This is a genomic window from Polyangium sp. 6x1 (assembly GCF_029946515.1).
Taxonomy (GTDB): Bacteria; Myxococcota_A; Polyangia; order Polyangiales; family Polyangiaceae; genus Polyangium.
Genome location: NZ_JARZHH010000039.1, coordinates 1 through 57,671, shown reverse-complemented (window position 1 = coordinate 57,671; position 57,671 = coordinate 1). Strand labels below are relative to the sequence as shown.

The 57,671-nt window shown below is 68.5% G+C and carries 48 protein-coding genes (1 of these 48 running past the window's edge); 15 read left to right on the top strand and 33 right to left on the bottom strand.

The features are described from left to right. The 4 genes from QHF85_RS30665 to QHF85_RS30650 all read left to right on the top strand — a co-directional run. Positions 1–725 carry the 3' portion of a hypothetical protein gene (locus QHF85_RS30665; protein ID WP_281330912.1) on the top strand. The gene continues 88 nt to the left of window position 1, outside the view, so the window shows 725 of its 813 coding nt (coding positions 89–813); the start codon falls outside the window, past its left edge; it ends in the stop codon at positions 723–725. Between the two features lie 82 nt (positions 726–807). Continuing rightward, complete coding sequence (locus tag QHF85_RS30660; RefSeq protein ID WP_281330911.1) at positions 808–1,332, top strand: hypothetical protein; 525 nt, start codon at positions 808–810, stop codon at positions 1,330–1,332. Between the two features lie 58 nt (positions 1,333–1,390). Beyond that, positions 1,391–2,137 (top strand): hypothetical protein, encoded by a 747-nt coding sequence (locus QHF85_RS30655; protein ID WP_281330910.1) that lies wholly within the window; start codon positions 1,391–1,393, stop codon positions 2,135–2,137. 35 nt (positions 2,138–2,172) lie between these two features. Beyond that, a complete protein-coding gene (locus QHF85_RS30650) occupies positions 2,173–5,001 on the top strand; it encodes a TonB-dependent receptor (protein WP_281330909.1) in 2,829 nt (942 codons plus the stop codon). Here the strand turns inward: QHF85_RS30650 and QHF85_RS30645 are convergent. From QHF85_RS30645 to QHF85_RS30635, 3 genes are read right to left on the bottom strand one after another with little or no spacing between them, the layout of a single operon-like run. Further along, entirely contained in the window at positions 4,995–5,528 is a 534-nt protein-coding gene (locus QHF85_RS30645; RefSeq protein WP_281330908.1) for a hypothetical protein, read from the bottom strand. The genes QHF85_RS30650 and QHF85_RS30645 overlap by 7 nt on opposite strands. A gap of 32 nt (positions 5,529–5,560) precedes the next feature. Then, positions 5,561–6,481 (bottom strand): RluA family pseudouridine synthase, encoded by a 921-nt coding sequence (locus tag QHF85_RS30640; protein ID WP_281330907.1) that lies wholly within the window; start codon positions 6,479–6,481, stop codon positions 5,561–5,563. 15 nt (positions 6,482–6,496) lie between these two features. Then, positions 6,497–6,940: a VOC family protein gene (locus QHF85_RS30635; RefSeq protein WP_281330906.1), complete on the bottom strand. Its 444-nt coding sequence runs from the start codon at positions 6,938–6,940 to the stop codon at positions 6,497–6,499. 107 nt (positions 6,941–7,047) lie between these two features. Here QHF85_RS30635 and QHF85_RS30630 point away from each other — a divergent pair, with 107 nt between their 5' ends. The 3 genes from QHF85_RS30630 to QHF85_RS30620 all read left to right on the top strand — a co-directional run bounded on the left by QHF85_RS30630 (position 7,048) and on the right by QHF85_RS30620 (position 9,007). Next, positions 7,048–7,431, top strand: a complete 384-nt coding sequence (locus tag QHF85_RS30630; RefSeq protein ID WP_281330905.1) for a hypothetical protein — start codon at positions 7,048–7,050, stop codon at positions 7,429–7,431. Positions 7,432–7,497: 66 nt separating this feature from the next. Then, the gene (locus QHF85_RS30625) at positions 7,498–7,890 is read left to right on the top strand and encodes a hypothetical protein (protein ID WP_281330904.1); all 393 of its coding nucleotides are present in this window, start codon (positions 7,498–7,500) and stop codon (positions 7,888–7,890) included. 271 nt (positions 7,891–8,161) lie between these two features. After that, positions 8,162–9,007, top strand: a complete 846-nt coding sequence (locus QHF85_RS30620; RefSeq protein WP_281330903.1) for a hypothetical protein — start codon at positions 8,162–8,164, stop codon at positions 9,005–9,007. Here QHF85_RS30620 and QHF85_RS30615 read toward each other — a convergent pair. The 10 genes from QHF85_RS30615 to QHF85_RS30570 form a co-directional block, all read right to left on the bottom strand. Beyond that, positions 8,986–9,189: a hypothetical protein gene (locus QHF85_RS30615; protein ID WP_281330902.1), complete on the bottom strand. Its 204-nt coding sequence runs from the start codon at positions 9,187–9,189 to the stop codon at positions 8,986–8,988. The genes QHF85_RS30620 and QHF85_RS30615 overlap by 22 nt on opposite strands. Positions 9,190–9,260: 71 nt before the next feature. Beyond that, positions 9,261–10,184 (bottom strand): hypothetical protein, encoded by a 924-nt coding sequence (locus QHF85_RS30610; RefSeq protein ID WP_281330901.1) that lies wholly within the window; start codon positions 10,182–10,184, stop codon positions 9,261–9,263. A 61-nt stretch (positions 10,185–10,245) separates the two neighbouring features. Next, positions 10,246–10,752 carry a GNAT family N-acetyltransferase gene (locus QHF85_RS30605; RefSeq protein WP_281330900.1) on the bottom strand — a complete coding sequence of 169 codons (507 nt, stop codon included), beginning with the start codon at positions 10,750–10,752 and terminating at the stop codon, positions 10,246–10,248. Positions 10,753–10,781: 29 nt separating this feature from the next. Beyond that, on the bottom strand, positions 10,782–11,678 hold the full coding sequence (locus QHF85_RS30600) for an FAD binding domain-containing protein (protein WP_281330899.1): 897 nt from the start codon (positions 11,676–11,678) through the stop codon (positions 10,782–10,784). Continuing rightward, the gene (locus tag QHF85_RS30595) at positions 11,675–12,154 is read right to left on the bottom strand and encodes a (2Fe-2S)-binding protein (RefSeq protein ID WP_281330898.1); all 480 of its coding nucleotides are present in this window, start codon (positions 12,152–12,154) and stop codon (positions 11,675–11,677) included. Before QHF85_RS30595 ends, QHF85_RS30600 begins: the two co-directional genes overlap by 4 nt. 3 nt (positions 12,155–12,157) lie before the next feature. Further along, complete coding sequence (gene gloA / locus QHF85_RS30590) at positions 12,158–12,550, bottom strand: lactoylglutathione lyase (RefSeq protein WP_281330897.1); 393 nt, start codon at positions 12,548–12,550, stop codon at positions 12,158–12,160. A gap of 37 nt (positions 12,551–12,587) precedes the next feature. After that, the gene (locus QHF85_RS30585) at positions 12,588–14,807 is read right to left on the bottom strand and encodes a xanthine dehydrogenase family protein molybdopterin-binding subunit (protein ID WP_281330896.1); all 2,220 of its coding nucleotides are present in this window, start codon (positions 14,805–14,807) and stop codon (positions 12,588–12,590) included. 101 nt (positions 14,808–14,908) lie between these two features. After that, positions 14,909–15,958: an ADP-ribosylglycohydrolase family protein gene (locus QHF85_RS30580; protein WP_281330895.1), complete on the bottom strand. Its 1,050-nt coding sequence runs from the start codon at positions 15,956–15,958 to the stop codon at positions 14,909–14,911. Between the two features lie 17 nt (positions 15,959–15,975). Next, positions 15,976–16,602: a nucleotidyltransferase family protein gene (locus tag QHF85_RS30575; protein WP_281330894.1), complete on the bottom strand. Its 627-nt coding sequence runs from the start codon at positions 16,600–16,602 to the stop codon at positions 15,976–15,978. Beyond that, positions 16,599–17,510, bottom strand: coding sequence for an XdhC/CoxI family protein (locus QHF85_RS30570; protein ID WP_281330893.1), 912 nt, complete (start codon positions 17,508–17,510; stop codon positions 16,599–16,601). Before QHF85_RS30570 ends, QHF85_RS30575 begins: the two co-directional genes overlap by 4 nt. A 154-nt stretch (positions 17,511–17,664) precedes the next feature. Here QHF85_RS30570 and QHF85_RS30565 point away from each other — a divergent pair, with 154 nt between their 5' ends. After that, complete coding sequence (locus QHF85_RS30565; RefSeq protein WP_281330892.1) at positions 17,665–19,374, top strand: HEAT repeat domain-containing protein; 1,710 nt, start codon at positions 17,665–17,667, stop codon at positions 19,372–19,374. On the opposite strand, the gene QHF85_RS30560 is transcribed toward QHF85_RS30565, so the two are convergent. After that, positions 19,375–21,141 (bottom strand): hypothetical protein, encoded by a 1,767-nt coding sequence (locus QHF85_RS30560; protein ID WP_281330891.1) that lies wholly within the window; start codon positions 21,139–21,141, stop codon positions 19,375–19,377. It lies immediately after the preceding gene. Between the two features lie 175 nt (positions 21,142–21,316). On the opposite strand from QHF85_RS30560, the gene QHF85_RS30555 reads away from it, so the two are divergent. From QHF85_RS30555 to QHF85_RS30545, 3 genes are read left to right on the top strand one after another with little or no spacing between them, the layout of a single operon-like run. Then, complete coding sequence (locus QHF85_RS30555; protein ID WP_281330890.1) at positions 21,317–21,475, top strand: hypothetical protein; 159 nt, start codon at positions 21,317–21,319, stop codon at positions 21,473–21,475. Beyond that, positions 21,472–22,269 carry a hypothetical protein gene (locus QHF85_RS30550; RefSeq protein ID WP_281330889.1) on the top strand — a complete coding sequence of 266 codons (798 nt, stop codon included), beginning with the start codon at positions 21,472–21,474 and terminating at the stop codon, positions 22,267–22,269. The genes QHF85_RS30555 and QHF85_RS30550 overlap by 4 nt, the downstream gene beginning before the upstream one ends. A gap of 59 nt (positions 22,270–22,328) precedes the next feature. Further along, positions 22,329–23,288, top strand: a complete 960-nt coding sequence (locus QHF85_RS30545; RefSeq protein WP_281330888.1) for an oxygenase MpaB family protein — start codon at positions 22,329–22,331, stop codon at positions 23,286–23,288. Positions 23,289–23,295: 7 nt separating this feature from the next. On the opposite strand, the gene QHF85_RS30540 is transcribed toward QHF85_RS30545, so the two are convergent. From QHF85_RS30540 to QHF85_RS30520, 5 genes are all read right to left on the bottom strand, one after another. Then, positions 23,296–25,200 carry a hypothetical protein gene (locus tag QHF85_RS30540; protein WP_281330887.1) on the bottom strand — a complete coding sequence of 635 codons (1,905 nt, stop codon included), beginning with the start codon at positions 25,198–25,200 and terminating at the stop codon, positions 23,296–23,298. 40 nt (positions 25,201–25,240) lie between these two features. Beyond that, positions 25,241–26,998: a hypothetical protein gene (locus tag QHF85_RS30535; RefSeq protein ID WP_281330886.1), complete on the bottom strand. Its 1,758-nt coding sequence runs from the start codon at positions 26,996–26,998 to the stop codon at positions 25,241–25,243. 98 nt (positions 26,999–27,096) lie between these two features. Next, positions 27,097–27,855: an outer membrane lipoprotein-sorting protein gene (locus QHF85_RS30530; RefSeq protein WP_281330885.1), complete on the bottom strand. Its 759-nt coding sequence runs from the start codon at positions 27,853–27,855 to the stop codon at positions 27,097–27,099. Between the two features lie 17 nt (positions 27,856–27,872). Further along, positions 27,873–30,737 carry an MMPL family transporter gene (locus QHF85_RS30525; protein ID WP_281330884.1) on the bottom strand — a complete coding sequence of 955 codons (2,865 nt, stop codon included), beginning with the start codon at positions 30,735–30,737 and terminating at the stop codon, positions 27,873–27,875. A gap of 151 nt (positions 30,738–30,888) precedes the next feature. Beyond that, a complete protein-coding gene (locus tag QHF85_RS30520) occupies positions 30,889–32,325 on the bottom strand; it encodes a serine/threonine-protein kinase (RefSeq protein ID WP_281330883.1) in 1,437 nt (478 codons plus the stop codon). 90 nt (positions 32,326–32,415) lie between these two features. Here QHF85_RS30520 and QHF85_RS30515 point away from each other — a divergent pair, with 90 nt between their 5' ends. Next, entirely contained in the window at positions 32,416–33,141 is a 726-nt protein-coding gene (locus QHF85_RS30515; RefSeq protein WP_281330882.1) for a hypothetical protein, read from the top strand. Between the two features lie 6 nt (positions 33,142–33,147). Here QHF85_RS30515 and QHF85_RS30510 read toward each other — a convergent pair whose 3' ends face one another. Next, positions 33,148–34,935 carry a hypothetical protein gene (locus QHF85_RS30510; RefSeq protein WP_281330881.1) on the bottom strand — a complete coding sequence of 596 codons (1,788 nt, stop codon included), beginning with the start codon at positions 34,933–34,935 and terminating at the stop codon, positions 33,148–33,150. Positions 34,936–35,208: 273 nt separating this feature from the next. Here QHF85_RS30510 and QHF85_RS30505 point away from each other — a divergent pair, with 273 nt between their 5' ends. After that, positions 35,209–35,907 carry a hypothetical protein gene (locus QHF85_RS30505; RefSeq protein ID WP_281330880.1) on the top strand — a complete coding sequence of 233 codons (699 nt, stop codon included), beginning with the start codon at positions 35,209–35,211 and terminating at the stop codon, positions 35,905–35,907. Positions 35,908–35,961: 54 nt separating this feature from the next. On the opposite strand, the gene QHF85_RS30500 is transcribed toward QHF85_RS30505, so the two are convergent. The 3 genes from QHF85_RS30500 to QHF85_RS30490 form a co-directional block, all read right to left on the bottom strand. Further along, complete coding sequence (locus QHF85_RS30500; protein ID WP_281330879.1) at positions 35,962–36,339, bottom strand: hypothetical protein; 378 nt, start codon at positions 36,337–36,339, stop codon at positions 35,962–35,964. A 350-nt stretch (positions 36,340–36,689) separates the two neighbouring features. Then, on the bottom strand, positions 36,690–38,132 hold the full coding sequence (locus tag QHF85_RS30495; protein ID WP_281330878.1) for a hypothetical protein: 1,443 nt from the start codon (positions 38,130–38,132) through the stop codon (positions 36,690–36,692). 12 nt (positions 38,133–38,144) lie between these two features. Further along, the gene (locus QHF85_RS30490) at positions 38,145–38,585 is read right to left on the bottom strand and encodes a hypothetical protein (RefSeq protein WP_281330877.1); all 441 of its coding nucleotides are present in this window, start codon (positions 38,583–38,585) and stop codon (positions 38,145–38,147) included. A 108-nt stretch (positions 38,586–38,693) separates the two neighbouring features. Here QHF85_RS30490 and QHF85_RS49830 point away from each other — a divergent pair, with 108 nt between their 5' ends. Next, a complete protein-coding gene (locus QHF85_RS49830) occupies positions 38,694–39,089 on the top strand; it encodes a PAAR domain-containing protein (protein ID WP_348652775.1) in 396 nt (131 codons plus the stop codon). Here QHF85_RS49830 and QHF85_RS30480 read toward each other — a convergent pair. From QHF85_RS30480 to QHF85_RS30450, 7 genes are all read right to left on the bottom strand, one after another. Next, positions 39,076–40,455 (bottom strand): hypothetical protein, encoded by a 1,380-nt coding sequence (locus QHF85_RS30480; protein WP_281330875.1) that lies wholly within the window; start codon positions 40,453–40,455, stop codon positions 39,076–39,078. The genes QHF85_RS49830 and QHF85_RS30480 overlap by 14 nt on opposite strands. Then, positions 40,439–41,083, bottom strand: a complete 645-nt coding sequence (locus tag QHF85_RS30475; RefSeq protein ID WP_281330956.1) for a peptidoglycan-binding domain-containing protein — start codon at positions 41,081–41,083, stop codon at positions 40,439–40,441. The genes QHF85_RS30480 and QHF85_RS30475 overlap by 17 nt, the downstream gene beginning before the upstream one ends. After that, positions 41,083–43,827, bottom strand: a complete 2,745-nt coding sequence (gene tssI, locus QHF85_RS30470) for a type VI secretion system tip protein TssI/VgrG (RefSeq protein WP_281330874.1) — start codon at positions 43,825–43,827, stop codon at positions 41,083–41,085. The genes QHF85_RS30475 and tssI overlap by 1 nt, the downstream gene beginning before the upstream one ends. Positions 43,828–43,968: 141 nt before the next feature. After that, positions 43,969–45,420 carry a TolC family protein gene (locus QHF85_RS30465; protein ID WP_281330873.1) on the bottom strand — a complete coding sequence of 484 codons (1,452 nt, stop codon included), beginning with the start codon at positions 45,418–45,420 and terminating at the stop codon, positions 43,969–43,971. Positions 45,421–45,428: 8 nt separating this feature from the next. After that, complete coding sequence (locus tag QHF85_RS30460) at positions 45,429–48,599, bottom strand: efflux RND transporter permease subunit (protein ID WP_281330872.1); 3,171 nt, start codon at positions 48,597–48,599, stop codon at positions 45,429–45,431. A 2-nt stretch (positions 48,600–48,601) separates the two neighbouring features. Beyond that, positions 48,602–49,684, bottom strand: coding sequence for an efflux RND transporter periplasmic adaptor subunit (locus QHF85_RS30455; protein WP_281330871.1), 1,083 nt, complete (start codon positions 49,682–49,684; stop codon positions 48,602–48,604). A gap of 235 nt (positions 49,685–49,919) precedes the next feature. Continuing rightward, positions 49,920–53,105: a PAS domain S-box protein gene (locus tag QHF85_RS30450; RefSeq protein WP_281330870.1), complete on the bottom strand. Its 3,186-nt coding sequence runs from the start codon at positions 53,103–53,105 to the stop codon at positions 49,920–49,922. A 386-nt stretch (positions 53,106–53,491) separates the two neighbouring features. Here QHF85_RS30450 and QHF85_RS30445 point away from each other — a divergent pair, with 386 nt between their 5' ends. Then, positions 53,492–54,472, top strand: a complete 981-nt coding sequence (locus QHF85_RS30445; RefSeq protein ID WP_281330869.1) for a hypothetical protein — start codon at positions 53,492–53,494, stop codon at positions 54,470–54,472. A 24-nt stretch (positions 54,473–54,496) separates the two neighbouring features. Here QHF85_RS30445 and thpR read toward each other — a convergent pair whose 3' ends face one another. The 3 genes from thpR to QHF85_RS30430 form a co-directional block, all read right to left on the bottom strand. Then, on the bottom strand, positions 54,497–55,081 hold the full coding sequence (thpR, locus tag QHF85_RS30440; RefSeq protein ID WP_281330868.1) for an RNA 2',3'-cyclic phosphodiesterase: 585 nt from the start codon (positions 55,079–55,081) through the stop codon (positions 54,497–54,499). Positions 55,082–55,088: 7 nt separating this feature from the next. Continuing rightward, a complete protein-coding gene (locus QHF85_RS30435) occupies positions 55,089–55,502 on the bottom strand; it encodes a secondary thiamine-phosphate synthase enzyme YjbQ (protein WP_271925842.1) in 414 nt (137 codons plus the stop codon). Between the two features lie 107 nt (positions 55,503–55,609). Continuing rightward, the coding region (locus tag QHF85_RS30430; RefSeq protein ID WP_348652774.1) for a glycoside hydrolase family 9 protein at positions 55,610–57,671 on the bottom strand (2,062 nt) is incomplete at its 5' end.

The following is a 57,671-nucleotide window of genomic DNA, read 5'->3' as shown; positions in this document are numbered from 1 at the left end:
CCGCGCTCGAGAGGCCTCCCGAGGACGCCGAGCTCGCCCGCAAGATGGGGCTCTTGCTCGATCGTTTTCTGACGAATGCGCTCGCGGCCGGGCCGCCCCCGGGAATCAAGGCGATCTCGGCGGACGTGATGCGAGGCGCGATGCAAGGGCTCACGGCGACCGTGCCTGAGCAGCGGTGGATCGTGCGGCACCTTGTCTCGGAGTCCCTGCGGACGGCGGTCGATACCGTGATGGATGAGCGCGGGCCCATCAGCCAGGCGGCCGCGAGGGCCGGCGAGCAGGCGGCGATGGGGCTCGTGCGAGGCATGAACAGCCGGGAAAACGAGGCGACGACGATGATCGGCGAGGTCTCGGGCGAGATGGGCCGGTCGCTGACGCAGGCGATGGGCAGCGAGATCGCTGGCTGGTTCGGGCCGGACGCCGAGGGGCCGCTCGCGGACGCGATGGCGGCGGCGGCCGAGCGCGCGGCCGGGGCGGCGGTGCGCGGGGCCCTCGCCGCGGCGAAGGACGAGGTCGCGCAGTGCACGGACAAGAGGGGCGAGCCTTGCGTGAACGACATCGTGGCCACGCTCAGCCGCTCGGCCGCGCGCGGGGCGAGCGAGGGCCTTCGGCGGGAGCTCGAGCCTTTGCCGATCGGAATCGCGTTCGTCGTGGGGCTCGCGGCGGCGCTGCTCGGGATCCGTGTCCTGCGCGAGTGGCGCTCGCGGAAGCGCCCGACGGGCTGAAAGCCGAAGCCGCGCGCCCGCTTCGATCTTGCCACGTGGGGCGGGATGAGGAACAAGGGCCTCGTTGGAGGAGCGGGAGACATTGCTGCAGAACGAGGCGGGCACGATCGTGGCCGAGGGGCCGCTCGTGCTCGTCTGCGACTGCCCCGGGGGCTTCGCCGATACGCTGGTGAAGCTCTACGCGCCGTTCGCGCTCGTCGCGTCGATCCTCGTCTCCATCATCGTCGGGCTCCGGGCGGCGCCGCTCCCCATCCTGCTCATCGCGATCGTCTGGACGACGGCCTCCGCGATCGGCAATCGCATCGCGCGGCGGAGCGCGCGCAAGCACGGGCGCTTCCGGATCGACCTCGAGCGAGGCGAGATCGTGCAAGAGGGCCGGGGTTTTTCCCGGACGCTCGACGCGCGTGGCCTCGTCCACGCGGCGACGCCCGTGGTGGCGGGGGTCGAAGGCGAATCGACGGAGCCCGGGTTCGAGCCGCGCTGGCTCGCGCTTACAATGAAAAACGGCGAGGAGCTACGGCTCGGCAAAGGTCCGGCGCACGCGCTCCGCCCCGTCGTCGTTTTCCTGCGGGAAGCCGGGGTGCCCGTGAAGAGCAATCGAGGTTGATCGCAAACATCCCGATTGTCGGGGCATCGCACGTCCTGTAGCATGGGTGCTGCCCCACATGCTTACCCTCTTGCGTCGGATCGCCCCTTTGCTCTTGCTCGCGGCGACCGCGGGTTGTGAAGACCCGCCTGCGCCGTGCCACGTCGCCACCGCGCCTTACTACGCGCGGTACCGGGTCCTCTCGCAGAGCGGCGGCCTGTGCGACATCCGCATCGGCGAGGAGGTGGGGATCGAGGTGTATCCCGGCAGAGGCCCGGACGGGCCGGATTCGAGCCGGCCGAGCATCGCCGTGCAATCGTCGTTCATGGGCCAGATGGCGTTCATGGTCGACCGCGACGAGCAGCGGCCGTATTCGTTCGGCTCCTTCCCGGAGCTCGCGGACGCGGATGGGTTGTGCCGCCCCGGCGACCTCGCGCCGGCCGATGTCCAGTTTCCTTCGCAGGTGGTTTTCGACGATCTCGGCAACCCCTTCGAGGTGCCGGGCGCGCACGTGCGGGAGACCTGGAAGGACCTCCGGATGCTCGTCACCCACAGCCTGCCGGGCGTGCGGTTCGCCGCGGAGCTCACGGTGGAAGACCTCACGAACGGGTGCTCGGTGAGGTACGAGGTCTCGGCGCTCTCGCCGTCGGTCGACTGCAGCTCGTTTTTCCCGGAGGCCACCCCGGGGGACGAGCTTTGCTCACCGGAGCCCGATCCGAGCACGGGCAACCCGTCCGGCTCCGGGATCGACCCGCGCATCCAGACGCGTTGTGATTCGAACACGCTCCACTGCGTGCTCGTGGGCTCCCCGCTGGATCCGCTTTGACCCGTTCGGCGCGACGAACGTTTGGAGTACGAAACGTGGTTTTTCCTTTCCGGATCCCCGGTGTCGCCTTCCTCGTGGGCGTTTTTCTCGCCACACCCGTCGTCCTCGCGGAAGAGCCCTTGCCGAGCGGCCTCGGCGCCGGCAGCGGGGCGCGCTTCGGAGAATCGATCGATCCGGCCGGCGTGCGCCTCCTGCCGCTCATGGCGCCGGAGCTGCGCGGCGGGCCCGCGCGATCGTTCGAGAACCTCGCGCTCCTCTTGCCGGGGACGCAGGAAGACCTGTACGGCGTGTCCTTCGTCGGGGCGAGCTCGCCGGAGAATACGTTTTTCGTGGACGGGATTCGTGTGGGCAATCCGGTCCTCGGCGTCCTCCAGATGCCGCTCTCGATGGAGTTCGTCGAGCGGGCCGACGTGACGGTCGCGGGGGCCGACGTTGCATTCGGGCGGGGCATGGGCGGGGTGTACGACGTCACGACGAAGAGCGGCGGGGATCGATTCCACGCGTCGACGTGGGGCAGCCTCGCGCCGGGCGCGCTCGAAGGGGAAAGGCCGCTGCGGGTCTTCGAGAACACGGTCATTCATACGGATCCGCGGCTCGACGGCGTGCGGGATCTCGGCGGATCCGTGGGGGGGCCGATTGTAAAGGATCGGCTCTTCTTTTTCGCGGGCGGCAGCCTCGCCCGGCGGCGTTATCGCCTGGATCGCAGCCTGAACGCGATGACGTGGACCCCGTCGGACGATTTCGGCGACGTCTTCGGAGCCAAGCCGACCCTCGACCCGGAGACGGGCGCGCAGGTGAAGACGCGGCTCGCCGGGACGGAGCGCACGGAGTTTGCCCAGGGGGACGTCGGGCAATGGATCGGCAAGCTCACGTACCGGCATTCGAAGGCGCAGGAGGTCACGCTGTCCGTGTTCGGGACCTACGCGGGGTCCGGGGGCGGCGCGACGTATGCATTCGATCCGCGGAGTGACGCGATCGGGGTCGACAACTTGAATGGAGAGCTCACGGCCATGGGCCGGCGCGAGACGGCGCTCACGAATGCGGTCGTGCTGCGCGGGACGAGCTTGCTCGGGCGCGATGCGCGGCTCGACACGGCGCTCGGCTGGGTGCGCAGCCAGACCGAGACGCGCGCGGCGGATGGATCGGGCGTCGACGACATCGGCACGCCGGGGACCCTCGCGCACGTGCCGCGGGTGCTCTGGAACCGGCCGCTGGATTCGGTCCCGCCCCACCCGATCGACGATTTCGAGGATCTTCCGACCAGCGCATATCCCGTGTGCTCCCCGCCCGGCGCCCCGATCTTGTTCGCGCTGAACTGCGCCGCGGGCCCGTATTCCATGGGGGGCCCCGGGCTGCTCTCCCGGTTCACCGCGGATCGGATCGAGGGGCGCGCCGTCGTGTCGCTGCGCGCGCGTGGGCTCGGCGAGCACAAGATCCGCGCCGGGATCGATTTCGAGGTCGCGACGGTGTCGCGGGTGCAAGGGTACTCCGGCGCCGCCCTCGTGCGGGAGAGCCTCGGCGGGTCTTTCGTGCGGAATGAGCGGTTCGGGTATCTCGCCGGCCCCGATGCGCCGGTGACGTACGACAGCACGACCACGCGGGCCTCGTCGTACGGGGCGGGCGCGTTCCTCGCGGATACGTGGCGCATCGTGGACGGGTTCGTGATCGAGGCGAGCGTGCGTTACGACGCGCAGGTGTTTGGCGCGGGGACGCTCGCGCTGCCGTTCATGATCGCGCCGCGCGCCGCGGTCACGTGGGATCCGACGAAGAAGGGACGGGCGCGGATCTTCGCGACGTACGGGATGCGGTACCAGTCCGTGCCGCTCGACGTCTCGGTGCGAGCGCTCGCGAAGGAAACGCGGCTTTCGAGCTTTCATCAGACGAGCGGCTGCCGCGTCAACGCGCCGGAGGATCTGTATGGCGGATGCGGGCGGGAGTCGGCTTCCGTGATCGTGAATCCGGCGCAGCCGAGCACGCTGTACTCCTTGCAAGGCGGCCGGAACGCGGTGGACCCCGACACGTCCGCGCCCGCGTCGCATCAGATCGTGGCGGGGGCCGAGGTCCTTGTGCCTCTCGGCGTGCGGCTCGGGGCCGTGTTCGTGCACGACGAGCTCATTCGCGCGCTCGAGGATACGAGTTTGTCGACGGGCGGATTCTTGATCGGCAATCCGGGCGCGGGGGCCGCGGTCTTCGCGACCGAGGCGGAGCGGGTCTACAATGGGCTCTCCATCACGGTGATGCGGCCGTTCGCGGGCGGGTTCGTCGGGATCGCGAGTTATACGTTCTCCTCGCTGTACGGCAATTACAGCGGCTTCTTCCGGCAGGACACGGGGCAGCTCGATCCGAACAACACGACCGATTTCGACGAGCCCGAGCTCGACACGAACCGGACCGGGCTCTTGCCCGGGGATCACACGCATTCGGTCAAGCTGTACGCCGGGAAAGAGTTCGTCCTGCCGGCCGGGGTGATCCTGGAGGCCGGCGCGGGATACACGGGGCGATCGGGGACGCCGTACAGCATGCTCGGCTCGCACGCGTTGTTCGGGGACGGCGAGGTGTTCATTCTGCCGCGCGGGTCCGCCGGGCGGACGCCGTGGGTGAACCGCATCGACGCGCGTCTCGGCGTGTCGGCCCAGCTCCGCAAGGATCTGCGGCTCGGCGCGAGCGTCGAGATCTACAACCTCGCGGGCAGCCAGACGGAGACGGCGGTCGATCAGAATTACACGTACAACGACGTGCAAGCCATTCCGGACGGCACGCCGGACGACGTCCCCGAGGACCTCGTCGAGAACCCGCGGTACGGAAAACCCGTGGCGTGGCAGGCGCCGCGGCAGGTGCGGTTCGGGCTGCGCGTCGATTACTGAGGCCGCGACGCGCGCACGATTTCGCCGGGCGCGGGCAAGCTTTCGTTCGAAGGGGCGGCGACGAGCTCGGCGTAGTCGCATTCGGAGATCATTTCGTTCGCCCGCGTCGCGTCGACCCAGCCGACCGAGAGCGTCAGGATCGCCGTGACGTCGTGGTGCAGGAAATAATGCCCCCCGGGCTCGGCGGTCAGGGACGCGTCGACCAGCGTGTCGGAGCCGAGCTCGGCGTCCACGTCGTCGCCGTACCGGGTGACGATCCTGTGAACGCCGGCCTCGGCGAGATAGCAAAAATACGACGGGCCCTTGGTCATGCCGACGAGCCGAACATTGTCGTGCACGACGGCGGGGACGAGCGCCGCGACCCCGTGCGGGCGGAGGACGCAGATCCGCGCGGTGTTCGGGGGCAGGGCGGCGAAGGCGCTCGCCGGGGCGTTCTCGCGCATGTTGAGCTCGTATTTCGTGCAGGACAGCGCGAGGAGTCCGGTGAGGGACGCGAGGGCGAGGGGGAGGGCGCGTCGGGCGAGCATGCCCGGCGTGATAGAATGGCGCGCGCGAGGCGTCAATGAGCTGACGTGGCCGTCCGCAATCCTTCGAGCCAGGGCGCGAGGTCGTCGGGCCACGGGCTCTCCCAGGCGAGGGATTCGCCCGTCCGGGGGTGCACGAAGCCGAGGCGGGTCGCGTGGAGCGCGAGGCGCGGCGGATCCAGCGGGCTCGTCTTTCCGTACTTGCGATCGCCGAGGACGGGGTGGCCCTCGTGGAGGGCGTGCAGGCGAATCTGGTGGGTGCGGCCGGTCGTGAGGCGGAATCGCATCAGCGTCGCGCCGGGGGTGCCCGGCGGGGAGAGGCGCTCGAGCACGGTGGCGTGGGAGACGGCGCGTTTCCCGGCGACGGGCTCCTCGATGGTGCGTTCGTCCCAGGCGACGAGGCCGAGGAGCGCCGCGAGGTAGACGCGATCGAAATCATGGGCGCGAATTCGATCGGAGAGGGCGCGGTTCGCGCTCTCCGTCCGCGCGAAGACGACGAGCCCGCTCGTGTCGAGATCGAGGCGGTGGACGACGTAGATCGTGCCGCCGAGGGCGCGGCCGAGCAGATCCGCGAGGTTTCCCCGGTCGCTCTCGGGCGTCGGGGCCGTGACGAGGCCCGAGGGTTTGTCCACGACCACGAGGTCGTCGTCTTTGTAGGCGATGCGGAAGGGCGGCAGGCTCGCCTCGTCTTTGGCGCGCGCGGCGGCGCCGACCTCCTTGGTCGCCCGGTCGAGCGCGCCGCCGAGGTGGGCGAGGATGGTTTGTCCGGGCCGAATGGCGCGACCGGCGACCTTGACGCGTGCGCCGTCGACGAAGACGCCGCCGAGGTCGATGGCGACGCGGGCCTTGCGGCGCGAGAGACCCGGGACGTTCGCGGCGAGGACCTGATCGAGCCTCTGGCCGGCGTCCTCCGGGCGGGCGACGAAGCGGTAGCGCTGGTGGGAGAGGCCTGTCATTGGGGTGGTTTTGCCTCAAGGAGCCGGATCGGGGAAGTGGCTGAGGCCGATCAAGTTTCCGTCGGGGTCACGCGTGTAGAGGGTATACGGGCTCTCGCGTTCGACGGGAAAACCTGCCTCGGCGAGGGTCGTGCGCCAGCGCTCGCGCGCGTCCGGGCGGATGCCGAGCGCGAGGCAATGCAGGCCGGGGGCCGTGTCCTCGCGGCGCGGGGCATGGGGCGAGCGGGGGTTCGGGGGCGCAGCTCCGCTCGCCGGAGCGGAGCCCCCGGGCGTGGACGCGCGCTCGACCGCCAGAAACGCGCCGCCCGCGAGCGCGAGCCATACCGAGCGCGGCTGCCCTGCGGCGTCGTCCCAGCGGCGAAGGACGGGGAGGCCGAGCACGCCCGAATAAAAACGCTCGGCTCGATCGAGGTCGGCGACGACGACGGCGACGTGGTGGACGGCGAGGGGGGGCTCCATCGGGGCGGGAAGGTATCGCATCGTCGGGCCCGGGAGGAGCGTTATGCGCCCGCGGGATCGACGAGGGGGCTTGACGCCCTCCGCGCGTGACGGCAAAAGCTTCCGTCATGCGCGAAGAGAACATGGGGATCGTCAAGTCGCTCGTCAGCGTTGCCTGGGCCGACGGCCACTTCGACGTGAAGGAACGCGAGATGGTCGAGGCGCTGATCTCCACGTTCGAGGCGACGGAGGAGCAGGCCGCCGAGATCCGCGCGTACGCGGCCGAGAAGAAGACCCTCGACGACATCCCCGTCTGGGACATGCCGTTCGACGATCGCCGCGTGCTCCTGCGGCACGCCGTGTTTCTCACGTACGTCGACGGCGAGCAGCACGAGACCGAGAAGAAATTCGTGGAGGATCTCTGCGCGAAGCTCGAGCTCGACGCGGACGAGGCGAAGAAAATCGTCGAGGCCGCCGAGCACAGCGCCAAGAAGCACCTCGACCTGCTCTGATCGATCGGCCTCGGGTGGCCCTTCCGGCGCCTCGACGTCGCCGCTACGCTGCGTGTCGGAGGCGACATGCAGGATCATCGCAGGGAAGGGCCCGAGGGGCCGGGCGAGCGGCGCGACGAGAGGCACGAGGGCCACGGCGAGGGGCGGCGGGCCGAGGGGCCCGAGGGCACGGATTTCCTCGATCTCGAGGTCTCGAAGGTGCTCTACAGCGAGGCCGCGGCGCTGACACGCGCGGCGGCGCGCGAGATTCTCAAGGATGCCATCAAGGAGCGGCTGCGGGCGCGGCTCGGGCCGCGGCTCGAAGCGATCGCGCGGCTCGCGGCCGACGAGCTCGCGGACGACATCGAGGCGAACCTCGCCGTCGAGTCGATCGTGGAGGGCCGAAAGCACGCGCGCGCCGCGCGCGAGGAGGCGATTCGGAAGGCGCTCGCCCCGATGCCCGAGCACACGAAGGAGTAGCCCGCCGGTCGGCCCCTCCAGGTTCGTGATCCTCGACGAAGTCGGCACGATGCTGCCGCACGACCGCAACGAATTCTCATTTTCGCGCTTGCCCCCGAGCGGGTGGTCGAGACAAACCTTTTCAACGAGGTAGGCGCAGGACGAGGCGCGCCTTTCGGAAGGAGCTTACGTCGAGCCGTTCTCGATGGCGCGCGATCTGGCTCCTGTCTGGACGCACCGCCGCGCGTACGCGATCGTTCGGCCTCGAAGCAACCTTCCTCAGGAGACTTGAATGAAACGATTGGGCACGCACCATCTTCGCAGCTTCGGCGTCCTCGTCGGTCTTGGCCTCACGCTCGCCGCCATCGGGTGCGGCGACGACCAGGGCAGCGGCAGCACGAACAGCACCAGTTCCAGCAGTAGCTCCGCCAGCGGCAGCGGCGGCGGCGGCGCTGGCGGTGGGGGCAGCGGTGGCGGCGGCACCGGCGGCATGGGCGGCACCGGCGGCATGGGCGGCGCCGGCGGTATGGGCGGCACCGGCGGCGCCGGCGGCAGTGAAGCGAAGGGGCTCAGCTTCTTCGTCTCCAGCACCGGGAGCAAGACGGCCAACCTGGGCGGGCTCGCCGGGGCCGACAAGAGGTGCCAGGACCTGGCCGCCGCGGTCGGCGCCGGGGCGAAAATGTGGCGCGCCTACCTCAGCGTCGAGAAGGGCTTCAATGGAGAGCCCGTGCACGCCAAGGAGAGGATCGGCGCCGGACCCTGGTACAACGCGAAGGGCGCGCTCGTGGCGGCGAACCTGACGGAGCTGCACGAGAGATACGGCGATCCCGAGGTATTTCTCGACGAAAAAGGCGAGAAGGTGCCGGGTCAGTGGCCAAACTCCCCCACGCCGAACGAGCACGACGTCCTCACCGGCACGGCGCGGGACGGCACCGTCATCCTCGGACAAACCTGCGCGGACTGGACGTCCGAAGACATCATGATGACCGCCCAGGTGGGCCATAGCGATGGGCTCGGTCCCGGCGGGAGCATGGACGCGATGTACAGGCCGTGGAATTCGGTGCACGCCAACGGGAATTGCGGCGACACCGCTCCGAAGGGCGGTAGCGGGCGCGTCTACTGCTTCGCCGCGGATTGATCGATCTCGATCACGCTCATCGGCTGCGTGTCGTCCCACGCGAGATCCATCCCGCCGCTCGCCGGCGGCGGGGTGGATGCGAGCGTGGGATCGGCCCGCGCGGGACGCGGCGCCGGGACGTCGGCCGCAAAGGCCGGAGGGAGCGTTCGTTCGGAGCCTGGAAACGGGAAAAACGAGGGCATGAGGGACCTCCAGGGAAGCGAGAGCTGGGTCTCGCCCTCGCTTCATCGACCCGAGAGGCCCGGCAGTTGCGTTATTTCTTTTGCCCCGCGTCCTTCGCCCGTTTGTCGTCGTCGGCGAGCAGGGCCGTCATCGCGTCGTTGTGCCGCTTCTGCGCGGCCGCGATGCGCTCCTCCATCTTTTGCTCCATCTCGCGGGCCTGCGTGAGCGAGCTGTCGATCTGCGCCTTGCTCTCGTTCGCACGGGTGATCCGGGCCTCGCTGGCCTTCTTCTCCGCGTCGTCGCCCTTGCTCTGCGAGGCGCGCTCGCGGGCGATGTAATCGTCGAGCGTCTTTTTCACCTGCTCGGCCTCTTCGATGAGCGCGCGCAGGCGGACCTTCTCCTCGACCATCGCGATGTGCACGAGGTAACTCGAACGGCTGATCTGATCGGCTTGCTCTTCCAGCGTGGCCGCGTCTTCCTTGCCGAGCTTGGTCCGATGTTGGTCGATGATGGCGTGGGCCTCGTTCCGCTCGCGGAGCCGCTTCTCGAGCTGCTTGCCGACGGAATCCGAGAGCGCCTTGTTGACGGTCCCCGAGAGGTCGACCTCGCAGCCCTTTTGCTTGGCCACATACGTGGCCGAGCCGGCGACCTTCTTGACGATCTCGTCCTGCTCGGCGACGAAAAACGCCGCTGCGCCCTGGACCTCGCGGGTGCGCTCGACGTACGCGTGGCTCCGGCCCGCGTCGTTCGCCGTGCGGTGAATGTCACCAACGACGCTCCAGTCGGGCGCCTTGAGCCCCTTCGAGTACTCGGAAAAACCGGAGGCGAGCGTCCGCGCATCATCGTCGTCGCGGCCGAAATCCTTGACGATCTGCTGGATGACGGTCGGATAGTCCTGCGCGTATCCGGGCTGCGTCGCCGAGGAGGCGATTTCAGGCTCGGGCTTCGGGGCAGAGCAAGCGACGGCGCTCGTGGCGAGCAAGATGGCGAGGGAAAACGCTCGAAGACCGTTCATGGGCTGAAGTAAAGCCATCCGCGCCGAGGAAGGTCAAGTCAAGAGCAGCTTGTCCCTCGTTTCAGGTGGTCGGCGCCGCGACCAGATCGAGCATGTAGAAACGATTGCAGCCGTGGTGTCCGGTGCCCCCGAGCTGACGATCGAGCCGGCGAAAGCCGAGGCGCTCGTAGAGGCGCATCGCGGAATCCATGCCCGTGAGCGTCTCCAGGTAGACGCGGGCAAACCCACGCTCCCGCGCGACGTCGAGGACGTGCCGGAGCAGGCGCTCGCCCATTCCTTTGCCGCGCGCCTCGCGCAAAAAGTACATCTTGCGCAGCTCCGCCGTGTCCGTGTCGCCGCCTTCGAGTGGACCGAGCCCCGCGCCGCCCACGACCCGGCCCGCCATTTCGACGACGAAATACGCGGAGCGAGGACCCGCATACGCCGCGCTCATCGCCGAGACCTCGGGGTCGTGAATGGCAAAGCCAGGGCCGTCCGCGCCAAACTCGGGCATCACGGCGCGGATGATCGCGGCGACCGCAGGATCGTCCTCGGGGCGGATCGGGCGAAAGGAGAGATCGTCGGGCATGGGGGTAGTTTGGCGAGCCAAACGAGTTTTCAGACGGGCGCGCCGAGGTCGCGGAGGAAGCCCCGCACGACGGCCTTCGCGGCGTGCTTGCGGTACTCGCGCGTCGAGCGGACGTCGTCGATCGGCGCGATGTCCGAGAGGACGGCGGCGTCGAGGGCGTCTGCGGTGATCGCGGGCAGGGGTCGCGAGAGGACGAGGGCGCGCGTCTGGAAGAGGGTCGCGGTGACGGGCGCGACGGAGGCCATGCCGAGGCCGAGCCGTACGACCCGATCCTCGGAGCGGACCGCGATGCCCGCGAGCGCGACCTTCGAGATGGCCTGCGCCCGCCGCGTGCCGACCTTGCGCCAGATCCAGGGCGATCCCTCGGGCGGGAGCGCGATCTCCACGGCGACGATGACCTCGTCCGGCGCGCGGCTGCTCTGCTTGTACCCTGTTTGCAGCGCGGAGAAGGGGATCCGGCGCTCGCCGCGGACGCTCTTCACGACGATCGAGGCGTCGTACGCCGCGAGCGCCGCCACGCCGTCGGCCGCGGGCGAGGCCGTCGCGAGGTTACCGCCGAGCGTGCCGCGGGCCTGGATCTGGATCGCGCCGAGCTCGCGGGCCATCTCCACGAGCATCGGGGCGCGCTCGAGGATCGCGGGGTGGCGGCGCATCTCGAGGTACGTCGTGGCCGCGCCGATGCGCAAGAGGCCGCGCGTGACCGTGATGCCGCGGAGCTCGTCCATGCGGGAGACGTCGACGACGAGGGGCAGGGGATCGGCGTCGGGGCGCGGGGGCTTGAGCTCCTGCTCGACGACCCAGTCGGTCCCGCCCGCGAGCAGGACCGTGGCCTCGCCGCGCGCGTGCCGCTCCGAAACGAGGCCGCAGAGCGCGTCGAGCGAGGCCGCCCGTCGCATGTCGTGGAGGGGAAGATCCGCGAGGCTCACGAGGCCCCTCCCGCTTGCCGACGCTCGCGGGACGCCTCGCGGATGCTGTCGACGATGCGCTGGTAGCCCGTACAGCGGCAGAGGTTGCCCGCGATGGCCTCGCGGATCTCCTCGTCGCTCGGCTCGGGCCTTCGCGCGAGGAGCGCCTCGGCCGAGATGAGCATGCCGGGGGTGCAGATGCCGCACTGCGCGCCGCCGTGATCGACGAAGCAACGCGCGAGCGGGCCGAGGTGCGTGGCGTCCGAGAGGCCCTCGACGGTGGTGACGGCGCGGCCTTCGCACTGGCCGATCGAGACGAGGCAGGCGTTCACGGGCGCGCCGTCGAGCAGCACCGTGCACGAGCCACACTCGCCCTCGCCGCAGCCCTCCTTGGTCCCCGGGAGGCCGAGCGGACCGCGGAGGGCGTCGAGCAGCCGCACGAGCGGCGGCAGGTCGACCTCGCGCGAAAGGCCGTTGAGGGTGAGCGTGATCTTCAAGGGTTACTCCTCCACCTTGCGCTGGATGAACTCGATCTTGTAGCCGTCCGGATCCTCGACGAACGCGATCACGGTGGTGCCGTGCTTCATCGGCCCCGCCTCGCGCGTGACCTTGCCGCCGCGCTTCTTGGCCTCTTCGCAGGCCTTGTACGCGTCCTCGACGGCGATCGCGATGTGGCCGTAGCCCGTGCCGATCTCGTAGCTCTTCGTGTCCCAGTTGTGCGTGAGCTCGAGGACGGCCGTCTCCGACTCGTCGCCGTAGCCGATGAACGCGAGCGTGAACCGGCCCTCGGGATAGTCGCGTCGGCGGATGAGCTTCATGCCGAGGACGTCCGTGTAAAACGCGAGCGATCGGTCGAGGTCGCCGACGCGGAGCATGGTGTGGAGGATTCGCATGGTCTTCGGGTTTCCTTCGCTGCGCGGCCTTCGCGTTTCAGCCTTTGCGCGTGGTCTGGAGCTCGAGCAGCTTCTCCGGCAAGAGCGGGAGATCGCGCGCGAAAATTCCCGTCGCGTGCTCGACGGCCGCGGCGATTGCGGGCGCGCCGCCGTCCATGGGCAGCTCGCCGACGCCCTTGGCGCCGCCGCCGGGGCCGTACGCGTACGGAGCTTCGACGAGGTCGACGTGCATGGGCGGCGCGTCGAGCGCGGTCGGGATGATGTAGTTCGTCATGCGCGGGTTCTGGATGAGGCCGTTCTTCCAGACGACGTCCTCCCAGAGCGCCCAGCCGATCGCCTGGAGGCTGCCGCCCTCGATCTGGCCCTTGCACATGACGGGGTGGATCGCCTTGCCGACGTCCGTCGCGGACCAGAAGCCCGTGACCGTGACCTCCAGCGTGTCGAGATCGACCTCGACCTCGGCCACGTCGCACGCGTAGCCGTACACGGGATACGCGTCGCCCTTGTACGTGCCGTCGTCCCAGGCGACCCAGCCGGGGTGCTCGTACTGCACGAGCGCCGTGACCTCGCGTTCCTTGGTGAGCAAACGATCGGCGGCCGTGACGAAGTCGCCCCCGCCCGCCTCCTGCTCGGCGCGGACGCGCGCGGCCACCTCCCGCGCGGCGCGCTCGACGATGCCGCCGACGACCATGACGGTGCGCGATGCGACCGTGGGGCCAGAGTCGGGAACGTACGAGGTCGAAGGAACGGCGAAGTCGATGTCCGCGAGGTGAAGGCCCGTCGCGTCGGCCGCGATCTGGCGGAAGACGGTCTCGGTGCCCTGGCCGATGTCGGTCGAGGCGGTGCGGATGCGCAGGCGCCCGCCGGGCAGGAGATCCACGGCGACGCGGCCCTTGAGGTGCTTCTCGCCCGAGCCGGTGAAGCCGGCGCCGTGCATGAAGACGCTCGCGCCGATGCCCCGCGCGACGCGGCCGCGGACGGCCGGGGGGTTCTTCCGTTTCTCGTGGTACTCGCTCGCGGCGAGGGCTTTCTCCAGGCACTCGGCGACGCCGACGGAGCCGCGGAGGATCTGGCCCGTGGCCGTGGTGTCGCCCTCGCGCAGCATGTTCTGCGCCTTGAGGTCCATCGGGTCGCGGCCGAGCTCCTGCGCGACGCGGTCGAGGTGCCGCTCGATCGCCCAGATGGTCTGGGGCGCGCCGAAGCCGCGGAAGGCGCCGTTCGGCGGGGTGTTCGTGGCGACGGCGATGGCGTCGATGCGCACGTCGTCCCAGCGGTAGACGCCGGCGGCGTGGAGGGCGCCGCGCGAGAGGACGACGGGCGTGAGCGTCATGTAGGCGCCGCCGTCCATGAGGATGCGGATGGAGAGCGCGCGGAGGGTGCCGTCGCGATCGCAGCCGGAGACGATCTCGCAGATGGCCGGGTGGCGCTTGGTGGTCGCCTCGATGTCCTCCTTGCGGTCGTAGATCATGCGCACGGGCTTGCCGCTCTTCTGCGCGAGGAGGGCCGCGTGGAGGGCGATCACCGAGGGATACTCCTCCTTGCCGCCGAACCCGCCGCCCGTGACGGCCTGCGTGACGTGCACGCGATCGGCGGCGAGCTCGAAGCCGTGGAGGAGCGCTTTGTGCACGTAATAAGGGCACTGGAGGGAGCCGGTGACGTGGACGCCCTTGTCGTCCCAGCGGGCGATCACGCCCTGCGGCTCGATGTAGAGCTGCTCCTGGTGGTGCGTCGTGTAGCGGCCGCGGACGACGACCTCGCAGTTCGCGATCGCGGCGTCGATCGCGGCGGCGCTCGCGGCCGGATCGGGGAGATCGGCGCGGCCCTTCGTGATGGAGAAGCGCTTGTGGACGTTGTCGTCGCCCCAGATGACGTCGACCTTCGCGAGAGATTGCTCGGGGTCGAGGACGGGCGTGAGCGGCTCGAGGTCGAGCTTCACGGCGCGCACGGCCTGCGCGAGCTTGCGTTTGTCCGCGCACGCGAGGAGGGCGACGGGCTCGTAGGCGTGGCGGATCTGATCGGCCGCGAGGATGGGCTGCTCGGCCGAGATGCACTGGACCTCGTTCACCGCGAGATCCGAGGCGCGTACGACGGTGACGTCGCTCCAGTCGAACGCGGGATCGAGCGTGATGCCGCGGAGGCGGGCGCGCGGGACGGGGCTGCGGACGGTGGCGCCGAAGAGCTCACCAGGCTCGCGAGGGAGGTCGTCGACGTACGCGGCGCGCCCCGTCACCTTGGACGCACCATCGGTGCGCGGCACGTTGGTCCCGATGAAGGGAGGGCGGGCAGACGAAGCGTTTTGCGCGGCGGTCGTCATCGCAGGCGACACGATACCGCGGATCGCGGCGATGGAGAACGCTCTCAGACGGTATCGGCGAGCTCGACCAGACGGCGCGGATGGTAGAGATCCCGCAGCGCGCTCGGAGGGGCGTCCTCGAGCGCGCCGAGGACACGCGCGCGCCACGCGGCCGGGATCGCGTCTTCGCCGAAGCGAGCGCCGAGGAGCGCGCCCGTGATGGCGCCGTTCGTGTCAGCGTCGCCACCACGGTTGACGGCGTCGATCAGCGCGGCCTCGTACGACGGAGCATGCAGGAGCTCCCAGAGCGCGAGGCGGAACGCCACGCGGACGAACCCTTGCTGGCGATGGAGGTGAATCTCCGGGCCGTAGAGCTCGGGATCGTCCCGAACGGCGACCTCGAGATCCCAGCGCAGCGCGTCGCGCGCAGCCTCGACGTCACGACCGTCGCTCGGGACGATGTCGATGAGCGTGGCGGCAGCCGCTTCGACCTCGGCGCGTATCGTCTCGAACATGTCCGTCGCCGAGGTTTGTCCCGCGCCGGCCGCGGCGATCGCGGCGCAGAGCGCGGCGCACGTGATGCGGCAACGCGGGTCGTAGTGGGTGATCGCGCTGTCGGCGAGCGCGGCCATGCGGCGCGCTTCCGGGGCGTTCGCGAGCGCGACGCCGATCGGCGCGATCCGCATGAGCGAGCCGTTGCCCGCGGTCCTGCGCTCGGAGTGGATCCAGGCGCGACGCGAGGCTTCGCCGAGGGAGACGCCGCGCGCGATCATGGAGAGCGAGGCGTGCGTGAGGTTGCCGATGTCGAAGGCGTGCTCGACCCACGCGACGTAACGCGCCGCCACGTCGGCCGCGTGAAACCGGCCGTGCTCCTTCAAGCTGAGCGCGAGGCACGTGGCCATCTGCGTGTCGTCGGTGACTTGCCCGGGGGCGACGCCGAACGGTCCGCCGCCCGTGACGTCGGTGTGCGGGCCTTTCGCGAGCTCGGGGAACGGCGGCGCCTCGCGCGCCTGGAACTCGAGCGTGGTGCCGAGCGCGTCGCCCACCGCGAGCCCGAGCAAGGTGCCGCGCGCCCACGCGCGCCGGGATCCAGTCGCAAGCCGTGTCTCGTCCACGAGGGCTCCTTTCCGGTCTAGTCGCCGAGGAACGTGGGCGGCGCGCGCAGGTACCGCATCGCCTCGGCGGGCGTGTTGATGTCCACGAGCACGTCGGCATCGTCGACGTCGACGTCGCGAAGGTCGCCGCCGAGCACGTGGAGGTGATCTCGCAGCGGAGGCGGGTTCGGCTGGCGATACCGATCGAGCGCGCGGCCTTGCAGCGCCACGGGGTGCCCCGCGCGGCCGCCGTACCGCGGGCGCGTCGCGAGCGGAGGCGCGCCGTCCGCGCCGAGGGCCCCGAGCAAGGCCGCCGTCGTCGACGCGCGCGCGGGCAACGTGTCGACGGGGCAGACGAGCACGCGATCGTTCGCGGCGACGCGCTGCACGGCCGTGGCGATTGAGCCCGCGGGGCCGAGCTCGTCGTCCGCGTCGGAGACGAGGAGGTCGAGGCCCGGGCGGACGAACGGGATGAGCGCCTGCACGATGGGCTTGCGCGCGACGACGACGACGCGCGAGGACTCGGCCGCGAGGCGGGCCTCGGCATGCGCGATCGCGAGCGGCCGCTTCTGCCCGGGCGATCCGGGCCAGAGGAGCAGCGCCTTGGGCCCGCCGAGGCGCATGCCTTTCCCGGCCGCGAGCACGATCGTCACGGTGTTCGTCATGCGTCCTGTTCCTTTTCGACGTCCTCGTGCGCATGGCCCCGCGCGCCGCGGCGCGCGCCGGAGACGTTTGCGCGCCACGACACGAGCTCGGCCGCGATCGCGACGCCGATCTCCGCGGGGAGGCGCGCGCCCACGTCTACGCCGAGCGGCATGCGGACGCGCGCGATGTCGGCCGCCGCGACGCCCTTCGCCTCGAGCCGCGCGCGGGTCCGGGCCGCCTTCGCGCGGCTGCCGACGCCGCCGACGAACGCAAAGCCAACGCCGAGGGCCCACTCGATCGCAGCCTGATCGAGCTGATGATCGTGCGTCATGACGAGCGCGGCAGAGCGGCCGAGATCCGCGGGGAGCGAGGCGCGGACCTCGGGGTCGTCGTGATCGGCCTGGAGGAGGCGCAAGCGAGGCGCGGCCGCGCCCTCGGGGTCGCCGGATGGCCTCGGCAAACGCGCGGGATCGGCCGCGACCGCGCGCGCATCGCAAAGCGTCACGCCGAACCCGAGCGAGGCGAGCAGCGGCGCGAGGTAGACACCAACGTGCCCGGCGCCGACGACGAGCACCGAGAGGTCGGGGGAGAGGGGCTCGATGAGGATTTCGGCGGAGCCGCCGCAGCACATGCCGAGCGAGGGCCCGAGGCGGAAGGTGTCGACGCGCGGGGCAGGCGCGGCCGCGGTGAGCGTCGCGGCCATCGCCGCGAGGACCGAGCGCTCGACGGCGCCGCCCCCGACGGTCCCGATCGCCGCGCCGGCCTGGAAGAGCGCGAGCTTCTGGCCGGGCGTGCAAGGCGCGGAGCCCTGCCGGGCGATCACGGTGGCGACGACGACACGTTCGCCGCGCTCGAGCGCGTCGAGCGCGGCCCGCAGCACCTCGGGCGGAGGCGCGGTGCGAGGGATGACCGTGGATACGTCGAGCACCGGATACGCCGAGTGTAGCGGCGGAACCGGAGTCGCGAAAGGCGTCCCGCGCCCGAAGCAGTGGCGAAAGGGCACGCGCGCCGTATCCTCGCGCCGTGGACGAACGGCGAGTCGAGGCGGCAGCGAGCGCACACAGGGCGAGCGAGGCCAGGACATGACGGCGCGCAGAACCCCGGATTTCCGTCTGGAAGAGGCGATCCGTGACCCCGGCTTCTCGCCGCGCCGGAGCGACGCGGCCGCGCTGGTCGAGCTCGTCGCGGAGGAGGGAGAGCGCACGGACGACGCGGAACGATCGCTTCTGCGCCTCGGCATGGAGGCCGCGCGTGCCGCGATGGAGCGCGCGCGCACGGCCGAGACGAAACCTCGCGCGCGGCTCGTCGCGTTCGTCGGGAAGGTCGCAGCCGAGCACGCCGAGCCCGAGCTGTCGGCGTTCCTGATCGGCGCGCTCGGCGACGCAGATCCGCGGGCGCGTCGCTTCGCGGCGAACGCGCTCGGCAAGCTCCGTGGCCCCGAGGTGTCCGCCGCGCTCGCGGCCGCGCTCGCCGCGGAGAAAGACGCTTCCGCGCGGCGCGCGCTCGCCGCAGCGCTCGGCAAGACCGGCGGCGACGAAGCCGCCCGCGCGCTCCGGGAGCTCGACACGGGCGACGACGAGCTCCTCGCGCGCAGGGCGGCGAAGGCCTCGCTCATGGCGCAGAGGACCGCGGGCCGCGAGGTCCCGTCGACGTTCGAGGTCCACAAGCCCGCGCCGTCTCCCGTGCCCGTCGCGCTCCACTGCCGCGCGGGGCTCGCCCCGATCCTGCGCCAGGAGATCGACCTGCGGCTCGCGCCCCGCCTCGCGCCGGACGGCCGCGAAGATCGCGTCCTCGTCACGCTCGTCGGCCCTCCCGAGCGCCTCTTCGAGGCGAGGACCATGCTCTCCTTCGGCTTCCCGCTCCCGCCCGTGCCGCTCGATCCCGCGGGCGACGTCGCCGAGGCCCTCTCGCGCGCGCTCACGTCGCCCGAGGCCCTCCGGTTGCTCGAACACTTCACGTCCGGCCCCATCCGCTTCCGGATCGCCTGGGCCGGCGGCGGCAAGCGTCGCGCGAGCATCTGGCGCGCGGCCGAGGCGATCGCCGCGGCGAACCCGAAGCTCGTCAACGACCCGACCGAGAGCACGTGGGAGGCGCTCGTGCACGAGCTGCCGGATCGCCAGGCGATCGAGGTCGAGCTCTGCCCGCGCGTCGAGGATCCTCGCTTCACCTACCGCGAGCGCGACGTGCCCGCCGCCTCGCACCCGACGATCGCCGCCGCGCTCGTGCGGGTCGCGGGCGTCCATGCCGACGACGTCGTCTGGGATCCGTTCGTCGGTTCGGGCACCGAGCTCTGCGAGCGTGTGCTCGCCGGGCCCTACGCGCGCCTGCTCGGCACGGACATGTCCGCCGCCGCGCTCGAAGCGGCCCGCCAGAACCTCGCGGCCGTCGGCATCGAGGATGCGGTGCTCGCGCGGGGCGACGCCCTCTCGTTCGTCCCGCGCGGCGCGCCGCCGACGGTCGTCCTGACGAACCCGCCGATGGGACGGCGCGTCTTGCGTGGGATCGACCTCCACGAGTTCTTCGATCGGTTTCTCGCGCACGTCGCGGAGGTCCTCGAGCCGGGCGGCCGCATCGCGTGGATCTCGCCTCTGCCCGCGCAGAGCGCGCGCGCTGCGCGGGAGCTCGGGCTCGAACGCGCGTTCGTGCAGCGCCTCGACATGGGCGGCTTCGACGCGGAGCTGCAGCTCCTCATCAATTCTCGACGGAGAAACGAGCGCGATTTCGGCCGCGGGCCGAGCTCGCCGCGCGAGCCGGAGCGCCGGGGAAGGCCCCGCGCTCCGGGCCGGCGGTGATCACTTCTTCAGCAGCGTGAAGTAGACGCCGGCGCCCACGACGAGCAGCACGAGCGCGATCAGCATGCCGAGGAGCAAGCCCTTCGCGGCGCTCGGCGGCGGCGCGGGCTGCGCCGGTTGCATCGCCATCGGCGGGGACGGCGTGAAGCGCGGCGAAGGCGCGCTCTCCCGCTGCATCGCCATCGGCGGGGGCGGCGTGACGCGCGGCGAGGGCGCGCTCTCCCGCGCGACGGCGAACGGCGACGGCTGGGGCATCGCGGCCGCGCGCATCGCTTGCTCCGGCGAGAGCGGCGGGCGCTCGTCGGCGACGCTCCCGAACAGATCCGGGAGTGAATGGTGCTGCTGCTGCGGCGGGGCCATGTCGGCGAGGTTCGTGGGCAGCGACGTCGACGAGCTCTCCTCCGGCAGCAGCATCGTCGGCTCGGGCGCGCGCACTTCGGGCGCGGGATCGAGCGCGGGCGCCGGCGCGGGCGTCTCGCGCATCACCGTCGCCTCGTCGTCGATGTCGTACCGCGCGGGCGGCGTGGGTTCGTCGCGCAGGGCCGGACCCGCGGCGGCCGCGGCGACCTCGGCCGAGATGGGGTTCACCGGCGTCGCGCGATCGGCCTCCCCGGCGGCGTCGTTCGTCGTCTGCATGAGCAGCTCGATCGGCGCCTCGCGCATCACCGTGGCTTCTTCGTCGTCGCCGTCGTCGATCACCGCCTCGCGGGAGATGCCGCCCACCGGCGGCGCGAGGGGTGTCTTGGAGGACGCAGCGGGCGCATCGGGGCGCGCGCCGACCGCGGCCGGGCGCGTCGCTGCGCGCGCGGCGGGGCCTCCGGGCGCGCGGCCCATCATGCCGAACGCGGGTCCCACCTGCGGAACGACCGGACGCGCGCCGGCCGACGCGGGACCGCTCGCGGAGGTGGGCGCGGCGGGACCAACGTTCGTCGCGGGCGGCGCCGGCCTTCGCATCGGCACCATCGGCACCTTCATGAGCGACGTCTTCGCGTTCTCGTCGTCGTCCTCCAGCAGATCGTGCGCCTTCGGCAGCGGCGCGCCGGGCACCGTCGCGGCTGCGAGCGCGGTGGTGACCGCCGGCATGTTGGGCACCGTCTGGGCCGACGCGCGCGTGGGCGGCGCCGGGCCGGGTTCGCGCTTCGACAGCGCCGCGCGCGCCACCGCCTGCATCGCGGGCATCTGCCGCATGACCGTGCGTGCGTCGTCGTCGTCCTCTTCCGGCTGATCGTCGGCGAGCGCCGGGAGATCTTTCACCGTGGGATCCGGGTGCCACGACTCGAGCGCTTGCCGGAGCGCGGTGATCGCCGAGGCGCGGCGGGTCGCGTCGCGTTCGAACGCGGCGTCGAGGATGTGTTGCAGGTCGTCGTCGCCGACGTCGAACACCGACAGCGGCGAGGGAGACGTCGACACGATCTTCTGCCGGATGCCGTCCTCGTCGCTCGTGTGGAAGGGGCTCGTGCCCGTGAGGAGCATGTAGAGCGTCGCGGCCGCGGCCCACGTATCGTCGGCGAGCGCTGCGGTTCCTTTGAGGATCCGCTCCGGCGAGTGGAAGTCGATCCGGCTCGGCGCAGCGGCGCCGGCGACGAGCATCCCGAGCGAGGTGCGCGGAACGGCCGCCGTCTTCACGGCCGCGGGCGAGACGCCGCCGTGCGCCTGCCCGCGCGAATGCAGCGCCTCGAGCTTCTTCGTGAGCCGGATGGTCCAGCCGACGGCGTCGAGCTCGTTCAACGGGCCGTCACGTGCAATCCGATCCGCAAGCGTTTCCACCGGTGTCCTCAGCCTAGTTGCCGGAGCGACCCGTCGTCTACGACGAGGCTCGTTCGCTCGTGGGAAAATCTGCTAGGGTCGCCGCGTGATGGGTCGGAGTGGTCGCTTCCCTCGATCGACATGGCCCACGTGCCTTCTTCCGCTTGCCCTGCTCGGGTGCCAGCGGGAGCTCGACATGGCCAAGCATTACGACGATCGCAACGCGGCCACAACGATCCGCTACATCGGCGTCCGCGAGGCGACCCGGCAGTACCCCGACTACGGCGTCATCCAAAGCACCATCCTCAAAGAGGACGGCGGCGGCGGCGCGAAGAAGGAAGGGCGTTCGCCGTGAACCACGTGCTCGCGCGCGCGCCCTTCGCGGCCGTGTCGGTCGCGCTCGTGAGCGGGCTCTTCGGTTGCGCCTCGCAAAAAGATCTCGCGGCGGAGCTCGTCGCCGCGGCGACCCCGGGGCACCTCCGGCCCGTCGTGGCGTGCTGGGAGAACGAGTACGAGGCCTCGGGCTTCCAGGGCGAGTACATGGCCACGGTCGAGCTCGAAATCTCGGGCTCCGAGGTCATCGAGAGCGCCCGTGTCACCGCGCTCGATCCGACGGGCGAGAGCCGGAGCGAGAGCGACACCGGCCCGTTCCGCGCGTGCCTGGAGAAGGCCTTCGTGGGGATCGAGCTGCCGAGCAAGGCGGACGCCGACGGGCCCGGCTACAGCTCGATCGTCGGGGCCTCGGTGCGCAACTACAAGATCGCTTTCCTCGGCGATCAGGACGAGCGTCGCAAGACCGCGGGCGGCCGGCAGGCGCACGTGCTCATCGGCCCGCGCGCCGATCGATGCCAGGGCCTCTACGTCTACTACCCGCCGCGCGACACCTCGGCGCTCTTCACGGAGATCGCGCTCGGCAAGTCGAGGGCGGAGAGCGCGCGGGGCAAGGATCGAGACCAGCACGCGCGCGAGCTGCAGAAGACCTACGACCTCCAGCTCGAGCTCGCCGTGCGGCTCCGCGCCGATCTCGCCGACGCCTCGCTCCCGCCCGTGCATCGCAAGCGCCTCACCGAGGCGCTCGATACAGCGCGAACGGAGGCGCGAACGACCGGGGCGGCCATCGGCTGCAAGCCCTTCGAAGACCGACGTTAGTCCTCGGAAAAAGCTAGCATCTCCCCGCTTTCCGCCGCATCACGACGAGGAGGGGACCCATGACGGTGACGAGGGCAGATCTCGAGCGTTGCCTCGACCTCGTGAAGGGCTCGGTCATCGAGCCGCGCGTGGGCCTGTTCGGTCCCGCGAGCCGGACCTGGCACATCGCGCGCGAGGGCGTCGTCTTCCTCGCCGGCGGCGCGGCCGCGCTCGAGCAGCTCGCGCATCCCTTCGTCGCGTACGGCGTCTCGGAGCACTCGGTCACGCGCGAGGACACGTTCGGCCGCTTCCTGCGCACCTTCGAGAACGTCTACGCGATGATCTTCGGCCCGCTCGATCGAGCCCTCCGTTCGGCGCGGGCCGTCCACACGATCCACGAGCGCGTGACCGGCGTGATCACCGCGCCGGCGGGTTCGTGGCCCGCGGGCGCGCGTTACCAGGCGAACGACGAGGGCGCGCTGCGCTGGGTCTTCACGACCTTGATCCTCAACGCGGTGCGCGCCTACGAGCTCGTCATCGAGCCGCTCGAAGAGCACGTGAAGGACGAGTATTACGCGGAGTCGCGGCGCTTCGCGCTCCTCTTCGGCCTCGAAGAGCACGACCTGCCCGACTCGTACGCCGCGTTCGAGCGCTCCTTCGACGACACGGTCCGCTCGGGCGCGATCGTCGTCACGCCTCCCGCGCGAGAGCTCGCGGATTACCTGCTCGCGCCGCCGCACCCCGCGCTCGGCCTCGCCTGGCGCTGGTACACGATGATGACCGCGTCGCTCCTTCCCGCGTCGCTGCGCGAAGGGTTTGGCCTCGCGTTCGGGCCTCGCGAGCTCGGGCGCGTCGACGCCTCGATCCACGCGATTCGCCGCGCTTATCCGCGCATCCCCGCGCGGCTCCGCCACGTCCCCGCCTACACCGCGGCCGAGCGCCGCCTCGCCGCCGGCGACGCCTACGTCCGTGAGCCCGACACCGGTCGACCCTTTCTGCTCAAACTTCTCTTGCGCATGAGCCGCGCGGCCGTCCTCTAGTCCTGCGCTACCCGCGCGCCGGCCGCCTTCGCTCCTTGAACCAGGTTCGCACCTTGCGCATGCGCGAGGCCTGCTTCCACGGCGCCCGCATCTTGCACGTCGACGCCTCGTCCGAGCCCTCCTTCGCGCCCCAGCGCACCTCGGGGCAATCGTTCGGGTTGTACCCGACCTCCAGCGACTCGGCGCGCGAGACCACGTCCGCGAGCGAGAGCGAGAACGACGATCCATCGCTCCGCACGTACGAAAAACGCCGCGCTTCGAGCTCTCGCGCGAGCGTCGCGTCGAGCTCCGCGCGCACCTCGGCCGCCGTCTTCCCCGGCGGCATCGCGTATCGCTCCGGCCTCCGCTCCACGCGCGCCGGCAGCGCGCGCGCCACGTCGATCGCCACGAGCAGCCGCAGATCCCGCGACGGCGTGGAGAAATCCTCCCACGGCCCCACCGTCTCGAAGATGCTCGCCCCGTCCGGCATCTCGACCGATTTGCCGCCGCCTTGCCGGTATTTCCGCCCGTTCTCCACGGACACGACGCGCCCCTTCACCTGCTCCTCCAGCGCGTCGATCGTCTCGATCAAGGCGCGCTGCGGATCGAGTGGCAGCGGCGAGAGCACGTCGTCGACCCGATCGTAAAACCCCTCCACGCCGTGCTCGTACTGCTCCATCGCGTGATCGCCGTGGTCCGGGTGCGCGGCGATCTCCTGGTTCGACAGCGTGCGCAGCGCCCCGCGCTCCACCACGAGCGGCCGGAACCGCTTGAAGCCCGGGCTCCCGAGCGAAGGATCGAGCGCGAAGAGAAAGTTGCCGCGCCAGTACCGCCGCCGCGCCACCGTCCCGTCCGGCTGCCCGTCCACCGCGAGCAGCATCCCCGCCCGCTCGTTCGTCTGCGGCACCCGCTTCACCACGACGAGCACGTGCCCGTACGGATCCGCGTAGATCGTCCCCGGCCGGAGCGATCGTTCGTCGAGACGAACCGGGTAAAAATCGGTCTCGTCGTCGTCGCCCGCGGTCCGCCCCGTCCCCGAGTGCACCGTGTCCGCCAGCGTCGTGCGCACGAACTCCGCGAAGCCCGCCATCGGATCCGTGCGCACGTGCTGCGGCCATTCGAGGCTCGATCGCGGCCGCTTGCAGAACGGCGCTCGCCCGCCGCCGCCGCGCGTGCACGACGAGTACGCGAACGGGAGCTCCATTTTGAACGCAAAGTAAGCCCGGAGCGCGTACGGGAGATCCGCGCAGTCCGGATCGAGCACCGGCGCGTCGTCCCCCGCATCGTCCTCTCCGCGGCCGAGGTGGTCGTGCAGCAAATTTCGCTTCGGATCGCGGATCGCCTCGTGCAGCGCCGGGAACGTGAGCGGCTCGCCGAACGGCGCGTCGAAGAGCGCCTCGATCCACGCCGCGTACAGGTTCTCCGTCGCCTTCCCCCACGCCCCGGAGACCGGCCACATCCCGCGCGCGGCCCGCGGCGCTTCGTCCGTGTCGTCGATCGTCACGTCCTTGCACGCGCGCGCCGTTTGCGCCTCGGCGAGCACCACGCGCAGCGTCCCCGCCTCGGGCGCGGGCACGGTCACGTTCCAGAAGTACGGCCCTGCGCCGCGCCGCTCATCCGCGCGCGCGACCGTTTTTCCTCCCACCTGCACCACGAGCGCCCCTGCGCTCGCCTCGTCGGCGACCGCGACGATCCGGAGCGGCCGCCCGGGGCGCGGCTTGCGCGGCGAGACGAACAGCGCGAACGCGGGCGAGTCCGCGCACGTCTCGATCACCGGCGGCGGATCGTTCGTCGGGACGAACGCTGCGGCGGAGGCTCTGGGCAGCGCCGTCGCGGCGAGCCCGCGGGCTGCCGTGATCGGCGAGGCACGCCCACCGGGCTCACCACAACCGGCGAGCGCCACGAGCGCGACGAAGGCCCCAATCCGCAGCATGGCCCACACTTACCGCGGCGGAAAGCCGGGACGCAATATTCTAGAAGCTGTACTTCGCTCTGGTGAACACGGTCGACCCGCCCGTCTCCGGGGAGCCGAACTTCGTGTAGGGCTTGCCGAGCTGGAGCAGGGCCCCCGCCGCGAGCTCCAGGCCATTGCCGAAGTTGTAATCGAGCTCCGGGAAGATGACCATCGAGAAGCCTTCGGCGCTGAGCGGCGAGATCGTCCTCTTCACGCGCTTGCCCTGCTCGTCGTCCCACGTCTCCTCGACGAGCGGCGTCGCGTCGAGGATCGTGAACAGCCGGAACATGCCCGCCTGGTTCGCGAACTTGAAATCGGCCCCGAGCACCACGTAATCGCCGAGCCGCGGCCGCAAAATCTCGCGCGAGCACGTCTGCCCGTTCTTCGAGAGCGCGCAGGCGAGCACGTTCGATCCCTCGATCGTGCCGCTCTGCCGGACCGCATACCCTTCCTTGATCCAGTCGCCCGCGCCGTACTCGTCCACGAGCCCGTGCACCCACATCGCGTTCACGTACACGTGCTCGCCGAACGTGTAATCGAGGCCGAGCACCCATTTCAGGAACGGCGTGTCGTCCACCACGAGCGGCTGCCGCCCACCGGGCCCGCCGGGCCGCCCGTCGCCGTCGTAATCGTATTCGCCGGCGGCTTGCGGGATCCCGAGCGCGAGCTCGTCGTTTGTCAGCCGGATCGACTGGCTCTGCGGCACCACGAGCGCGCCTTCGAAGCGATACCCGATTCCGTTGATCTCGTCCGAGATCCACTTGAACGGGTTCACCTCGCCCGTGGCGTTCAGACCGTAGACGTGCATCCGCGGATACTCGAGCGTCACGTCGGTGAGCAGGACACCTTCGACGCAATCATTCGCATCGTTCGGGTTACAGCGCTTCCCGAGGGCCTGGCGTGTGTGGTTGCTCCGCGGCTGCGGGAAATCCGTGCGGCCGTTGTAATACGACAGCGCGATGTCGTGCTCCTTGATCGTGCCCGCGATCCGGTAGGCGACCTGCATGTTGTCGAACGCCGGCTCGGGCATGACGGGCGTCACGTTGCCGATGACCGTCGGATGGCCGAACAGCGTCTGCGCCGCGGCCTGCTCGGCGACCACGCGCTGCCGGAGCGAATCCGAGACGAACGGCAATCGATCGAGCTGCGCCACCGCGAGCGAGCCCGAGAGCGGCAGCATCGCGGGCTTGAAGATCGGCACGAGAACGCCGGAGATCGACCATTCCTCCGAGATCCAGTAATCGGCCTTCACCATGAAGTTGGCGATTTGCCGACCGAAGAGCAGCGGATCGCGCAGATCATCGGAGTTCAGGTTGTTCGTCGGGTTGAACTGATCGCCGACGCCCCAGGAGACGACCTGCTGGCCGATGCGCAGGTCGAGCCCCTTCACGAAGAGGCCTTCGGCCTCCATGTAGATCGAGCGCGCCTCGATGCGATACGGGTCGGCCTTCTCGATCCGCGAGAGGTCACCGATCGCCGTCATTCGCTCGGGATAGCCGCTCCACACGAAATCGACCGCCGCGACGCCGTGGAACCGCCCGTAATTCGCGTCGAGCTTCAGGCCGAGCGTATTCCAGTTGCGCTCGACGCCCGCCGGCAGCTCTTGCCGCGAATACCAGTCGCCCACGCCCACGGGCTGCATGCGGAAGCGCAGGTCGCTCTGGATGCGGCCGCTCCAGTCGAGCTCGAGCTCGTCGGCTTGGGCGCTCGTCGCTGTGCCGAGCAGGAGGGCGAGGGCGCAGACGGTCGCGCTGCCCCGGCGGACGTGGCGGTACATGCTGGTTTTTCCTCGGGTCTTTGAAATGCGTCGCGCCGCCCGTCCCGGGGTGGGAGGAGGCGGCGCGCGTATCTACTCTATCTCGGGCGGGGCGAAATCTACTTTTCGAGGCTGCGCTTCGAGAAGAGGTCGTCGCTCAGCTCCTCGTTCACCTTCCACGCCTTGCGGATCATCTTCGTGAAGTGGCCGCCCTTCGTGTGGTCGACCATCTTGAGCTCCTGCGGGCTGCAGACATTACCCTGGCAGTCGTAGGTCGTGCGCGTCTCGGTCTTCACGTGGTTGCCGGCCGCGTTGAAGTACTTGATCTCCGTCGGCAGGTTCTTGTCCTTCGCGACCTTGAACTCGATCTTGCCGTGGGGGACCGTTTGCCCCGCCTTCGCCGTGGCCACGAGCTTCATCTCGGCGGCCGCGTCGGAGGCGACCTGGGCGTCGTAGAGCGGCGCGTACATCTGATTGGCGAGGTCGTCCTGGCTGAAGGCGAGCCCCATGAAGCCCTGGTCGGTCACGTGGCTGGCGATGCGGCGGATCTTCCCGAACGCCGGCAGGTACACGTACATCTGCGTGGGCGAGAGGATGAGGACCTTGGTCCCCTTCATGTCGGCCGGAGCGGTGAACTCCGTGAGGCGCTTCTCGCCCTTGATCCAGACCTTGAGCGCCATTTTTTTCTCGGCCTTGCCGGGCTCCTGGTTCACGACCTCGTACTCGTAGTACTGGGTCTTGGCGCGGTTCATCGCCTCATCCATCCCCTTCAGGGCCTTGTCGCCCGGGGCATCGGCGCTCGCGTGGCCCGCCCACATCAGGGCGGCGGCGAGGAGGGGGGCAGAGGCGGAAAGCCAACCACGGAAGATTCTGCTCATCTCGAACCTCGTTACGTTCAGGGGCTCGTGCTCGTGTCGAGAACTGCGTCCGACGCCTCGGACGAGGCAACGGCGGAAGCTATTCTAGATCCATCGCCGTAGTACCGCGTTTTGCGGGCAAAGAGAGGGATCACCAGCATGGTCGCGAGGGCGGCCGTGACCATCGCCGCGGCTGTCAGGCCTCCGACGTTCTGTAGCGGACGCGCGTCGCCGAGGGTGAGCACGAAGAAACCCGCCGCGACCATGAGGGCGTTCACCCAGATCGCAGGGCCCGTCTGCCGCGCGGCCGTCGTGGCCGACTCCGTCAGCGGGGACTTGTCCGGCGCGCTCCAAGCGACCATCAGGTGCACCGCATAGTCCACGCCGGCCCCGATGATCAAGCTCGCCAGCATCGACGTGCCGATGTCGAGCCGCACGCCCACGAGGCCCATGCCGCCGTAGATGACGGCCATCGTCAGCATGATCGGCAGGATGCCGAGCAGGCCGCTCCAGAACGACCGGAAGAGCGCCGCCATGATCAGGAGCACGCAGCCGAGCGCGAAGAACAGGCTCTTCCACTGGTTCGACTCGACGCTCCGCGACAGGCCCGCGTGCATCACCGGCAGGCCCGTCACCGAGATGCCGAGCTTCTGCGCCGCGTCCCCCGCGGACGGCGGGAGCGCGACCGACGGGACGTCGAGGTCCATCAACGCCATCGCAATGGCCGCATGGAAACGCTCTCCCTTCGGCCCCTCGGGTGCCGTGATCTTCGCCGCGGCGACGAGCTCCTTCGCGCGCGCCATCGCCTCGCTCCGGCGCCAGATCTCCTCGAGGGGGCGATCCACCGTGTCGGCGAGGTCGGTCACGAGCGTGTCGCTCGTGGGTTTGCCCGTGGCCTCGGCGAGCGCCTCCGTGAGCTTCGCCGCCTCCGGGCGCGGGCCGAGCGCCGTGAGCGCGACCGCGACCTTGTCGATCGCCTCGGGGCCTTCGAGCTCCACGCTGCACTCCTCGGAGCCGAGGAACCGCGCGAGCGCCGCCTTCACGGCCTCGGACGCGTCGGGCGCCTTGCCCGACCCGAGCTGCTCGCCGAGCTTCGCCTCCTCGGGCACGGAAACCCCGTATTGCCGGCCGATCGCGGCGATGCGGCTCGTCACGAGCACCCGCGCCCGCTTCGCGACCTCGTCCTTTCGGGGCCCCTTCGCCTCGGCCACCGCGTACGTCGCGGCGATCGCCGTGCTCGTGACTGCGCGGATCTGCTCGATCAGGGGCTCCGTCTCGGCGGCGAGGTTCGTGTCGAGCTTGACCTGCAAGAGCGCCCTCTGCCGATCGTCGGTGACGAGCTGCGTGACCGCCTTTTTCCCTTCGAGGAAGCCGTAGAGCAGCTTCACCTTGGCGGCCGTGTCCGGGATGCGGCGGTCGCCCTCCATCGCCTCGTTGAGCTGCGCGATGACCGCGCCCACGTGGTTCACCGAGCTCACGTGCGGGAGGTCCGCGATGCGATCGGAGAGGACCCGGAGCTCGCGCAGCACGACCGGGTCGGTCATGTCGCCTTCGACCTGGATCTGCAGGAACAGCGAGCCGCCGAAATGGTCGCGCAGGAACGTCTCGGCCTGATCGGGCGGGCTGTTCTTCGAGAAGAACGCCGCGTTGTCCATGCGGCTGTCGACCTTGCCGACGTAAACGCCGCTCGCGATCGCCACGGCCGCGAGCGCCGCGCCGAGGGCCATCCGTCGCCGCTGCGGCAGCGTCGTGAGCCACACGTGGAAACGCGCGGGGCCCTGCGCCGCGGCCGGCTTTCCCTTCAGCCGCACGAGGTAAATCACCGCGGGCACGAACGTGAGCGAGAGGATCAGCGTGATCAGGATGCCGAGCGCCGTGAAAATGCCGAACGTGCGCAGCGGCGCGATGTCCATGACGAGGAAGGACAAAAGGCCGACCACCGTCGTCAGGCCGCTGGCGATGACCGGCGGGCCCACCTCACAGAGCGTCTGCACGAGGGCCGTCGCCGGGTCCTTCTGCTCGTGGGCGACGGGGTAATACCGGGCGAGGATGTGCACGGCATACGCGCTGCCGAGCGCGAACAGAATGACCGGCAGCGAGCCGAGCACGACGTTCACCGATACGCCGAGCGCGCCCATGAGCCCGAGGGACATCACGATGCCGAGGCCCGTGGAGAGCAGCGCGAGGCCGGCGCCGATGAAGTCGCGGAACGAGAGCACCGTGATGAGCACGATGACGAGCACCGCCCACGGCGCGAGCCTCCGCATGTCCTCCTGCGTGACGTCGTAGATGTACGTCGAAATGAACGGCGCGCCGCCCCAGTATTTCGCCTCGCGCGGAAATGCCTCTTCCACCGCGGTGCGGACCTTCTGCGCCACGACCTTCGGCTCGGCCCCGTAGCCGGCGAAGCAATAGAGGAGCGTGGCCTTTCCGTCCGCCGAGATCAGGTTGCCCACCACGTGATCCCGCGACATCACCTTCTCGCGCAGCGCCGCCCGCTCCTCGGGCGTCTCGGGGATCTTGCCGATGAGGTAATCGGTCGTGATGCCGCCCTTCTGCGGATCCGCCACGAAATCGTCCACGTTCGTGAGCGTCATCGCGTAGCCCACGCCGTCCGTCTCGTTCAGACGTTTCGTCAGGTCCCGAAGGCGCGTCAGGAACGCGGGCGCGAGCGCGTCATCCGTGCTGATTCCGACGAGCGCGATGTCGAGGCTGCCGAATCGCTTGCTCACGTCGTAGAAGACGCCCACCTCGGGGTTTTCCCGGGGGAGAAACGAGAGCACGTCGTCGTCGCGATCGACCCGAGACGCAAAAAACAAGCTCGCGAGCGAGAGCAATAGGACCGTGAGGACGATGGTCCACGCCGTCGCTCGACGAACGAGGAGTTGTGCGAAGGCTTGCATTGAGAGGCACTTCCTGGCTTCGGGGCGGTCGCGGAGCAAACCGAAGGCAAAGGGGGATGTCAAGCGCGCAAACGTCCGAGACGTGCGCTTTGCGGCTCGACACGCGGTTGATGCAATGCAGCGTTATCGCGCTGCTATCGCAATGCAAGTGTCAGCGGGATGCCGGCGCGGCCGAGGGGGCCGGAGGCGCGGGCGGCTTCGACGAGCGCCCCCCGGACAAACCGATGATCGCGAGGACCGAGACGAGCGCGAGCACGCCGATCGCGAGGATCACGAAGCCGATCCAGCGTCGCTCCGGCGCCGCCGGCTGCGCGGGCGGGTAGGGCACCGCAGGCTGATTCTGCCCGGTCATGGACGTCCAGCTTGGCGGCGGCGCCTGCGGGGTCTGCGCGCCCCACGCCGGCCTTTGCGCCTCGGGCAAACGCTGGAGCGGCGCCGTCCCTTGCGGGACCGGCATGCCGAGCGGCGCGGCCTGGGGCTGTCCGCCGCCCCAGCCGCTCTGCGGGACGCTCTTCGGAGGCTCGTGCTGCGAAGGCGGCGCGCCCTGCGGATACGAGGGCGGCGGCGCCGGCGGCTCCTTCATCGGCGGCGGCGCGCCCGGCACGGGGTTTCCCGTGAACACCGAGAGCGGAATCGTCTTCGCCACCTTGTGGCTCGACGACGCCGGCCCCGTCATCCCCGGCCGATACACCATCGTGACCGCGAGCCCGCCCTCGTCCCCGTCCTCCGAGGCCGCTTGCGCCGCTGCGCTTCGTATCTTCTCGGTGAGCGCCTCCAGCCGGGCCACGATTTCCCCGGCCGACGCGAAACGCGCCCGTTTGTCTCGTACGATGCACCCGGCGACGATCTCGTCGAGCGCCGGATCGACGCCGGGCACGACGTCGCGCAGCCGCGGGATCGGGGCCGTGAGCACCGCGTGGATCAGATCCGGGCCGCGGCCCGCGAACGGCCGCTGGCCCGCGAAGAGCTCGAACATGAGCACGCCGTACGACCAGATGTCCGTACGCGGATCGAGGTCGGGCGCGCCGGCGATCTGCTCCGGGCTCATGTACGCGGGCGATCCGAGCAGGCCTCCGGGCGCGGTGAGCATCTCGTCGGCGCCCATCGGCTTGCAGAGGCCGAAATCGAGCACCTTCACGAGCTCGTCCGGGGCGTCCGGCTCGCGGTGCAGGAAGACGTTCGCGGGCTTGAGATCCCGATGGATGATCCCCTGCGCGTGCGCGGCGGCGAGCGCGCGGCCGATGTCCCGCGCGATGGGCAAGGCGCGCGCGACGTCCATGCGCCCGTCGCGCTTCACGCAGGCATACAGCGTGTCGCCCGAGAGGAGCTGCATGACGAGGAAGGGATCTTCCTCGGCGGTCTCGCCGACGTCGTAGACCTCGACGACGTTCCGGTGCGCGATCTGGCCGGCCGCGCGGGCCTCGCGCAGGAGGCGGCGCCGCAGGTTGTCGGTCGCGTTCACGATGAGCTTCACCGCGACGTGGCGGGAGGTCATCTCGTGCACGGCCTCCCAGACGACGCCCATCGCGCCCTGGCCGAGCCTACGAGCGAGGCGGTATTTGCCGCCGACCAGGTCACCGGCCTTCATGCGAGGCTCGCATCGTACCACCGCGGCGACGTCCTCCGCGAGGAATCCGTCTTCACCACGCCGGGATCCAGTCGTTTAGAGTAGGCGGCCATGCCGTCACTGTTCTCTCGTGCGGGCCATGCGGCCCTCCTCGCGCTCTTCGTCCTCGCCGCCGGTTGCCGCGACGAGCCTTCTCCCACGCCGGAGGGCCGTGCGTCGCAGGTGCCCGCGAACGAAAAACCCGCCCCCACGTCCCTGTCGTCGGCGAGCCCCAAGGCCACGGCGGCCCCGAAGCCCACGCTCGCCCCGCCGGCGCGCGCGAGCGCCGCGCCTTCGCCCTCGGCGAGCGCCTCCGCGGCCGTCGTCGAGCCCCCGGCCTTGCCGCCCGATCCGGCGCTCGATTGCGACGTGGTCCTCACGCCCGAGGACATCAAGGCCGCGTGCGGGGTCGACGTCGAGGCCGATTCCAAGCAGCCGACGGAGGACATCGGCGCCGAGCGCACCTGCAGCCGTCGTTGGAACAGCAAGGATGCGGGCACGCTCAGCCTGCTCGTCGTGCGCCACGCGAGCGACGCCGAAGCCAAGGATCGCTTCAAGGACATCGAGGGCGAGGTGAGCGGGATCGAGGCGATCTCGGGCCTCGGCGACATCGCGCGCCGCTACGTGAAGAAGGGCGCGGGCGGGCACCCGATCTTCAACGTCGAGGTCGTGAAGGGGCGCTTCGACGTCCAGGTCTTCAACCCGAAGATCACGCTCGGCGACACGACGGTCGGCCCGGTATGTGATCACGCGGGCCTCGAAAAGCTGCTCACCAAGGCCGTCACGCGCCTGCCTTGATCGAGGTCAGCCGGTGCTGCCGTGGACCGGCCGCACGGTCCCGTCCGCGCCGATGCGGATCGCCTTGATGCCGCTCACCGCGTGGAGGAGCAGGAGGGCCGCGTCTCCACGCGGAAAAAGGCGCATCGCGTGCAGCCGCCCCGCGCCGTTCACGTCCTGGCTCGCCTCGTCGTAGACCACCACGTCGGGCGCGGTCGTGATCGCCGCGGGCGTCGCGATCCTCGCGCGTACGCCCGCGTCCGGCGTCCTCCAGACGACGAGCAGCCGCTCGCCGAACGACGCCGCGAGCACGGGGCTCTCGCCGCTCATGGGCGGCGCCGGGCGCGACATCGCATCCCGACCCCGGAAGAGCTCGTCGACCGTGAGGACGATCGGCTTGCACGTGTCTTTCGTGCACGACGCACGTCGCACCTCGTGGGACGCGGACGCCCCGTCGCCGCGGCGAAGGACGAGCGTCGCCTGCGCCGCGTCGTCGTCGCACGTGACGATTTCGGAGACCACGACCGCGCCTGCGGGCCGTGGCAGCTCGTCGGCGCGCACGAGCGGCGATCCGCCGCGGGCATCCCGCCGCGTCATCCATACCGATCCGCCCTCCCGCGCAAGGAGCACGAGGCTCTTCGGCGCGCGGCATGCGGCGAGGTGCACGGCGTCGTGCTGGAGCGCGCCGGCGTCCTCGATCGGGCCTGGCGGGCCCTTCGCGGCCCCGAGCCTGCGCAAAAGGAGGTGGGGTTTGCCCGCGCGCGGCTCGACCCACGCGAGCGCGTCGCCGAGGACGAACACGCTGGAGAAACGCACCCGCGGCGGTGGATCGATCCGCACGCGATCGAGCCGCCGCGTGCCCTCGCTCCGATCGAGCCAGAGCGCGCGCTCCTCGCCGCGCGTGCCGAGCTCCATCTCGACGACCCCCACGACCTCCTTCGCCGCCGAGAAACCGCCGACCACGTGGTACGGCTCGCCGAACGCTTGCCCCGTATCCGCCCGGTAAAACGTCGATCGCGCCGAGCTCCGATCGGCGACCAGCGTGGGCGCTTCGTCGTCGGCCGCGGGCCAGAGGTGCGGTCGCGGCAGGCGGGCGCGCGGCGCGAGGGGCACGCACGAGGCCACGTCGAGGCCCGCGGCGAACGTGCACGACATGGGCGGCCCGCCCCGATCGCCGCGGAACACGAGGCGCAACGTTTGTCCGGGAACGGCGTCCGCGGAGTGATCCCCAAACCCGATCCGCTCGGCGAGGTTCGGCGCGTCGAGGTCCGCCGGCGACGCGGGCGCGGGTGGCAGCGGCACCTCGTTCGGCCCGCCGTCGGGATCGGCCATGCTCCAGATCGACTCCAGCGGCAGATCCGAGCGGGTATACATGTCCCGCGCTTTATCGATCACGCGGGCCGCGAGATCGGCCGGGGGCGCGAGGGCCGCGTGACCCCTTCGCCGCTCGGCGTCCGCGAGCGCCTCGGCGTGCGCGGCGCATCGGCCGGGCCAACCGGGCCCCGACGTGGAGAGGCGCTCGGGATCGGGCAGCGAAACGGCCGTGAGCAGGATCCTCCGCAGCCGCTCGTCCGGCGTCTCGCCCGCCGCGGGAAGCTCGCCGAAGAGGCAACGAAAGAGCGCCGCGCCCGAGCGTTTCGCGTCTCGCGACGCCGACAAACGGGGCACACCGTACCGGATCCCGACCGCGGCTGCCGCGAGCACGAGCGCGCCGATCGCGGCGATCGTGATCCTCCGCCGCCGGTTCGCGCCGCCCTCGGGTTTGGCATCGGCTGAGGCTTGGGTGGCTTCGCCCTCGGGTTTGTCTTCGCTCACGGCTCTCGGCCCGCGCGCGGCAGGGGGCCTTCCAGGCGTGGAGAATAGCCGCGAAACAGGCCGCGATGGGAGGTTTCGTGCGCCGCGTGGGGGTCGGCCGGGCCGAGGGCCGCTGCCTCTCTCGGGCCCCGACGATTTCGAGGATCCTGGAGCCGTCATTGTCGCGCGCCCGTGAGCCAGCATTGTCCTGGGGTCCGTCTTGACGCGCGCCCTTTTTTGGCACTAATGCTGGGGGGCTGGTTCCCCCCGAACATTTCCGCATCGAGAGCGATCATGACCGACCCTTGCATGGATCCGTACGAGGCCATCGCTTATGGCCGCTTCACCGCCGCGCAGATCAACACGCTTCTGCTCGGGCTCGATTTCGAGCTCGACGGGACCCTCCGGCTCATGGCCAGCCGCGTCGCCGCGGCCAGCGAGGCGCTCGAAGCGGCCCTTCTCCGCGCGGGCGTCCCCGAGCTCTTCCTGCACCGCACGCCCGAAGGCACGCCCGACGCGGTCCAGGCTGCGCGCGAGACGTTGCGCGCCCTGGTACACTATGCCGAGTCCTGCCGCGACGGCTACATGATCACGTCGCGGCTGCTCCAGGGAGAATCGCTCAGCACGGCGGTACGCCGCACGCCGGCGAAGCTCCTCGCCCGGCTCGAGCACGCGCGCGAGGCGATCGAGAAGATGAAGGCGATGTTGCCCGAGCACGCGTCCTGGTCGGCCCGCGTGGACGAGACGCGGGCCGCGCTCGCGGCGTTTGACGACGAGGTGCACGCAGGCCGGTCGGAGCGGCGTTCGATGACGGCGGACGTTGCCGCCGCGTGGAACACGTGGCAGCGGGCGTACTCGTCGGCCAAACACGTGGTGCTCGGAGCGCTGGCGGGGATCGACAAGGTGCCGCTGATCCGGGAGGTATTCGACGACCTCGCGGACGAGAGCCCGTCGCGGCTGAGCCAGCTCCCGTCGGTACCGGCGATGTATTGATGGGCGCGGGGGCGGGACGCCTGAAAGCGGCCAGCAACGGCAAGGCTCGGACGCTCACCGGACTTGCACGAATCGTCCCTTCGAGAAGACGTGCCGCCCCACGTTCCTGCAAGCCTTTCCCATGAAGCGCCGGTTGGCTGCGTCGCGTTGCGCGTCTGCAGGGCCGGAGACCTCGTGCTTCGCAAGCGCGCGGGCGCAATTCGCTTCAGGATGCTCCTCCACCACGACCGCGGCGCCCTCGTCTTCTACGCGCACGTCGAGCCGGAGCATGACGCCGGTGTTACGCGAGGGCGCATCCATGAGCAGCACCCCATCGATTACATCGAAGACTTTGCGAAGATTCTTGCCAGACACCGCTAACATGACGGTGTGTCCAACCACGTACCAGAAGGCCGTCATCTTATCGGGGCCCACGAGGACCTGTTCGGCCACCTCGCATAGGAGCATGTCTGGTCGGTTGGGCGCGCTTGGAAATGGCTGTTTGCAGGAATGTTCTTCGGGAATGGGTGCAGTGACGCCCCGTTGCGCGAGCCATGCCGCCGGATCGAAGGGCGGCGGACGAGGCTCCCGGTCGACGGCATGGGGAATGCCATCGACGTCCTCCTCGGGCGGAGGCGGAGTCGACGCAACGGGCGGAGGCGCAGGAGGCAGAGCAGGCGCAGGCGGAGGGGGCGGTGGAATATGCTGGGATGCATGCGGTCCGCAACCGAGTAGAAACAGAACCACAAGACCTGCACCGATTCGGTTTGCCACGTGGACGGCTGTCACGACGAACGCCTCCTTCAAAATTCGCTGCGCCGAAGTGCGTCCGTGAGCATGGATGCACAGATGAGCTGGTGCACGATCTGCTGCTCTGGCTTTTTGCCCATCTCTTTGAGTTGCACCGCGGCACGGCGCCACGATGCCTCCGGAAGAACGGCGACCGATCTTCTGGAATGAGCGGATACGTAAGGTGCCACAGCAGGAGCATGCTTGGCGAAGAATGCCTGGTGGACCGGCGCGTACGCTACGGGGTTCGTTCCGTACATCCGGATCATCTTCTGCGTGTGCTCCTTGCCGGAGCTGGCCCAGCGCAGCGCGGACCCGGCCCAACCGGTCACGACATCGCTCGTCGTATCGAAGCAGTAGACCTCTCTGAGAGTATCCCGACAGAATCTGTGGGAGACATTGCGGTGCCGAGTTAAGAACGTCGGAATGTGGTTGTTGCCAGAGCTGAACGCACCGAGCGCCACACGCCCGATGTACGGATTCGGCGATCGGAAAAGCCCAGCCTCTTTGAAGAAGAACGATTGGATCTCGAGGAGAAACGCCTCCATCATGCCGGCATCGAGGGCATCGCCGAGCTCCGCGTCTTTGTCGTTCGCATTCGGCACCGGGAGCACCAGCACGAGATTCTTTCCCGAAGCAGCGATCTGCGGTAGCAGCCCCCGGGTGTACGGGCCGTCGCTCGCAGCGTCGAGTGGGTCTCCCATGAAATTGATATATCGATACAATGAGGTGTAGAAGTAATCCCAGCCGTCGGGATACTGCTTGAGGTACGGCAGTACATTGATGTTCTGGGCGAGCTGGTGCGTGAAAAACACCAGGAACGGCGTGGGATTCGCCCCCTCGTCACGCGGCAGCGCGCGCGGCCACGCCACGGCGAAGTATTTCGGAACGACCTGATCCCCCTTTCGCTCCAGGACGCGGACGTCGAACCCCGGAGCATACGAAAACTCCGCGAACGCCACGCTATCGCCGGAGACGACCTGCTCGGTCACGATGGGGACCAACCCAGGCTCCGAGGAGACCCAGGACTGAGCCCAGGTCGGCTCGGCTGTGCTGGGATCCCACCGATCGGGGGGTGGATTCCGCAGCTTCTCGAGCAGCCTCTCGGACGCATCCCGGAAGATCGAGAGCTGGAAGTGCACGACGGTGACCGTGTCGTGCCCCGATCGAAGGGTGGGCATTGTCGAGAAGAACGCGCGTGGACTCTCGGGACAGGCCACAGCGCCGTCCGGGAGCACTTTGAACACCGCAGATTCTGGCCAGTATCGCGGGTCGTCCGGAATGGCGTAGACCGTCACGCGCCCCAGCTCATCGAGGGGGATGCTGGCATAGGCGTGCCCCGCGCTCGCCTGCTGGGCAGGTGTGAACGTTTGCCCCTCATCGGTCGAGATCATGAACCTGCACGCAGGGGAGAACGCGCCACGACGATCGACTGCGCGGAAGACCAACGTGTTCATCGCTCGTTCCCTTCAGGGAGCCTCATCATGCGGCGGAGGTTCGATGATCTCGATGCACGCGAGCCATACCTGCCCTTCGTCCGCCGGCGCATCTCGATGTATCTGCTGGGACGCCGCGAGCAGCTCGGAGGGGCGAAAGCGGATGCGCGGGCCGGTGAAGTCCGGCTGCGGTGCTGCTCCCGCGAGCGCAGATCCAATTTCGTGCCGCTTGTCCGGCTCCAGCCGGCGTAGATCGATGTCGAACATGGCGCCGGGCGTCGACACCTTGGAAAGCGAGGAGAGCGCGCCGTGCTCGTCACGCGCGAGCACGAACATGCCCGGAGCGCCGGCCGGCAAGGCGCCAATCCAGCGGATCGTCCGCACGAGGCGGATGGTATTCCGCGTGCCCCCGAAGGAAGGGGCGACGTGCACGCGATACCTCTCGACCGGGAAGCGGAAGCTCGGATCACGCATGATGGAATGACGGGCAGGATTTCAAGTCACGGGACGATCGTCAAGCCCTGTGTGAAGGACACTCCGCCTTGCCATGACCAGCCTCCGGCTGTTACCTTGGCCGTCGACATGGGCTCCCCCGGCGCGAAAGAGGGCGATTGCATCAGCGGCATCGATACCCACGTCGTCCTCGTTCCCTCCCCAGCCGGCCCGGTTCCGACGCCGACAGTCCTGCCTTTCGTCGGAGCGCTCTCGGGAAGGCTCGCCAGCGACGTTTTCCTGGACGACAAACCCGCGGCCACCGAGGGAAGCACGGCTCGGAATCAGCCTGCGCACGTCCCTGTCGGCGGCTCCTTTCAAACGCCTCCGTCCAATGAAGCCACGGTGCAGAAGGGGAGCGGCACCGTTTTCATCGAGAACAAGCCGGCCGCCCGGATGGGTGATCCGGCAATGACTTGCAACGATCCGGCCGACGCGCCGAACGGCACGGTGATCGCCTCGGGGACCGTGTTCATCGGCGGTTGAACGTTGCCGCAATCCGCGCATGATGCACCTTGTAGGCATTGTGCCATGCGAGGCGCCTTTGCTCGTCTGCGCCTACGATCGCCTGGTAATGCCGGTCGAGCGCTTCTCGATCCGCCTGCGTGATACGGTAGCGGGCGAGCACCTCCGCCGAGCGCTCCGGCGACATGGCGAGCTCCACCGTGAGCGCAGCGTGCTCCTCGAGCGTGAGCTTGGGCGGAAGCTCAGGCGGCGCAGGGGTGGAGAACGGAATGGGCCGGCGAACGAGCTCCCGCGGTATCTCGAGGAGAAGCTGCGTCGATGCAAGCTCGTTCGGGCTCTTTTTACCCTCGAAAGGCGTGCCCTTGCCACGAGGGACATCGAGCGCGAGCGCCGTCCCCGAAATCGCCGCCCGCGGCGATTTGAAAAGCTCGATCGCCGGCGGTGGCGACGGCTGGGCCGCGGGTTCTTGCGTCTCCACGAATGGAAGCGCGGGGCCTCGCGGGACATCGAGGGCAAGCGCGGTTCCCGACAGCTCGACAGGGACGCGCGCCACGGCTCGTTTGTCCGTGGATGACAATCCATCCGCATCGACGAACGGTAGGTCAGGCCCGCGCGGCACGTCGAGCGAAAGCGCGGTGCCTGAAAGCGCGGCGCGCGGGGGAGCGTCTACAGGGAGCAGGCGCGGCTCGGGCGCGTCCACGTCCGGCCCTTCCACGAATGGCAAGGTCGGACCACGAGGCACGTCGAGCGAAAGCGCAGTCCCCGAAATTGCGGGGGGCACGTCACGGACCTTGGAGCGCATGGGCCGTGCGGGCGTATTCATGGACGGAGGCACAGGCTTCGGGCGAGCGTGGGGCGAAGAAACGAGCTTCGGCGGCTCGACGCGCAGCGCCGGCAAAGCGACCTTCCGGTCACCCGCGCGCGTGAGCTTTTCGGCGCATCGAGCGAGCTCGCGATCGGCCTCGATGCGTTGCTTCCACGTCCGACCCAGCCGAGCGAGATCGGGCAGCGTCAGACCCAGATCCTGGAGCATCGAAAGCGGATTGTCGCTGGCCGCATACATCGCAAGAAAATGGACCCATGCGCCGAGATCCTCGTCGAGAGGCTGGACGCGACGCGCGAGGCGCTCTTCAGCCTGCTTTTGCGCTGACGCGTACGCGGCGAAGAGCCGAGGCCCGCCGTTCGGATTGCAGAGCATTTCCTTGCAGGCAACGTCTGCCGCGCGAAGCTCCTCCGCGGCGAGTCCCTCGACGGCCAGGATCTCCTCGAGCGAAAACCCTTCTGCCCGCGCAGCCGCCACGTGCGCGAGCTGCGGGAGAGGGACACCAGCGAAGGACGTGATTGCGTCACCCGCGCCGTCCCCGGGGGCCTCAAGCCCCATGCGCATCGATGAGCGCCTTTCTCGTCTCCTCGTCGAGTTTTCCCGTCACTGGCAAACCACGCGAACGCTGAAAGGCCACGAGGGCTCCGCGGAGCGCCTCCTCGCGATCGACGGTGAGATCCCGGCCCGCGATCAAGAAGCCCAGGTTCTCCAGGCGCTTGCGAATCCCGCTCGCCTCCGAGCCTGGATCCATGTCTCCCACGAGGCTGGTGTATGCGACGTTTCGTCGAGGAAACAGGATCTCGATCTCCCGCACCGTGACCGGCACGTCGAAATGCACCCGCCCAGCCGCGTCCGTCTGCCCATGCAATGGACCCCCATCCGCGCCCCGGAGTCCACGGACCTCGTAGGGCTCCTCGGCCAGCGGGCCTTCCTCGTCCTCGAACGCCAGGTCGACCGCGATACGTGGCAAAGGCGCCCGGTATCCATTCGCCGTCCCCGCCGTGAAAGGAAGTCCCTCCTTCGTTTTGACCGGGATGTGTATCACGTCTCCCGGCGCCAGCTGCTCCGGGTTCGGCCGCATGGCACGGAGCGCGTCGTTTTTCGGGTGTCCCCACACGTCGTCCGCGTCGAACCCGTGCACATGAGCGAGCTTTGTCAGGTAATCGCCTTGCTTCACCACGTAGGGTCGCATCACGCCATCTCCACCTTGGAAAGATCCGGAAATACGATCCTCCCTGACGCCTTCGCGCTCACCTCTGCTCTCCCGTCTTTGTCGAGGATCCCGCTCTGCTCCGAACCGTCGTCCAGGATCAAGAGATATCGCTGGTATGCGAGCGGATGGCCATCTTGATCCACGAGCGAGAGGGTCGTCGTCGGCTCCGGCTCTCGCGGCGGTGAATCCTTGGCCTGCTCGGGCGAATTCAGGAGAATCCTTGCTCCGTCGAGCTTGACCTCGCTGCCCATCGCGATCGAGGCGCCTTCCTGCGTCTTCAGCACGACCTTGCCGCCGAGGAGCTGCGCCAGCGCATTCTCCGTGTTCATCTGGACGCCCTCGTCTGCCATCGACAGACCGCTGGTGCCGCCCTTCACCCGCAGCGACGGCGTGGAGAGCTCGATGCCGTCGGCCGTGATCCGCAAAGAGCTCTTTCCGCAGCGCAAGACAAGCTCCCTGTCGGTGGTCAACTCCATCGCCCCCGTGCTCCCGAACGTTGCCACTCCCTCCACGTGCAGCAGATACGAACGCTCCGCATCGTGGCGTCCCACCACCTTGGTCTCGCAGCCGTGGATCTTGGTCGTCAGATCGTCGCCATACGTGAGATCCGCATTCCCGGTCACCTGCCGCCGCTCGCGCCCCTCGAGCCGCGTGGTCAGATCACCCGATACGCGCCGATCTTCGTGCCCGCTCGTGACCTCGATACGATTTCCTCTGACCTGAAAGGCGCTGTCCCCGTCCACGGCGACCTCACGGCGCCCACCGATCCGCGACGAGGCATTCCCGAGAATCTCTTCGCGCCGGTCTCCATTCACGCGGGTCGATTCGTCGCCTTGCACGGCCAGCGTATGATTGCGCTCCACCACCTCGTCGAGATCCCGCTGGGCGTGCACGTAGATTTGTTCGCTGCCGACCTTGTCCTCGAAGCTCAGCTCGTTGAACCCACGCCCGCCCGGCGAGGACTGCGTCCGGATTCCGCTCCGCGTCTTGTCCGCGGGGAGCCGGAACGACGGTGGGTGCGTGCCATTGTAAAGGCATCCCAGGACCATGGGTTTGTCTGGGTCTCCTCCCTCGAAGGTGACCACCACCTCCATCCCGACCCGAGGGATGAACTGCGTCCCCCATCCCGCGCCGCCCCAGGCTTGCATCGTCCGCACCCAGCACGAACTCTCGGCGCTGCCCTGCCCCTCGCGGTCCCAGTGAAAATGCACCTTGATCTGCCCGAGCGGATCCGTGTGGATCTCCTCGCTCGCGGGTCCGACCACGGTCGCGGTCAGCGCCACGAGCACGCTCCTCCGCTTCGGGCGCGGCGGACACATCGTCACGTCGTCTGGCGCTGCGCTGAAGGTGTTGCGATAAACTTCTTTGGGCGCAGCCTGCGGGGTTGCCCATCCCTCGTGCTTCACGGACGTGACCACGTAGCCGCGATTCAAATGGTGTGCGGGATGGTCCTCCAGCCGGAATCGATGCCCCACCGCGAGAGCCTGGCACGTGCTCTCGCCCTCGGCGAGGTTCGCGCGGCGGCGCTTCTGGCGCAGGATGAGCGCCGGTTCACGCTCGGCGTGGCGCCACTTCGGGAACAGAAATGCCGCGTGGTGCTCGTAATGCTCGAGCTCGGGAGCCGCGAGCAGCGGCGAGATCGCGTCCGTCGGCACGTTCACCGAAGCGCTCGCACGGAAAGCTGCATCTGGGCCGGACGAGGCGCTTGTAGATACCTGGATCCCGGCTCCCTCGTCGCGCTCGTGCTCGGCGCGTGTCGTGATCAGGGCGAGGGGCCGCTCGGGATCGTAGTCCCGGTAGACGGCCGTATTGGTACGCACGCGGCTCACCGGCTCGAAGCGCGTCACCTTGTCGAATGCCGCGGTGCTCGTGCCCTCGATCGAGAGGTAATGCAACACCGGGGCCTCGATGCCCATCCTCAGGGAAACGCCGCCGATCTCGGCGGAGGCAGACGTGGGCACGCCCAGAGCGCTGGCGACCGCGCCGATCCGGTCGCCGTCGTCGATGGGCGGATACGCCGATGCGTCGTCCGCGAACACCATCGTCTCCCCGGCAAATACCTTGGCAGCCAGCGCGCTTGCGGCAAAGCCGAGCAACCCTCCCGCAGCTCCACCGATCGTCTTGCTCGCATCAGCGAGGGCCTCTTCCACGATCGCGGAGGGCTGGGCGTAATGGAAGAAGATCCCTGCCTCGGCCGTGATCCTCCGGACGAACTGGTAATCCGTCTCCTCGTACTGCGTGCAATACTCGCGAATCGGGTGCTCCCCGCGGAGCAGGAAGCGGGCACCGATGTTCGCCTCGCCGAGCACCTGCGCGAGGATCCGATCGATGCGCTGGTTCTGAAAAATCCGCGATCGACGTCGATGCTTGAGCAGCCATAATCTGGACACGAGGCGCATTCGAAACTGTGAAGCTCCGTGCGCCCCGCGCAGCCCCTCGTGCCGCACCGAGGCTACGATCCCGTGAAAGACGCGCGGCGCCTTCCCGGCCCGCAGCACGAGGAGCGCGCGTTGCCCGAGCGAGAGCCGCTCCACCGTGCCCTCACCGATATCGGGCCCCGTGACCACGGTATCGAAGGAGTAGATGCCGGACAGCTCCTCCCGCCCTCGGAACGAGCGCACGGTGAAATGGCTGAAGGGGAACGGAAAGACGAGGAGCTGGAAGGGCTCCTCGCTCGGGCGCGGGGCGCCGCCTTCGACGCCGAATGTTGCCGACAGACTCATGATGTCTGTTCGGATGATAACAGAGGCAGGGGTGCCGAGGCCAGGGCCTTCCGGGCCAGCGCGCGCCCCGGCTTTCTTCGACGCGAGAAGAGACTCTTCCTCCGGCGAACGGGCTGGCTGGACAGGTCTCGAAGGTGCGCGCTAGGTGCCGGATCGCCACCCACCCCCGAGCGCCTGGTAGAGATTGACCACGGCCAGCCATTGCCGTTTCCTCGTCTCGATCAGCTCCATTTGCGCGTCCAGCGTATCCCGCCGGGTGAGCAGGACTTCCATGTAGTCAGCTCGAGCCGATTGAAAAAGAACCGTGGACGTTTCACTCGACCGGGTGAGCGCCTCCACCTGCTGCGCCTGGAGCTCATAGGCTTTCTGGAGGTTCTCGATCTGCGCAAGTTGGTTCGCGACGTCGGTGAACGCTTGCAAAAGCGTCCGCTCGTAGTTGAACACCGCCTGAATCTGCCGGGCGTTCTCCGAGCGATACTGCGCCTCGATCGCTTTCCGGTTCAGGAGCGGCGCCACGAGATTCCCCGCCAGGTTGTAGATGAGCGAGTCCGGCGTCATGACGAGGTGCTTGGCATTGAAGGACCTGTAGCCGACCGCTGCGTCGATGCTGAGCGAAGGGTAGAACTCCGCCCTCGCCGCCTTCACGTCGAGCTTCGAGGCCGAAAGCTCCAGCTCGGCTTGCCGGATGTCCGGGCGATTCTTCAGCAGATCGGAAGGAAGCCCCGACGCCACCTTCGGCAGAGGGTCCTCGAGCTTCCGATCGTTTCGGCTCACCGTCTGCGGATAGCGACCAACGAGAAAGTTGATCCTGTTCTCGGTCTGAACTTTCTCCTGCTGGAGGCCGTAGAGGCGGCTCTTGTTCTTCAACACCTCCGCCTCGAACCTCTGCACCGCGAGCTCCGTCACCCGGGCCGCCTGCTTTTCGAGCTTGATGATCTCCAGCGCGTCCCCCAGGATTTCGACGTTTCGTTTCAGGACGTCGAGCTGGTTGTCGATGGCGACGAGCTCGAAATAAGACCGGGCGATTTCGGCGACGATCTGCGTCACCATGAAATTCCGGCCTTCGATGGTCGCGAGGTAGCGGAGGTCGGCCGACTTCGTGGCGTCCCGCAGTTTCCCCCAGACGTCGATCTCCCACGAGCCCCAGAGCCCGAACGTGAAATCTCCCAGATTCGCCGGCAACCCGTGGCTGTCGTCGCTGACGCCCTGGCTCGTGTTTTTTCCGACACGCTCGACGCCGGCACCAGCCCCGACGCCGACCTTCGGGAGGTAATCGCCTTGCCTCGCCGACACTTCATTGCGGGCGATGACGATCTCTTGAAGCTGGATGTTCAGCTCCTGGTTCTTGTCGAGCGCCAATTCGATGAGCGCCCTGAGGTCGGCGTCGTCGAAGAACGCACGCCAAACCATTTGCGTCGATTGCGCGGGCTGCGAGGGCGCGTTCGGGGCGCCGCTCGCAGGCCCGAAGCTCGCCGGAAGCTCCTTGTTCGGGTCCCTGGGCTCGTTTCCTTCCAGAGAAGGGGCGCAGGCCGCCGCGAAGAAGCAGAGACATACCAGCGGAGTGAAAGGCCGTGACAAACTTGTCCTAGACATCGCGACGCCTACCCTTCCGCATAGTGGGTCACATTTTCGGTCAAGGGTTCGTCTTCTTCGGCCTGGATCAGACTCCTGCCTTCCGCGATCGTCCCGAAGATGAAGTACAGACCCGGCACGATGATCACGCCGAAGACGGTGCCGAAGAGCATTCCACCGAGCGCCGACGCGCCGATGGTGCGGTTGCCGATGGCGCCCGGCCCCGTCGCGACGACGAGCGGAATCAGGCCCGCGATGAAGGCAAAGGATGTCATCAGGATGGGGCGGAAGCGCGCCTTCGCTCCCTGAATGGCCGCCTCCAGCACCGACGCTCCGTCGCGGTGTGCCTGAACGGCGAACTCGACGATGAGGACCGCGTTCTTGCCGAGGAGGCCCACCAGCATGACGATCCCAACCTGGGCGTAGATGTCGTTCGCCAGGCCGAGGAGCTTCAGCATCAGGAAGGAGCCGAGCACGCCGACGGGGAGCGAGCAAATGACCGCCAGCGGGAGGATGAAGCTCTCGTATTGGGCAGCGAGCACCAAGTAGACGAATGCGAGGACGACCAGGAAGATGTAAATGGCCTCGTTGCCACGCTTCGCCTCGTCGTAGGAGAGGCCCTCCCACGCGATGTCGTAGCCGCGCGGCAACGTCTTCGCGGCGACGTCCCGGACCGCGTCGATTGCATCTCCGCTCGTGTATCCCTTGGCCGGACCGCCGCGGATCGCTGCGGAGTTGTACATGTTGAAGCGCGTGATCTCGTTCGGGCCTTGCGTCTTCTTCAGCTTCATGAACGCCGAGTACGGGACCATCTCGCCCTTCTCGTTCTTGACGTACATGCTCATGAGGTCCGAGGGGAACCGGCGATATTCCGGCGCCGCCTGGGTGTAAACCTTGAAGAAGTTGCCGAAGCGGATGAACCCCTGCTCGTAGGTGCTGCCGACGAGGATGTTGAGGTTATCCATGGCGTTTTTGATCGTGACGCCCTTCTGCATGGCGAGCTCGTTGTCGATCTCGAGCTCGTACTGCGGATAATCGGCGGCGAAGAAGCTGAAGAGTCCGGTCAGCTCCTTTCGCTTCCGCAGGTTATCCATGAACTCTTTGCTGACGCGATCGAAGTCCTGGTAATCCGTCTCGTTGTTCTTGTCCAAGAGGCGGAGCGAGAAGCCGCTCGCGGCGCCGTAACCCGGGACGGCCGGCGGCTCGAAGAACTCGACGATCGCGCCGATGTCCTTCGCCTTCTGCTCGAGCTCCTCGATGATCTGGGTCACGGGGCGCGAGCGCTCGGACCACGGCTTGAGGTTGATGAGGCAGGTCCCCGCATTCGAGCCGCGTCCCTCGGTCAGGATCTCGTAACCGGCGAGGGAGGAGACCGAGGAGACGCCGTCCACGCTCTTTGCGATGTCCTGCAACTCGCGCGAGACGTGGTTCGTTTGCTCGAGCGTCGAGCCCGGGGGCGTCTGGATGATCGCGTAGATCATGCCCTGGTCCTCGTTGGGTACGAAGCCGGCAGGGACGACCCGGTTCAATTGCAGGATGCCGAAGCCGAAAGCGGCCAAGATACCGAAGGTGACGACCCGTCGATTGACCACCTTCCGGAGCGCGCGGACGTAGACGTTCGTCCCGACCTCGAAATAGCGATTGAATGCGTCGAGGAAGATGCTGATCGGCGTCCGCTTCTTGTGCTGCCCGTGGGTATTCTTCAGGATCATCGCGCAAAGGACGGGCGTCAGGGTCAGCGCGACGACGCCGGAGAGCACGATCGACGAGGCCATCGTGATCGAGAACTGGCGATAGAAGATGCCCACCGGCCCGGTCATGAACGCGACAGGGACGAAGACCGCGGTCATCATCAACGTGATCGCGATGACGGCGCCGCTGATCTCGCCGAGGACCTTCTTGACGGCGTTGTACGGCGACAATCCCTCCTCCGCCATTTTCACGTGGACCGCCTCGACGACGACGATCGCGTTGTCGACGACGATGCCGATCGCGAGGACGAGCGCGAAGAGCGTGATCAGGTTGATCGTGATCCCGAACATCTGCATGAACAGGAAGCTCCCGACGAGCGAGACGGGAACCGCCAGGGCCGGGATCAGCGTCGAGCGCCAGTCGCCGAGGAAGAGGAACACGACGAGCGACACGAGGAGGAAGGCCTCACCGAGCGTGTGGAGGACCTTCTCGATCGACGCATCGAGGAAGCTCGATACGTCGTAGTTGATCTCGTAATTCATCCCGGCAGGGAACGAGGTCTTTTTGAGCTCCTCCAGCTTGGCTTTGACGTTCTCGATGACCTCGCTCGCATTGCTGCCGTAGGTCTGCTTCAGCACGATCGCTGCGGAGGGGTGACCATCGAGATTGGAATAGATATCGAAGAACTCGCTCCCGAGCTCGACCCTCGCGACGTCCCCGAGGCGGAGCTGCTCGCCGTCCTCATTCGCCCGGAGGATGATCTTCTCGTATTGCTCGGGCTTGTTGAACCTGCCCTCGTAGGTGAGAACGTATTCGAGCGACTGCGCCGTGACGCCGGTGGCCTGCCCGAGACGTCCCGGCGATCCGATCACGCTTTGCTCGCTGATCGCCTTCATCACGTCATCGGTCGAGATTTTGTACGCCCGCATCTTGTCCGGATTGAGCCAGACGCGCATGGCGTATTGCCGGGAGCCGAGGATGCGGGTCTGCGCGATCCCGTCGACGCGGCTCAGCTCGGGGAGGAGGTTGGCATTGGCGAAGTTGTAAAGAAACTTCTCATCGGCCGTCTTCTCCTCGCTGTAGAGGTTGACGTACATGAGCATGCTGGGCTGCACGCGATTCATGACGACGCCCTCCAGCTGGACGAGCGCCGGAAGTCGGCTGATGACCTGATCGATTCGGTTCTTGACGTTGACGACGGCCTCGTTCGGGTCGGCGTCCAGCTTGAACACGACCTGGATCGTCGCCTCGCCGGCGCTCGTCGCGTCGGAGATCATGTAAATCATGCCCGGAACGCCATTGATCGCGCGCTCCAGGGTGATGATCGAGGACTGGACGAGGACGTCTGCGCTCGCACCCGGGAACGTGAGCGAGACCATGACGCGAGGGGGCGAGATCTCGGGAAATTGCGAGACCGGGCGCGATCGCATGGCGAGGATGCCAAGGAACACGAGCACGATCGACAGGACCATCGCCATGACCGGGCGATGGATGAATTTGGACGTCATGCTCATTCCGCATGCACCTCCAGGTGCCCGAACACGTCGGAGGGTTCCTTGTAATCGACCTCGATCGTGACGCCGTCCCTGACCTTTCGCAGGCCATCCACGAGGATCCTGTCGTTTTCTTCGAGGCCGCTCGCGACCGCGAAGACCTGCGGCAGCTGCGCGGCGATGGTGATGGGGCGCGAGTGGACGACGTTCTTTTCGTCGATGACGAAGACGAACTTCTTGTCCAGCACGTCGAAGGTGGCCTTCTGCGGGATGAGGAGCGCGTGCTTGAGCGGCACCTCCATCAAGATTTTCCCCGTCTCGCCGTGCCGGAGCAGCCCCTTGGGATTGGGGAACGTGGCCCTGAACGCGAGATTGCCGGTCTCGTTGTTGAAATCGGCCTCGATGGTCTCCACGGTGCCGGGCTGATCGAAGATCTGGCCATCCGCCATCTGGAGCTTCACCGTGGTGGTCTTCTCATGGTCCGGCTGGGACTCGTACTTGAGGTACTCCACCTCGCTGACATTGAAGTACACCCAGACCTTGCTGTTGTCGGAGAGCGTTGTGAGCAGCTCCCCCTCGTCGACCAGGCTGCCCATCCGCACCTGAAATCGCCCGACGAGGCCGTCGAACGGCGCCCGTATCTCGGTCATCGATTTGTGCGTCGCCGCGAGCGCCACTTCGGCCCTCGCCTTGCTGAGCTTCGCCTTCGCCAAAGCGAGCTCGTTGGGGGACACGACGTTCTTGTCGGCGAGGAGCTTCGTATTTTTGAGCTCGATCGCCGTGAGCTCCGCCTCCGCGTTCGCCTTCTGCACCTCCGCCTGGTAAATCATGGGCATGATTTGAAACATCTTCGCGCCCTTCTCGACCTGATGGCCTTCGTCGATGAAGGTCCCTTGCAGGTAGCCCTTTTCGAGAGCACGCAGCTCGATGTGCTGGATTGCGCGGATCTGTGCGACGTAGTCCCGGGTGAGCTCGGTGTCCTTCCGAAGAGGGCTCGTCACGAGGAACTTGCCTTGTTCCGGGTGTTCTTGATGTTCGTGGTGGCACCCCACCACCGAAAAGGCGGCCAGCAAGATGAAGGGCGTGGGGGGTCGGTTCATCGCAGATGAGTCGGCACGACGTCCGCCGCGGTTCCATCCACGCGTGAAAAAAGTTTTCTATTGTATCCGTTTACAACATACTTGATCCGTCGCGGGTTTGTTGTTTGGGTCACGCGGTGAGAGCTTCGTGTGCCCTGAGCCGTGCCAACAAAAACGCATCGCGCGGGAATAAAGAGCAACAGCGGGCCTCGGGTGGCGCCGCTCCCTGACCGTTTGCCCGGGGCGGCGTTCTCCCCTACGAAAGCGTCCGTTTTCTCTTCATCAATTGCGCGACGGTCGCGACAAACCCGAGCGGATCGATCGGCTTCGTCACGTGCGCGTCATAGCCTGCCTCCAGGGATCGCGCTTTGTCCTCGGGGCGCGCGAATGCCGTCACCGCGACGGCGGGCAGGTTGCCGAGCCTCGCGGCGCTGCGCGCGCGGACCTCTCGAATGAGGGCAAATCCATCCATCCCGGGCATGCCGAGATCGCTGACCATCACGTCCGGCTCGTTTTCCGGATTGGCCAGGAGATCGAGGGCCTCGAACGCCGAGGCCGCCGTGATCACCTTCGCCCGACGATCCTCCAGCAATCGCTCGACGAGCTCCCGCGCGTCCGGCTCGTCGTCCACGACGAGGACGCGAATCCCCTCCAGGTTCGTCGTATCGGCGACGGGCGCGCGGGAGAGGTTTGGCCAGACGAGCGGCAGCGCGTCGTGCTCGGGGCCCGGGGCAAACGCGGGCATCGTCGGCAGGTCGACCACGAACGTCGCGCCTTTTCCGATTCCCGCGCTCTCCGCGCGCACGCTCCCGCCGTGGAGCTCGACCAGGTGCTTGACGATCGAGAGCCCGAGGCCGAGCCCGCCGTGGCGGCGCGACGTGGACGAGTCGGCTTGACGGAATCGGTCGAAGAGGAGCGGGACGAACTCCGCAGCGATTCCTTGTCCCGTGTCCGTGACCGCGAGCCGGAAATGGGTGTTCATCCGTGAAAGCCTGACGTCCACGCGGCCGCCCTTGGGCGTGAATTTGATCGCATTCGCGACCAGGTTCCACACGACCTGCTGCAGGCGATCCGGATCCCCCATCACGGCCGTATCCGCCGGATCGTACGTGGCTCGAATCGCGATTCCATTCACCTCGGCGGCGTGACGAACCGACTCGATGGCCGCGTCGATCACCTTCGGCAGATCGACGCGCTGCACGTTGAGGCGCAGCTTCCCGGAGACGATCCGGCTCACGTCGAGCAGATCCGAGATGAGCTGCAATTGCAGGCGGGCGTTGCGCTCGATGACCGACAAACCTTTTTCCAGGTTCTGGGGGGCTTGCGCGGGCGTGCGGAGGAGCTCGATCCACCCGAGAATGGGGGTGAGCGGCGTCCGGAGCTCGTGCGACATCGTCGCCAGGAACTCGTCCTTCATCCGGTTGGCCCGCTCGGCCTCGCTCCGCGCGGCCCGCTCGCTCACGAGGAGCGATTCGCGCTCCGCCTCCGCCGCCGCCCGCTCGGTGATGTCGCGGATGACGCCCGCGAAGAACCTCCGCTCGCCCACGAAGAACTCGCTCACGGCCAGCTCGATGGGGAACTCCGCCCCGTCCTTTCGTCGCCCCTTTCGAACGCCCGTGCGCAGGTAATTCGCGAGGTACGTGTCGTGCTCGGACCGGTAGGGCTCGGGCATGATCGTCTTGACGTTCCGGCCGACGAGCTCGTCCGCGCCATACCCGAGCATTCGCTCGGCCGCGGGGTTCGTCGTATCGATCGTGCCGCGCTCGTCGATGGTGATGATCCCGTCGACGGCGGTGTCCACGATGGCCCGGAGGCGCGCCGCCGCGGCCCGCGCCGCCTCGATGGCCTGCTTTCGCTCCGTCACGTCGCGCGTCATGTTCGAGAATCCGCGCAGCGCGCCGGTCTCGTCCCGCAGGGCGGTCAGGACGACGCTCGCCCAGAAGCGCGTGCCGTCTTTGCGGACGTGAATCCCCTCCTCCTCGATGCGCCCGTGCTTCGCTGCAAGGATGAGAGATCGCTCCGGTTTGCCCTGGGCGACGTCCTCGGGGGGGTAAAACTGCGAGAAATGCTGGCCGATGACCTCCGCGGCCGTGTAGCCCTTGAGCCGCTCCGCGCCGGCATTCCAGCTCTCCACGCGGCCTTCGGGGTCGAGCATGTAAATCGCGTAATCGCGCACGCCCTCGACCAGCAGGCGGTAGCGCTCCTCGCCCTCGCGCAGGGCTCGCTCGACCTGCCGCTGTCGGAGCGAGGCCGCCAGAATGTTCGTGATGGATTCGAGGAAGGTGATGTCGTCGCGGGTGAAGGTCCTTTTTCGCCGCGTGTGCGCGGCGAGCACGCCGTAAGGTCGATCGTGCTCGCCGGTGATCGTCACGCTCATCCCGCTGACGACGCCGTGATCGTGCAAGAGCGGCGGCCCGCGGAAGCGCGGCTCCGTCGTCAGGTCCTCGACGATCACGGGCCCCTTCGATTGCAGCGTGTATCCGGCCTGCGAGTCCCGATCGGTCCCCACCGTGGCGTGCCCGACGAGGCCCGTCGCCCACCCCACGCCGGCGCGGAGCAAGAGCCGTTGCCCGCCGGGCAATAATTCCAGGACCTTGCATAGCTCGATGTCGAGCGTCTCGCAGACGAGCTCGACGGCGCGATTCATGATGCGCTCGACGTCCCTCTCCAGGAGCGCCATGTGCCCGAGCGCGGCCACGGCCGCCTGCTGGTGCGCGCGCGCCCGCGCTTGCTCCTCGGCCCGCTTCATCTCGGTGACCTCCAGGATGACGGCGCCGACCGAGGCGACCGTTCCGTCGGGCGCCTGGACCGGAAAGAGCGCGGTCAGCCAATGGCGGCGCTCTCCGGGCTGGGCCGGCGTCTCCCCGCTGATTTCCACGTTCGAGATCGGCTCGCCCGTTCGGAGGACGTCTTGCAGCGTCGAGGTGACGGTGATGTGGGGCAGGACCTCCTGAACGGAGCGGCCGAGGTGGGCCTCGACGGGCAGGCCATTGCTCGCGGCGAGCCACCCGTTGATGCGCAAAAATCGTCCCTCTCGGTCGAAGAAGGCGAGCCCGACCGGCGCATGCGCGAACAGGGATTCGAGCTCGGCCGTGCGTTCGGTGATTCGATGCTCCAAGGCGGCATCCGCTCGGCGGCTCGCCGCGGCGGACCGGCATATGCGTTCGCCGAGGATGCTGACGACGAGCCCGACCGCGAGGAACAGGGCGACGGCGAGGCCTTCGAGCAGGTCGAGCAGATACATGCCGGCGAGGGCTGCCATTCCCGCGGCCGTGAGCCCGGGGCCGACGCCGCCGTGCGCCGCGGCGGTCACCGCGAGGACGAGCAGGAGCAGGAGCGCAGGCGCGCCGAGGACGGCCTGCAAGCTCATGCAGAGCCCCACGGCTCCCGCGGTCACGGCGATGGCGACGGCGTACCGGTACAGAGATTCCCGATTGAACATTTCCGATTTCGACGATGACGGCGCGTTTTTCCGATCCGTCATGGCGGCGCCCCAGCTGCGCGGGTCCCTCACCCTGCGGGTTATTCTTGGTGCGATAGATTGCAAGAAAATGCGACCGTCGCACGATGGCAAGCAAGAATCGTCCGGCCTGCGGGCGAGCTCCGGCGCGACGCGGCTGCGTCCGGTGGGATGACGTCCGTCAATGGAGCGGCGCGGGCGAGCGCTCGCGTCGACCTCGTCGAGCGGGGAATCGTCGCGGCTGCTCGGCAGGGAAACCCCTGCACTCTCGGAAATTGCTTGACATAAGCCGGACGCACGCGCCTGCTATGATGATGCATTGGGCGCGATGGATCCTCATTGTATCGGTATGCTCATTTTCTGCTGTCATGGCATGCAGCGCTGGCGGCGGCGGTGAGAAGGCACAAACCGGGGGGACGGCGGGAGGAGGGCAGGGTGGAAACGGCCAAGGCGGGGGTGGTCAGGGCGGGGGCATCATTTTTCCTGCCGGGGGCTCCGGGAGCGGGGGACAGGGCGGCGGCAAGCCCGCGGAGTGCGACGACGCAGGGAACTGCACGTGCATCAACATCGCTTCGTTCGGAAAGCCTGCCCATTACGGCGTCGGGATGGACAACACCGACGCCTTCCTGCAATGGCTGAACGACAAGAGCAGCGCCTCCGTCGACCTCTACCAGCAGCGCACGACGCTCACGCCGGAGCTCCTCGCGAAATACGATGTCATCATCCTGCAGGCCCTCGAGGACGGCGAGTACGGGCCCTTCTGGAAGTTCAGCCCGGAGGAGATCGACGCCGTCAAGAGCTGGGTCAGCAATGGCGGCGGCCTCATCACGCTCACGGGCTACGGCGGCGACGCAGGCGAGGTCGACCCGACGAACGAGCTCCTCGCCTTCGCCGGCGCGTCCTACAACAAGGACGATATCCTGGGCAATTGCCCCGGCGGCGTCCCGTGTTATTGCTGGGGCAACTCGGTCCCGATGGCGCAGTTCTCCCCGGAGAGCCCGATCTCGGCGAACATCAAGCAAGTCGGCGCGTTCCACGGGCGCTCCATCAACAGCAGCGGCGGCGTGGTGGTCGCGGGCGAAGGCGGGACGAAATTCGGCGTCGCCATCGAGGTCGACAAGGGCCGGGTCTTCGTGTTCGCGGATGAATGGGTCACGTACTCGAGTCAATGGCTCGGCGCGCCCCAGCAGCCGCCGAACCCGAACGATCCGTGCTACGACAACGCCGCGGGGTACTGGAAAACAGCCGACAAAGTCTTCCAGGTGCCGCAGTTCTGGTTCAACGCCATCAAATGGGTGTCCACGCAGGTCACCTGCTTCGACATCGAGGATCCCGGCATCATCAAGTAAAGCCCGCAGCGCGGACGACGTCCGTCAATGGAGCGGCGCAGGCGCCCCGCCGAGCGGCAATCGCGCCACCGCCTCGTACCGCGCGCCCGCGGCCGAAAGCACGCTCTCGTAAAGCACGAGCTCTCGCACGGTCACCTCGCCGAACGATTCTGCCGCGAGCGCCCGCGCCGCCGCCCAGAGGCCCGCGTCCGTGCCGCCGAAGCCGGCGCGGGCCAGGGTGAGGTGTGGCGAAAAGAGCCGCTCCTCCGGCACGTATCCGACCTCCATGAGCGCCTCCGAGAGCTCTTTTTGCACGAGCCCGAGCGCCGGTACGTCGCCACCGACCCCGATCCACAAGACCCGCGGTTTTCGCCCGCCGAAGCACCCGGCGCCCTCGAATCGCAGCGTGAGAGGCGCGTGCCGGGCCGCGACGCCTTCCGCCTTCGCCACGACCGCGGGGACGAGCGATTCGTCCACCTCGCCGAGGAACACGAGCGTCACGTGAATGCCCTCCGTCCGCACCCATCGCGCCCGCGGGGCGTGCGCGCGCGCCCGGCTCACGGCCTCAATGATCCGCGCGTGGCATTCCGCGCCGGTATCGACGGCAAGGAAGAGGCGCCTCGTCCCCACGGTCACGTCACTCCCCCATGGCCTTGACCACCAGGCGCTTGCGACGCTGGCCGTCGAACTCGGCGTAGAAGATCTGCTGCCAGGGGCCGAGGTCGAGCTTTCCTTTCGTGATGGGCACGATCACCTGGTGGTGGACGAGGATCGACTTGAGGTGCGCGTCGCCGTTGTCCTCGCCGGTCCGGTGGTGCTTGTAATCGGGGCCGGCCGGGGCGAGCGTCTGCAGCCACGACCAGATGTCCTCCCACAGCCCGGGCTCGTGGTCGTTCACGAAGACGCCCGCCGTGATGTGCATCGCGCTGACGAGGACCATGCCCTCGGCGATGCCGCTGCCGGAGACGATGGTCTCGACGCGATCGGTGATGTTGACGAGCTCGCGCCGTTGCTTGGTCTCGAACCAGAGGTATTCGGTGACGGATCGCATGTGCGGCGATCGTCGTCGCGCGGAGGGCGGGGAGCGTCAAGAGGGGAGGGGGGTTGGGGGCGTAGCTCGGCTCGTCCGAGCGTAGCCCCCGAGCGTTGAACGAGTCGTCACTTCACGAACTTCGACAGCAGCCGGATGTACGCCACCTGGTAGCCGTTCGAGTTCTCGGTGACGGACCACGAGTTCAGCGGCCAGCTCGTGTTGAAGTCCTTGTACGACTTCTGCGCCGGCTGCCCCTTCGGCGGCGTGATGGTCTCCGACGAGCACACGGCGTTGTTCTGGGCGCTGCCGCAGTTGTTCGGGCAGCAGCCGTCCCAGTCGTAGCTCGGATTCGGTCCGCCCACCAAAAAGCCCGGGGCCGGCCCGTACGTCGACATGCCCACGCGATCCCATTGCGCGTTCCCGTTCTCGAACCACGAATGGTAGAACTCGTTCACGCTGTTCTCCGCGCCGACGTCGCCCATGTTCGAGAGGTACACGAGCCCGAGCGGGTTCGTGCCGTGGATGTAATGGATGTACCGCGCCGCCGCTCGCTCCGCGGCCGTGTTCTTCGCCGGGTCGATCCCGTAGACGATCATGTCCGCGTACATGTTGCCCTGATGCGATTTCGTCCCGTTGCTCCCCCAGACGTAGTCCTTCATGTACGCGCGGTACGGGTCCGACTCGCCGCTGATCGCCCCGAAGTTCTCGTTTCCGTCCATCGCGCCGTTGTAGGCGTTCTTGATCGCGGTCACGACGGCCTGCGTGGCGCCAGGCACCTTCGTGTAATAAAGGAGCGCGTCCTGCTGCTCGGCCTCGAACGGGTAGGCGAAGTTCCATTGCAGCAAGTGGATCTGCGCGTAGTTCGCATCGAAGAACTGGCGGTAGGTGGCTTTGCCGGTCGCGTGGAAGAGGTACGCGGCGGCCTCGACCTTTCTGGAGAGGCGGCCATAATCGTCCGTCTCCTGCTGGCCCGCGCCGAGGCCCTGCGAGCCGTTCGCGCCGTCGTTGTTGTTGAACGTCACGTTCGGGTTCGCGTTCGCCCAAGCCCAGGCGCTCTCGGCCCGCGCGACGAGGTCGTCGGCGTAGGCCGTGAACGATCCGCCGAGCGAGCGGAAGACGAGCGAGCCATACGCGAACGCTGCGGCCGCGCTCAGCGTGGCCGAGGTGCTCGCCGTGCCGTACCGGCTTGGGCCCGTCGCCGCGGACGGCGGGCTCGCGTGCCCGACGCCCACGATGCTCAGCACGGAGCCGTTCGCGGTGTTCTGCATCTTCATGAGCCAGTCCATGCCGAACTTCGCCTCGTCCGCGACGTCGGGGACGCCGTTGCCCGACTCGGGGATCCCGTAATCGTCGGTGAACGCGGCCTTCGACTCGTCGTAGGCCATGAGCAGGCTCGTCACGTACCGCGCGTGCCAGTTCGTGTACTTGTTGTAATCGCCCGCGTCATACCAGCCGCCGGAGAGGTCCCGCTCCGTCGACGCGTCGTTCGGCGCATTGTAACGCCGGGCGTTCTTGTCTTGCCCCGGGCCCACGTGGCTCGCGCCGTCCGCCCAGCCAGCGCCCGCGTGCTGGGCGCTCTTCGCGACCCCGGCGCGCTGATAGAAGAACGTGCGCACCGCGGCCTTGAGCACGTCGCGGTACACGTTCGTCGCGATCCGGAATTCGTGGGAGCGCACGTCGCTGCTCGTGTCGTGCACGTAATAGGTGCCGGACGTTTGCACCGACGAGAAATCGAAATGCCAGGCGCGATCGCCCGACGAGGCGTCGACCATGCCATTCTTCCAGGCCGTCGGCGCGGCCGTGAGGACCTGCGCGCCCGTCTGCGCGTTCACGAGCGCGTACGTGCCCCCCGGCGCGAACGACTCCGCGGCGTCGAATCCATTTTGCGGATCCCGGACCACCGCAACTTTTTGCCCGGTCGGCAAATATCCGAATTGATCGACGACGATGTAAGGGCTGACCGGCGGCTTCACCTGGGGCATTCCACCGCCGGCACCGCCACCGCCGCCCATTCCACCGGCGCCGCCCATTCCCCCCGCGCCGCCCGAACCGCCCATTCCACCGGCGCCGCCCGAACCGCCCATTCCACCGGCGCCGCCCGCGCCGCCGGAGCCGCCCGCGCCGCCTGCGCCACCCATGCCGCCGGTGGCGCCTGCGCCGCCCATGCCGCCGGTGGCGCCCGCGCCG

Bases quoted from the DNA above. Each gene is read 5' to 3' on its own strand.
- QHF85_RS30445 (WP_281330869.1), top strand. From the start codon at position 53,492: ATGGCATGCAGCGCTGGCGGCGGCGGTGAGAAGGCACAAACCGGGGGG.
- QHF85_RS30525 (WP_281330884.1), bottom strand. From the start codon at position 30,737: ATGCAAGCCTTCGCACAACTCCTCGTTCGTCGAGCGACGGCGTGGACC.
- QHF85_RS30465 (WP_281330873.1), bottom strand. From the start codon at position 45,420: ATGTCTAGGACAAGTTTGTCACGGCCTTTCACTCCGCTGGTATGTCTC.
- QHF85_RS30540 (WP_281330887.1), bottom strand. From the start codon at position 25,200: ATGCTGCGGATTGGGGCCTTCGTCGCGCTCGTGGCGCTCGCCGGTTGT.
- QHF85_RS30435 (WP_271925842.1), bottom strand. From the start codon at position 55,502: ATGCGATCCGTCACCGAATACCTCTGGTTCGAGACCAAGCAACGGCGC.
- QHF85_RS30460 (WP_281330872.1), bottom strand. From the start codon at position 48,599: ATGACGTCCAAATTCATCCATCGCCCGGTCATGGCGATGGTCCTGTCG.
- QHF85_RS30555 (WP_281330890.1), top strand. From the start codon at position 21,317: ATGGCCAAGCATTACGACGATCGCAACGCGGCCACAACGATCCGCTAC.
- QHF85_RS30565 (WP_281330892.1), top strand. From the start codon at position 17,665: ATGACGGCGCGCAGAACCCCGGATTTCCGTCTGGAAGAGGCGATCCGT.
- QHF85_RS30490 (WP_281330877.1), bottom strand. From the start codon at position 38,585: ATGCGTGATCCGAGCTTCCGCTTCCCGGTCGAGAGGTATCGCGTGCAC.
- QHF85_RS49830 (WP_348652775.1), top strand. From the start codon at position 38,694: ATGGGCTCCCCCGGCGCGAAAGAGGGCGATTGCATCAGCGGCATCGAT.
- QHF85_RS30645 (WP_281330908.1), bottom strand. From the start codon at position 5,528: ATGCTCGCCCGACGCGCCCTCCCCCTCGCCCTCGCGTCCCTCACCGGA.
- QHF85_RS30630 (WP_281330905.1), top strand. From the start codon at position 7,048: ATGCGCGAAGAGAACATGGGGATCGTCAAGTCGCTCGTCAGCGTTGCC.
- QHF85_RS30655 (WP_281330910.1), top strand. From the start codon at position 1,391: ATGCTTACCCTCTTGCGTCGGATCGCCCCTTTGCTCTTGCTCGCGGCG.
- QHF85_RS30495 (WP_281330878.1), bottom strand. From the start codon at position 38,132: ATGAACACGTTGGTCTTCCGCGCAGTCGATCGTCGTGGCGCGTTCTCC.
- QHF85_RS30625 (WP_281330904.1), top strand. From the start codon at position 7,498: ATGCAGGATCATCGCAGGGAAGGGCCCGAGGGGCCGGGCGAGCGGCGC.
- QHF85_RS30640 (WP_281330907.1), bottom strand. From the start codon at position 6,481: ATGACAGGCCTCTCCCACCAGCGCTACCGCTTCGTCGCCCGCCCGGAG.
- QHF85_RS30520 (WP_281330883.1), bottom strand. From the start codon at position 32,325: ATGAAGGCCGGTGACCTGGTCGGCGGCAAATACCGCCTCGCTCGTAGG.
- QHF85_RS30635 (WP_281330906.1), bottom strand. From the start codon at position 6,940: ATGGAGCCCCCCCTCGCCGTCCACCACGTCGCCGTCGTCGTCGCCGAC.
- QHF85_RS30610 (WP_281330901.1), bottom strand. From the start codon at position 10,184: ATGAACGGTCTTCGAGCGTTTTCCCTCGCCATCTTGCTCGCCACGAGC.
- tssI (WP_281330874.1), bottom strand. From the start codon at position 43,827: ATGAGTCTGTCGGCAACATTCGGCGTCGAAGGCGGCGCCCCGCGCCCG.
- QHF85_RS30455 (WP_281330871.1), bottom strand. From the start codon at position 49,684: ATGAACCGACCCCCCACGCCCTTCATCTTGCTGGCCGCCTTTTCGGTG.
- gloA (WP_281330897.1), bottom strand. From the start codon at position 12,550: ATGCGAATCCTCCACACCATGCTCCGCGTCGGCGACCTCGACCGATCG.
- QHF85_RS30605 (WP_281330900.1), bottom strand. From the start codon at position 10,752: ATGCCCGACGATCTCTCCTTTCGCCCGATCCGCCCCGAGGACGATCCT.
- QHF85_RS30535 (WP_281330886.1), bottom strand. From the start codon at position 26,998: ATGTACCGCCACGTCCGCCGGGGCAGCGCGACCGTCTGCGCCCTCGCC.
- QHF85_RS30505 (WP_281330880.1), top strand. From the start codon at position 35,209: ATGACCGACCCTTGCATGGATCCGTACGAGGCCATCGCTTATGGCCGC.
- QHF85_RS30620 (WP_281330903.1), top strand. From the start codon at position 8,162: ATGAAACGATTGGGCACGCACCATCTTCGCAGCTTCGGCGTCCTCGTC.
- QHF85_RS30480 (WP_281330875.1), bottom strand. From the start codon at position 40,455: ATGCGCATGGGGCTTGAGGCCCCCGGGGACGGCGCGGGTGACGCAATC.
- QHF85_RS30515 (WP_281330882.1), top strand. From the start codon at position 32,416: ATGCCGTCACTGTTCTCTCGTGCGGGCCATGCGGCCCTCCTCGCGCTC.
- QHF85_RS30545 (WP_281330888.1), top strand. From the start codon at position 22,329: ATGACGGTGACGAGGGCAGATCTCGAGCGTTGCCTCGACCTCGTGAAG.
- QHF85_RS30575 (WP_281330894.1), bottom strand. From the start codon at position 16,602: ATGACGAACACCGTGACGATCGTGCTCGCGGCCGGGAAAGGCATGCGC.
- QHF85_RS30530 (WP_281330885.1), bottom strand. From the start codon at position 27,855: ATGAGCAGAATCTTCCGTGGTTGGCTTTCCGCCTCTGCCCCCCTCCTC.
- QHF85_RS30475 (WP_281330956.1), bottom strand. From the start codon at position 41,083: ATGCGACCCTACGTGGTGAAGCAAGGCGATTACCTGACAAAGCTCGCT.
- QHF85_RS30450 (WP_281330870.1), bottom strand. From the start codon at position 53,105: ATGTTCAATCGGGAATCTCTGTACCGGTACGCCGTCGCCATCGCCGTG.
- QHF85_RS30615 (WP_281330902.1), bottom strand. From the start codon at position 9,189: ATGCCCTCGTTTTTCCCGTTTCCAGGCTCCGAACGAACGCTCCCTCCG.